Raw genomic sequence first — 52,217 nt, forward strand, 5'->3', positions numbered from 1 at the left:
GGATCCCCCGGACTCCGTCCAGGGCACTCTCCACACGCCTCGCCACACGCTCGAGCATGTCAAGGTCGGGCCCGATGATCTTGACCGAGTTCTCCCCCTGGACGCCCGAGAGGACCTCGAGGACGTTGTCGCGGATCTGCTGCGAGAAGTTCCAGTTCACCCCGACGATCGTCCTCGAAAGCTCCTCGTTCATCGCCTCGATGACCTCGGGCTTCGTCCGACGCCTCTTCCCTTCCGGGGTCTCGACCTCGGGCCAGTGCTCCTGCCCTCGGAGCGGGACGAAGAACTCGGCGCTATAGAAGCTCGTCGGGTCGGTCCCGCCGTCGGGTCGGCCGAGTTGGGCGGCCACGAGCTGGACCTCGGGGAACTTCCTCATGATCCGACGCGCGATCTCCGACTTGTGCGTCACCTCGTCGAGCGAGACGTTCACGGGGAAGATCCCGCGGACCCAGATGTGCCCCTCATCCAGCTCCGGCATGAACTCGCGGCCGAGTTGCGGCAGCACCACGACGATCGTGAACGCGGTCAACACGCCGAACGCCAGCAAGAAGACCGCGCGGAAGTCGAGGATCCGCTCGAGTTGCCAGACGTAGAAGGCCCGGATGGTCCGGACGAGGAGGTTCTCCCGCCCCGCCTTCAACTTCCGGAAAAATATCAGGCAGAGGACCGGCGAGACGGTCAGGGCCAGGAACAGGGCCCCCGCCAACGCGAACGCATATGTATCGGCCATCGGGCCGAAGATCTGCCCCTCGGGGCCCGTCATCGTGAACAGGGGGAGCATCGCGCAGACCATGATGACCGTCGAGAAGAAGAGCCCGCGCTCGACCTCCCAGGACGCCTTGATGATCCGCTCGCCGAGCGGCTTCCCCGCGTTTACCCCCGAGCTCAAGTGACGATACGTGTTCTCGACGATGATGACCGTCGAGTCGACGATGATCCCGAAGTCGACCGCCCCGATCGACAGCAAGTTCGCCGACTTACCTCGGAGGTACAGCACCGAGAACGCGAACAGCAACGCGAGCGGGAGGTTGATCGCGATGATGATCGCGCTCCGGACGTGCCCGAGGAACATCAGGAGCACGACGCTCACGAGCGTCATTCCGAGGAACAGGTTCTCGCGGACGGTCTCGGTCGTGACGTTGATCAGCTCGTTCCGGTCGTAGTACGGAACGACCTTTACGCCGGGGAGCAGTCGGCCCGGGGTCTCGTTCAGCTCGCGGATCCGCTCGGCGACAGCCGTGAGCGTCGGGAGCGTGTCCGCTCCCTTCCGGAGCATCACGAGCCCCTGCACGGCGTCGTCTTCGTCGACCCAAGATCGTCCGCCCTCCGGGTCGGTGACGGCCTCGCCCCGGTCCTCCGGGCCCGGACGGCTCAGGATAACTCGCCCGAGCCTCGTCTCGCGGCCCACGACCACCCCATGGACGCCGACATCCTCCCAGGAGGGGACGGGACCGCCGTCGATGACGTCCTCGACCCGGACCGGAACGTTGTTGGTCGAGGCGAGGACGATCTGGCGGACCTCGTGGATCCGCCGTCGCTCCTCGGAGCGGAGTTGGTCTCGGGCCTTCGCGGGGTCGGTCATCGACAGCGCCGCTTGCGAAGGATCCTGCCCCTGCCCGATCAGACCCAGCCCTCGAACCACCTGGACGGTGTCGCCTTGCACGAGGTAGTCGCCACCGACGTTCGCGTTGCTCGACGCGATCGCTTCTTGCAACTGCCGGAGCGTGATCCCATACCGCTTCATCCGCTCGGGGTCGGGGTGGACCTCGTATCGTTTCACGTCGCCGCCGAAGCTCACCACGTCGACGACGCCGGGGATCCGCCGGAGCTCACGGACGAGCGTCCAGTTCTGGAGCGACTTCAGGTCATGGAGCGAATAGACGGGTCTCCCCAGCGCATCTTTCGGATTGCTGAGGGTGTAGCGGAAGATCTCGCCGATCGGCGATCGGGGCGAAATCGACGGGGCCACTCCGACGGGGAGCGAGGCCATCTGCATCCGGTTCAGGACTTCCTGACGCGCCGCGAGATAATCCGTCCCGTAGGCGAACTGGCAGTTAAGGAACGACAGCCCGAAGAGCGACTTGCTCCGCATCGACTGGAGGCCTGACATGCCGGAGAGCGAGACCTCGAGCGGGATCGTGACGAGCCGCTCGACCTCCTCGGCCGAGGCCCCCGGGTACTGCGCGACGACCTCGAGGATCGCCGGCGCAGGGTCGGGATACGCCTCGACATTGATGTGGATGAACGCATACGACCCGAACCCCGCAAACGCCACGGCCACCAGCAGCGCGACGAGCGGGTTGGTGACGGCCCAGGAGATCAGTCGTCGAACCATGTCCTGTTCATCCTTCAGGGACCATCGGAGTGTGGCCCCGCGATCCCTCGCTTCGTCCACCCGAGATCAAGGGCGAAGAGAACTTATCCGCAGATGACGCAGATGAACGCAGATTTTTGAATACGATTCTTTAAATCTGCGTTCATCTGCGTCATCTGCGGATAAATCTCTTTTCCGTGTTCAATTCGTGGCTAAGAATCCAAAGGTCTTCGCCTTCCCCTCATTCGGTCGACTTCGCGTCGTCCTGGAGCCCCAGGAGGGCGGCCCTGAGCTCGACGGCGCCCGAGACGACGACCCGATCCCCCGGCTTGAGGAAACCATCGTCGCGTGAGGCGGCCACCGAGGCGTCGAACCGGAGCGAGCGGCCGCCGCTGCCGCAGACGCACGCGGTCCTGCCCGATCGGTGGGTAACGTCGATCTTCCGCATCGAGTAGACGGGCTCGGCGGGGTCGGGCTGGATGAAGACGACGCTCTCCTGCCCGTCCTCGACGAGCGCGGCGATCGGGGTCTCCATCTCGCCTAGTGTCGGTGGGAGCTCGACCTGGGCCGTGATGAACTGGCCGGCACGCATCCGACCGTCCTTGTTCTCAACCTGGCCGACGACCAGGGCCGTGTGCTGGTTCGGGTCGATGAGGTCGCCGATCTTTTCGGCGGTCCCCAGGATCGGGGGAGCGAGCGGGTCGGACTTGAGGCGGATCGTCCAGTGGATCGGCCTCGGGAGCGCCAGGAGGGTGGGCAGGTCCTCTTCGTAGAGATAGGCCCAGACCCGGAGCAGTTCCATGTCGGCGATCTTGAAGAGGTCGGCGTCGGTCGCGACGATGTCGCCGACGGTGAGGTTCACCTCGAGGATCGTCCCGGCCAACGGGGCGCGGAGCTCGACGCGGGCCCAGGCCTTCTCCTGCTTGGGGTCGAGCCGGGCGTCCTTCGAGTCCCTCGCGTGCATCGCCTCGGCCTCGGTCCGGATCGCGGCGATCTCCGCCTCCGAGAGCCGCCAGGAGCGGAGCGTCCGCTCGACGCGGGCCACCGCGATTTCCGTCGACTCCACCGCCCGGCGCGCCTCGCGGAGGTTCCGCTCGGGCGTGGCCTCGTCCTTGAACAGGGCCTCCTGCCTCGCCAGCGTCTCTTTTTCCATCCGGACGCGGGAGAGGGCGTCGACATACTCGCTCTTCTTCTCGCCCAGATCGCTGCTCCAGAGCACCGCGAGGAGTTGGCCTTTCCCGATGGTGTCGCCGAACCGCAAGGGCCGCATCCGGGGCTTTCCGCCGTCGGTCCCCTGGGAGAGGTCGGCGATCGTCCCCAGCTCCACCACCTCGCCCGCGAATCGGGTGTGGACGTGGGCCAGGCGGTTCGTGTCCAGGGCCAGCGAGCCGGAGAGGATCAGGCTTCGGGCCCGCTCCGGCGCGCGGACGACGGCCGTCGAGATCCCGAGCGCCTTCACGACGTCCGGCGGGAGTCGGAGGCTGTTCGGCTCGCCCGCGACCAACTCGGCCCGACTCGGCTCGGGCAGCCGGCGCAACAAACGCTGGGGCGTCTTCGGCTTCGACACCGAGGCGATCGTCGAGCGCAACAGGCTGGGGACCCGGGAGGGCCCGACGAACATGACCCCGACCGTCAGCGTGGCAACCGCGACGACGATCAGGAAGAAGCAGAATCGCCGACGATTCATCATCGATCCCTCAGGGCGGAGCCTGTACGCTGGTCCCCCCCGGTCGCGGCCGAGGGCGATCCATCATCGGACCTAGATCACTGAAATCAGGACGTCTGGCCAGCCTCGCGCGACTAATGGATCTTAACTCGAAAACGATAAACCGGAAAGCACCCTTTTCGAGGATCCGATCGCGGCGCGAAGTTCCGCTTCTCTTTTGTTCAGTCGACTGTCGGCATGCGTGGAGGCAAAGGTGGGGGGATAGGCCAGAATATCCGCCCCACCCGCCCGAGGCCAGCCCTCTTTCCCCCGACTTATCCCATCCCGACCACCGCCCGCGACCCCCGACACAAGAACGAATTGTTTAAAATTACGAATCCGCCCTGCCCCATCTGATCGGCGTCGCCGTCCCCGTGAGGGCCCGATTCGTCGCGCACAACCCGATTGAGTTCTTCGGGTCAACGCCCCCTATCGCGTGAATCCCATCGATCGATCCCCCCGCGATTCGCGAGTGAGGCCACCGCGCCGCCAGTCGCCGGATAATCGCCTTTTTAAACGCGATCCGTGGCGATACCGAATCGATTGCCATGCCTCCCACACGTGAGTATGATCGAAAATGACCGAGATTGTGGCCACCCTCGACGACATCGGCTTGACGCGAGTGACATCCCCTTTACAAGACTTAACTAACGGATTCGTGGACCCTGCTTATGATGGGAGAGGCCCGCGGGAAGGCGGGCCGGTCACGCGATCCGGACAGGGACTTCCCCAGATCGAGGACCCGGGATCTCTCCCCTTCCCGGCCGGCCCGGATGACTCCCCCGAGTCAATCGAGGGCTGCCAGGGACGAGCCCCGCGAATCGCGGCGGAAGCCTGACTCCCCCCCTCGGACCATCGGTCGTTCCGACGACCCCGCCGGATCTTTTTCCCCTCGACCGGCCCCGTCGCCGATGCCCGAGACCGGGCATGCGAGCGGTCGGGCCTCGGGGCGATTCCGAAAGTCCGGCGCGGCGTCGCTCTCCTCGTCGCGACCTGTGATCCATCACAAGAAGGCCTGGGGCGTAGGAAGGGAGCCGTTCTCCGGTCCTCGCCCGATGCCGGCGTCAATCCGAGGTCGCCCTCATGGCGGAAAACGAACACCCCCGCGTACTCGTCGCGTGCATGGCGAAGAGCGGATCCACCTACGTTGCGAGGGTCCTCGCCACGTATCTCGGGGTCAATCAACCCGACCCCATCGGTTACTGGGGCCGTCGCGAGCAGAACCTCCACCCCTGGCACTTCGAGAACACCCTGAGCGGCGCGTACGTGCTCCAGATGCACATCAAGCCGTTCGACATCCACGTCGACCTCTTCATGAGGTACGGGCTCAGGATCGCCCTGCTCCGGCGGAACCTGGCCGACGTCGTCATCTCCCTCGACGACCATTGCCTGAACGAGGGGGTCCTCATCCCGATCTGCTACGTCGACAACCGCGAAGACTACGCGGCAATGCCCGCCGACGACCGGTACCGCTACCTGATCCGGCACGGCCTCCCCTGGTACATCTCCTTCTACCTCTCCTGGCGCGACGAGAAGCGCCTGCCGATCGTCAGCGGCCGGTACGAGGACATGGTCGAGACCCCCTACCTCTACTTCTCCGAAATGATCTCCGGCCTCGGGTTCCCCGTCGACCCACCGAGGCTGGCGGACATCCTCTCCCGGTCCCTGCCGACGACGCGCTTCAACAAGGGGGTCATCGGCCGATCCGAGGCGCTCCTCTCCCCCCGCAACAAGCTCCTCATCGAAGAGCTACTCACCGACCACCCCCAGGATCTCTCCGAGCTCCTCGACGACCTACCCTGGCATCAGCGCAGGCAGGAGCCTTCGCGAGCGATCGAAGCCCAGGCGGCCCACGCGACGGCCTGAGCCAGACTCGGGCCGGCGCGAGACGCCAACCATCGGGGGCCGACGATCAGTCCTTGGCCCCGATCACGGCATGGGCGGCGGGGTGGTCGAGGGAGAGGATCCGGCAGTCGTCGAAGCCGGCGAGCAGGCAGTGCTTCCATGCGTCCGCGCCGAATTCGGTGTGGACGGTGAAGTCCTCGCGGCTGTCCTCCTCCTGCCCGTGGTAGCTGGGCGGGAGCCCGGCCCTCGAACGCGACAGTCGGCCGACGACAATCGGCACCGTGAAGCAGCAGAAGCCCCCTCGGCGCAAGACACGCCGACATTCGGAGAGGCCCAGGATCGGGTCGGGGACATGCTCCAGGGTGTCGGAGTGGATGACGAGGTCATAGCTCTCGTCATCCGCCGCCATCTTCATCATGTCGAACTGGGGAAACACGCGCAGCTCGCGTCTGTGGAATCGCGACGGCCAGAACTGCGCAAGGCTGCCGGCCTCGTTGACCTCGAGGACCCGGAGCGTCCTCCCCCGCAACGTCCTGGTGAAGTCGCGGAAGACCCCGCGATAGCCGTAGCATCGCATCATCGCGAGCGCCAGGACCATCGACCGGAGGTTGGAGCCGCAAGACGTGCAGTGGAACCCCTGCTGCCGGTCGATGTAGTCCCGCTCCTCGTCCGAGAGCTCCCACTCCTCGATGAGGCTGGGCCAGAGCACCCTCAGGAAGTTGAACGACCGACCGCCGCAGCAGACGCACACCTTGACCTCGCCATTGCCATTCATCGGACATTCTCTCGGGACGAGTACGGCCGGTCGATGCTCGGGGATGACATAGGACTACGTCCAGAGCCCCTCGAGATCAAGGGCAGAAGACCTCGGAACGCCTCGATCACGAGGCGTATCCGAGACCCGTCGGACGAATCATCCCAAGAAGCTTTCGGCGTTTCGCACCCCGACCCTTTCCTTCCTCGGTGCGTCGGAATACGCTGCAAGGGACCGGTCCTCTCACGCGAGGGCTGGCCGCGTCCGGCGATCGATCCTCTCCCGAACGTCTGGCGTCGACGTTCGACGTTTCCGACTCAGCCCCAGTCCCTTCCGCGAGGGTCCGACGATGCCCAACACGGTCGTCCGGTGCGCTTACTCCGGGTGCCAGGAACCCGCCGCCTACAAGATCGCCGCGCTCTGGAGCGGCGGCAGCTTCTCCGAGCTGAAGACCTACGCCTTCTCCTGCTCCGATCATCTCGGCCCCGTCTTCCGCGAAGCCGAGCAGCGCCAGGAGTCGTACATGCCCGCCACGGGCGAGACGGTCGAGGAAATCGCCATCTATCGCTACGAGCAGGGGAAGCGCGACCGTCAACTTCAGCGACTTTGGGGCCTGGAGGAAAACTATCGATCCTGAGGATGCTCAGGGGCGATTCCGGTCTCCCCATCCGGCCACTTCCTCCTCGAGCGGCCCTCCCCACCCCGCCCGGGCCCGTCTCCTGAGAAGCCGGGCTTGTTCCCTGGACGTCGTCCGTGGGCCATCCCTGGCCGTCACTTCCGTCACTTCCGGACGGCGTCGGGATGGGATGTGCGGGCACCCCAGAGAATCGCTCTGTTCGTTACAAGCGGAGCGACCGGTACAGGCATCGCAACAGACCACGATGCCAGGATTTCGGGCGAGCGGGGCTCAGCCCCAGCTCGGATCCGCGACGATAAGTACGGCGGTCAAACCTGCCTCGTGGCCCTCGGTGGGAGCCGTAGGGACGGGGCGAGGAGTGTCCGCGGGATGCGTCGTGGCCGAGTTCGGCGATTCTGACCGGGGCGAGACGGCTTTGCTCGATGGGCCGCTGATTTGACCCGGAAGCGGGTCGGCCCGGTTCGGTCGGGGACGCTGGATGTCGCGCCGGGCTGTGGCGATCCTCAGCCCGACGTCCAAGGAGGTAAACAGGAAGTGAACATCGTCACCACCCGCTTCGGCCTGATCCAGGCTTCGGAGTCGGATCTGATCCGAATCCCGGAAGGTTTGGTCGGATTCCGTTCGTTCACGCAGTTCGTCCATCTCCCCGACCCGGTCGCGGCGGGCCTGTCGTGGTTGCAATGCGTAACCGCGCCTGACCTGGCCTTCGGGCTGATCGCCCCCCCCCTGGCGCTCAGCGACTACCGGATCGAGCTCCGCCCGGGCGACCGTGCGGCCTTGGAGTTGGACGAGGAGCGTTCGGCGCTCATCTACGTGATCCTCAACCGCGGCGAGGGGGGAGGCCTCACGGTCAACCTCCAGGGGCCCCTGGTCTTCAACCCGGTTCGTCGGCTCGGCCGGCAACTGGTGCTGACGTCCAGTCGCTACGCGGTACGGTATCCGCTCGACACAGCACAGGCCCCGGCACCCACCCTGCTTCCCGGCCCGTCGGCGCTTCGAGCGACGGCGTGAACGGTCGGCAGTCGCCAGCACAACCAACGACGCAACATCCCTAGTAATGAGCCCCGTCGTGGTAACCGAGAGCCCGGGCAACGTGATCAGGGACGGTCACGGGTCTCGTTGGCAGGAGGAAGGAGCCTGTAGTATGCTGGTCCTGTCCCGACACCGCGACGAAAGTATCATCATCGGAGATGACATCGTCATCACCGTGGTGGATATCAGGGGCGACAAGGTTCGATTGGGGATCGCGGCCCCCATCGAGATCTCCGTGCACCGCCAAGAGGTGTACGAGGCCATCCAACGCGAAAATCGGCAGGCGAGCCGACTGGATCCCCAGGACGCCCGCCAGTTCGAGCCCCTCAACAATCCGCCGCTCCGGCGCGACATCCGTCGCCCTCGGACCGACGACATCTGATCGAGGTCGCCATTGGATGCGGGAGGATCGCCCGATCCTCCGTCGCCCCGACGCTAAGCACGAGTCGCACCCGCCGGACGCTCGCCCCTTCGGGGACGCGCGTCCGGCTTGTTTTGTTTCCGGCTTGAAAACCAAACCCTGCAGGGACGGCCATTCACTCGAGGATGATCAACTCCTCATCCGAATCATCCTCCAGCAGGTTCCGCCAGCCGGAGTCGTCGCCCTCTTCTTCCTGGCCCCAGCCGGGCTTGGGCGAGGCCGGCGGCGCGATCAGGAACGGTGGGTTTGACTTCGACGACGGCTTGGCGGCGAGTCCGGGCGAGGCCGTCGCCGGGTTGGTCTTCCCGTTGGCACGCTCCGACGGCGAGGGGGCCTCGTCAGACCCGAGGTAAACCCGGACCTTGTAGCTGCCGAGCGTCAGGCGATCGTCGGGCAGGAGCGCCGCCCAGCGGATCTTCTGGCCCTTGACCTTCGTCCCGTTCGTGCTGATCAGGTCGCGGACGACCAGAAGCCCCTCGGTCTTCACCAGGACGCAATGTCGCTTCGACAGGCCGTGGTGGTCGATCACGACGTCGCAACACGGGCGACGACCCACTACGGTGAGGTCGCGCGTGATCGGGATGGGCGGATCGCCATTCTCGGGGACTAATTCGGCTTTCATGGGCAATCCCTGGGCGATCCGAGGGGGGATGGAGGAGGCGAACGCCGTCCCAAGGCGCGGTCGCGAAATCTCGGTGATTTTAACCCGGACCGACCCCGACGACAATCACGGAAATCCCTGCACTTATCGTGCTTTGCTCACATCCACGAGCCGTTCTCCAAATCCGACCAATGCGTCCCTTTGGCCCACTCGGACCCTGGAATCGTACGGGGCTGCCGGGGTGGGGGGACGTTGACAGGAAAATATTCTTCGAAACCAACCCAAAGTGAACGTCGCTCGTATAAAATGGAAGCGCCCCCCTGAACTTCCTTCGCTTGGCGGAGTGATCCCGAACATGTGCCGATCCGCTCTCCTCGGGCTGGGATTAAGCCTGCTCACGATATCGCCGGCATGGCCTGGGGTCCTTCGCACGGCCGGGGCCGCTCAGCAGGATGTGTCCCCGCCGATCGAACAGCCGGTCGTCGCCCCTTCGCCGGCCGACGACCGACCGCCGGCCGACCCTGCCACACCACTCACCGACGCCGGCCCGGCGCAGACCCCGGCAGCAGAGGGACCGTTACCGGCCCCGATCGAAGACAAACGGCCGGTGAAGCCGCTGATGGATGGGCCGCTGCACGAAGGATTCCTCTCGCCCGCCAAGGACCGCGACCCCGTCCGGGTCGAGAAGGTCCCCCCGCCGCCGATCACCGAGCGGCCGGGCGTGGATGCCCCGAGCCCGAACGCCCAATGGATCGAGGGTTACTGGCAGTGGGACGAGGGGCGCAAGGACTTCGTCTGGGTTACGGGCTCCTGGCGAGTCCCGCCACCCGGCCGATTCTGGGTCAACGGCTACTGGAAGCGTGACGACCAGGGCTGGTATCGAGTGCCGGGCTTCTGGAGCGACCGCAAGACCGACCGGATCGACTTCCGCAAGGACGGTCCCCCCGCCGACCACCCGGCCGATGAGGCGGGCCCCTCCCCCGGCGACGACTTCTTCTATGTCCCCGGCACCTACGCCCCCGACGGGGAGGGCGTCGTCTGGAAGGCCGGCTTCTGGTCCAAGACCCAGCCCGGATGGTCGTGGGTCCCCGCCCAGTGGGTCCGACAGCCCGAGGGCTGGACCTACCAGGAAGGCTATTGGGACCGCACGCTGGAAGATCGCGGAACCCTGTTTGCCCCCGCCCAGGTCGACCCCTCGGCGCGAGGGACCGGCACGGTCTATCAGCCGTACACCCAGATTTCGCCCCAGAGTTACGGCCTCCTCTACGGTGCCTTCGGCCGGCCTAACTCGATCTACGACGGTTACCCGGGCTGCTACTACGACCCCACCGGCCGATACTACGGCTACGCCCAGTACGGAACTCTGAGCCCCTATTACGGCTACCTCGACTACCCCTACTACGGGACCCTCGGCTATCCCTATCAGACGGCGAACCTGGGATACCAGCAGCCCTTCACCTACGGCGGGTATGGGTCCGGCTACGGCGGGTATGGTTATGGCGGGTATGGCGGCGGGGTCGGGCTCGGCCTGTATAGCGGGCTCTTCCGGAGCTTCGGCTTCGGATACGGCTACGGCCTGGGTTATGGCTTCGGCTTCCCCTACTACGCCGGTTACGGGTTCGGACTCCCGTACTATTCACCTTACGGGTTCGGCTACGGCGGATATGGGTTAGGGTACGGCGGCTTCGGCTACGGCGGTTTCGGCTACTACCCGTTCGGCCTCGGGCTCGGCTACGGGGCCTTCGGGTTCCCGTTCTGGGGTTATGGCTATCCCTTCTGGGGCGGCGGTTTCGGCGGAGGCTGGGGGAATGGCTGGGGCCGGAACGGCTGGGGTGCGGGCCGAAACGGCTGGGCCCATCGCGGCTTGAACCACGGCTGGGGCCACGGATCGCGCAACTTCCCATTCCACCCCGGCAGCGGGCAGGCGTGGGCGAACCATCATCGAGCCGGGGCAGTCCAGGGCCACACCGCCTTCGCGAACGCCGTTCACGCACGCGCCGCGGCGACCGCCAGCCATAATGCCGCCGGGGCTCACCCCTTCCGAAACGCGTCACTGGTCTCCGGAGGCACCCATCATGGCGTCTCGGCTCCCCCGTCGTCGCGGCCGTTCGGAAATCCTTTCCACGCGGCCTCGACGGCTCACCGAGGCTCCAGCATCGCGGGGTCCGGCTGGGGAGCGGGATATAACGGGGTGCGTCACGGCGCCGCCGGCGGACATGGGGCCGCCGCGGGCTTCGCGCATCACGCAGGGAACGTCGGAGGGATCCAGGGTCTCAACCATGCGGGAGGCCTGAACGGCGGGCTTCATTCCGGGACGGGCCACCTTGGTGGTGGCCTCGGCGCCGGCGGCGGGCTCCACGGCAACGGTCACCTCGGGACGCTCGGCAGCCAAGGACTCGGGGGAATCCCCGGGCTCCATCATAGCGGTGGACTCGGTGCCGGCCCCGCGGGTCACAACGGTGGGGCCGGCATGGCTCACCTCGGCGGGGCGGGAGCAGGCGTCGGACATCTCGGAGGCGCGGGTGTGGGTGCGAATCACCTCGGTGGCATGGGAGGAGCTCGCGCCGGCGGCTTGGGAGCGGGCCATCTCGGCGGGATGAGCAACGCCGGTGCCAACCTCTACGGCAGCGGGCTCGGGGGCGGACTGCCCACCCACCACTCGGGCGGGCTCGGCTCCGGCGGCTTCCCGCAGCAGCACGCCCTGGGCGGGTATGGCGGAGGCGCCGCCGCGGCCCACCACTACAATGGCCTCGGCAACGGGTTCGGCGGAGCTGGCTACTCGCCGAACTTCGGCGGCGGGCTCAATGGCGTCGGCGGGGCGGGCCATATGGGAGGAATTTCCCCCCACATGGGCGGGGCCGGCTTCGGCGGCTTCTCCGGCGGCCACATGGGCGGCGGCAGCTTCCATGCCGGTGGCATGGGACACATGGGAGGGGCCTCCCACGGTGGCGGAGGCCACGGCGGTGGTCACCACTAACCCCGCCTCGACAAGATCACGAAAACCAACACCAAGGCCGGCCAGGGAACTCACTCGACGGGCTCCCTGGCCGGACTCGTTCGTTGAATCACCGAGCCGCGCACGCAGAGTGGCGACTTCGCCTCGAGCGTCTCGAGAGGACCCCGAGGGACGTCAAACCCGCTCGAAGGCCAACGTCTCCAACAACAAATCAAAATCCATTCTCTCGAAATCAATGTCATGGCCCTGCGGGCCTGGACTCGTTAAACTCGGGCCGGGGCGGGCCTGATACTGATAGGATCTCGCCCGATTCCAAGTCACATCGTCAACCTAGTGATAAGGGTATAGCCGCAATGCCTCGAGTTGTTCCCGGGAGTCGAATAATGAGCACGAATCGGCGCGGATTCACCCTGATCGAACTATTGGTCGTCGTCCTTATAATCGCCCTCCTCATTGCACTCCTCATAGGAGCCGTCCAGGCCGCTCGCGAGTCCAACCGCCGCGCCCTTTGTGGGAATAACTTAAGGCAGATTGGAATCGCCCTTGCCAGCTATGAAAGCACGCATGGCTCGCTCCCCGTAGGCGGCGTGCAACGACTCGTCGGTTCGACCAGCGAATTCAATGGATGGGGAAATTTCGATGGAAAGGGCTTCGCCAACAGCCTGAGTTGGCGGGCCCTCATCCTGCCGCAGTTAGATCAGAATCCGCTTTACAACAGCATCAATTTCAGTTTGCCGATCGACGCCAACAACCCGGACAAGTCGGCCGGCTTCACGACATGGACGACCGTCCTGGCCGTCTTCCTATGCCCCTCCGACTCGGGGCATGAGGATGGTTTCCGCCCTTCGAAGACGGCGGATTACGTGAATGGCCAGCATGCCTTCGGCGACCCGCCCGTCGACCCCTCCACGGGAGAGAGTGCGGCGTTGACGCCGGTCGCGAGCTATACCGGGAGCTTCGGCGACAATTACAGTATGACCACGCTCAGCCCCTCGAGCCCTTGGGAGTCTCCCTGCGGGGGGACATTAGCCCCTGGACAGGTCCGGATCGGCTGGCCAGGCTTCTGGGGCACCACCTACGGGTGTGATATCAACCTGGGGCGTGATCGGGGGGGTAAGCTGAGGGGAATCTTCGATTACCGGACGGGTCAGATCACGCGCCATCAGGACATCGCCGATGGCACGAGTAGCACGATCCTCGTCGGGGAATCGTTGGCGGCCCAGTGCGCGAACAACAGTCTTTGGATCACCAACGGTGGGATCGCCGGGACCGCGATCCCGATGAACCTGGTGACGGAGCGGACACCCTGCACCGACCAGGCGGCCCAGACGCCCGTCATGGGCAGCCTCGATGTCGGCTGCCGCTTCAGCTATGCCTCGGCCGGATTCAAGAGCGAGCATCCGGGAGGCGTGAACTTCCTCTTCTGCGACGGGGCCGTCCGCTTCCTAAGGGACACGATCTCCCGGCCCGTCTACGCCGGCCTCGGCAGCAAGGCCGGGGGCGAGGTCATCGGCGCCGAGTCGTACTGACCCTCGGTCCCGGCTCTCGACATCTCTTCAAAGCCGGGCCCCCGCAGACATCCCGAACGACGGGGATATCCCCTTCGGACCAAACACCACTGGGCCCGAACGCCCATGAACACACGGAAACTCATCGTTGCGACCCTCGTGCTGATCAACGCCGGCTACCTGGCGTTCAGCCTCGGTTCGACCTTCGTGACCGCCGACGAGGTCCGTCAGATTCCCGCCGGCATCGCCCATTGGAAAGCAGGGTCGTTCTCCCTGGCCAATGATTCACCACCCCTGGCACGACTGATCGCCACTCTGCCGAGCCTCCTCGTGCGCGTGAACTTCGCCCCTTACGACCTCAAGACCACGGAGATCCTCCTCGACTCCTCCCTCCGAGATCGTGAGGAGGCGTTCGGCAGTCAATTTGCCATCGCCAATCCAAAATATCTCGGCATGATTCAAGCCGCGAGGTGGACGAACTTCGCCTGGTGGCTCGTCGGAGCCTGGGTGATAGGTCGCTGGGCCCTCGAACGGTATGGTCGCGCGGCCATGATCGTCGCCCTGACCCTTTGGTCCGCGAGTCCTGCCGTACTCGCCCAGGAGCATTCGGCGAATGGCGCACTCCCCTCGGCGGTTTCCTGTGCCCTGGCCACGTACGTCTTTCGCCGCTACCTCAAGGCCCCGTCCTTGAAACTTTCCCTGGCGGTGGGGATCCTCTTCGGCGTTGCCCAACTCGTCGACTTCATGTCCCTGGTCCTCGCGATCGTCTGGCCCTTGATGGCGATCGCCTTCCGCTTCGGGGCCGCCGAACCGTCTCCAAAATGGCCTCGGATTTTCACCCTCGGCGGACAGTTCGCGGGGATCCTCCTGGTGAGCCTGTGGGTCGTCAACCTGGGATATGGCTTCCAAGGAATAGGAACATCCCTGGATGATTTTGATTTTATGAGTCGATCCCTGGGCGCGGACCCGAAGTCGGATCGTCCCCCTTCCGGCGGTGAACCGACCGGCAACCGGTTTCGAGGGACTTGGGTGGGCCGCCAGCCGGTCCCCCTCCCCGAAGATTACCTCATGGGGCTCGACCGGCGCTGGCACGAGATCAAAGAATCCAATGGCCGAGCATTCGAGGACGGCCGGCCGACAGAACGCAACCCACTCTCGACCCTGGGCGCCGAGATCCCGATCGGACTCGGGGTAATGATCCTCTGGAGTTTCGGACTCCTGGCCCTCCGCCACCCGAGAAACACCCGATGTCCGGAGGAGCTGGCCCTTTGGATCTTCCCGCTCGTGGCCGTGGCCTTGACGGCGCCCTCCGTAAAAGTCCTCTCGCCGGAGGCGAGCCTGATCCTGAGCACCCCGTTCGTTGCAATCGGTGTCAGCAAGCTCGGCTATTTTTTCAGGCCCGGGCACCGAATCTCCGGCATCGTCGTCGCGTTCCTGGTCGCCTGGGTCATCATCGGTGGGCTGGCGACGTTCCCGCATCCGCGAAGCTACCTCAATGAGGCCGCCCTCAATTCGGGCAATCTTGCCGCCCGGATGCGATTCGGGCCTCGCGAGGGGGGGCCGGATCTCATTCCACTCAAGGAATGGCTCGGCGCCCATCCCGGAGTCTCTCTCCGAGGAATGGCCGTCCGAAATCCGCTCGGCCCCGAGGTGACGAAGCTCCCGGTCCCCCTACCCCAGGCCGATCCGAAACCGCCAGGAACAACGACCGGGCCCATCTTTGCCGCCCGGAAGAATTGGCCGAGGACCGGCGTGTATGCGCTGGATCCCGCGAATCTCGCCGACCCTCGTTATTCTTATTTCAACGAGATCTCACCCATGGCTCGAGTGAGGTCGTCGACCTATCTCTACCGAATCGGCCCGGAAGAGGCCGACCGCCTGCGACTCGACCGAGGCCTACCCAGGTTGGAGCGGTCGAGTCCTGGTGCCGTTCCCGAGAAACCGACGATTCTCTACCGAACGTTCCTCGACTCTCGCGGAGAGGCTTCGCATTACACACTCTCCGAACCCGCAGGCTACCGGGCCGAGGAGAAGACGTCTTACCCACTCCTACTCTTCCTCCACGGTTATGGCGACCGGGGAGAGTCGGGGCGGCAATACATCGCCGTTGGTGTCCCCGCGATCCTCAAATCTCTCGAAGACGAGTTCGACACATTCGTCCTTTGCCCGCAGGGCCGGAGCGGGAGTTGGGAGATCGACGGCGACGATGCTCGCAAGGCGATCGAGTTGCTCGACGCGATCGGGGGCATGTACCGCGTCGACCCGAATCGCATCTATCTGTCGGGGATCTCGAGCGGAGGGCGGGGAGTTTGGGAGTTCGCCGCCCATTTTCCCGAGCGATGGGCCGCAATCGTCCCCGTCGCCTCGAGCGCCCAGCCTGATCAGGCTCGTGCGATCGCCCGAATCGCATGCTGGTGTTTTCACAACAGCCATGATATCGGCAGCCCTCCGTCGAGCCCTCGGGCGATGATCGCCGGCCTTCGACGAGCGGGCGGGTCGCCCCGTTATACAGAGTTCCTCGGCATGGACCACAACTGTTGGGACCGTGCCTACCGCCTACCCCAGCTTTACGACTGGCTATTTCAGCAAAGGCGGCCATAGCCCGTCGATCGAGCCAAGCCCCCTGGATGCGGGCGGAACGCAGCAGTCCCAATGATGATCACCCATGAACAGCTACTTCCGTTCGTCGACCCGAACCGGCAGAGGCTAACCCAACGACCCACGACATATGGGCCATATCCCCACGGTCTGCGGGGCACTCTTGCCCCTTCTTCTTTGACCCCCGGTAGAGTGGATGGTTGCGTCGCAGAGAGATCCCTGGTTTCGGCGGTGTCTCTGCGACGCAACCATCCACTCTACCAGGAGGACCGTCCTCGTCATCCTTAGGAATCCGTGAGTTCGACCCCACGACCCCAACGTCTTGCTTGGCACCGACTCTAGCGATGGGGCCGATCTGAGGGATCAATCCTCCACGTGGTAGATCAGCGTGGAGTACCCGACCCGATCGACGGGGTGTCGCTGGCGAAACTCCGAGAAGAGGCGTCCTGCCGGGCCGTCCGTCATGTCGTGGAGGTAGTAGACGTCGATCGCGTACCAACCTGGACGAGGAGAACCGGTAACTTTCCCTCGGTCGTCTTCCTGTCCGGCCTCGGTCGGCAAAGCGTCGAGACCCAGGCCACACATCCGGCTGTCGAGGGCCTCGTAAGACGCAAGGCAGAAAGGCCTGGCCTGAGGGTGCCGATCATACCAATCTTTCACGTATAAGAGATCCTGACCCCAATCGAGCCCGCTGTCGAGCATGTGGTGATGGCCATTCTCCGGGCCGCCGATGAGCTCGTTGAAATACGAGAGGCTATGGGGATAGCACCGAAGGCTGCTCGCGACCGCCCAAACAAGTCCCATCGCCACCAACCTCAGGACCGCCGGCCGACGGCGAATCACTCGCGGCGGGACGCCCTCGGATCCCGTTGGAAGGCCCCCGGAGTCGCCGTGACACGCGCCTTTGCTCGCCCAGATGAAGAAAAACGGCAGGACCGGAAGGACATACCGGAAATGGACGCTCATGCCGCTCTGCGAGCTTACGAGAGTGAAGAGCCCGACCAGCGGCACGACCACGAACATCTCGTCCCGCCATCGGGCCGCCCGGCCGCGAGGGAAGGCGGTGACCCACGCCGCCAGCAAGGCGAGCAGCCAGACGCCCAGAGGCTCTTTAATCAGCATTCCATATAAATAAAAATACCACCAGCCCCGTTCGCTCCATTCCCCGCGCAGGTAGGACCGCATCCCGGTCTCGAAGTCGAGCTTCTGCGTGTCGATCCCCTGCACGTAGTTCCTCGGCAGGGGCACCGGGAGGTCGGCGAGCCAGGTGCCGGTGAAGAGGTTCGCGGGCAGAACGCCGCGATCTTCGGCGAGGCCGACCCTCAACGCGCGGCTTTGAAAGCGGTAATCGCCCAGCCGTTGGAAGGTCCCTTCGAACAGGTAGCCGAGGTTGATGAGATAAAGACTGGTGAAAAGGATCATGGCCAGCGTGCAGGCCTCACGCCAAACGAGTCGGCGCTTCAGGGGTCGAGAACCCGACATCCGATCGGCGAGCCACAAGAGCGGCCAGAGGGGATAGAACAGGAGGACGGTCGTCTTCGAGAGCGCCGCGAGCCCCAGGACGAGCGCCGAGGCGGTCGCCCACCGCACCTCGGTGGATCTCAGCCAACGCCAGTACAAATAGCAGGCGGCCACGCCGAGCGCCGCGGCGGGCATGTCGGGCATCACGAGGGAACCGTTGCCGAGGATATTGGGGCACGCGCACCAGAGGACGAGCGCCACGAGCGCGGACACCTCGCCATACAGTTGCCTCGCCCATCGGTAACAAACCCAGGCGCCGACCAAGCTGAAGGGGATGCACGCCCAGCGACCCAGGGTGAAGAGCCAGAACGTGCGATAGCCGTTCGCCTGGACGAAGTCGATCCCGAGAGCCCTTTCGCTCCGCACGAGGGGATCGAGGCTGTAGTTCTTCCAATCGATCGCGGGCTCGGACAGCAGGACCGGGAGGGAGGCCACGAGGCGAACGAGGGGTGGATTGACGCGATAGGCGTCGAACCGACCGAACCGCCAATGGCTGAGGCCGGCGGGGATGTGGCCGACCTCGTTAAGCACCGGACTGTGTCGCCACGCACTCCATGCGAGGAGGCCGACATGCGCGACGACCGTCAAGGTGACCACCGATCGGATCCAAGTTCTCATACGGGGCCTCGTCTCCAATCCAACCTCGGCCGAAGCCCAATGGGGACCGCCCCCGATCGTCGGCGTGCCAGGTAGCCCGTCGACGGTCGGGGTGGGACGACGTACCAGAGGCTGGATTCTACCGAGTCGATCTGCACGAGCGCGGGGGAGCCACGACCCGAAACGGCCCTCGTCCGGCGATCGACCGGGCTTCAGACCGGCACCTTGTGTCGCCTCAGAGCCGCCCGGCGCACCAGGAAGGAGACGACGAGGAGGAATACGCCCACATTGGTCATGACGACCATGGCGGCCCGGGTGCCTGAGCGTTCGGAGGCCCGCTGGCTCGCCAGCTTGGCGAGCTCGGCCGAGGTCATCGGCCTGGCTCCCATCAGCGAATCTTCAGGACCCTTGGGCTTCCCATCCTCGCCCATATGATAGGTTGTCCCCTTCACGGCATCCACGACCTTGAGGCCCGCCTTGAAGGGAACCTCGAGGTCCTCGGGCTTCACGGTCCCCGCCTCGACGAACTTGACCTCCGTCTCGAAGACGTTCACGACATTCGGCCCGAGGGCGAACCCGCGGATGGACTCGGTGAGCTTGACCGGCATCCAGACATCGTTCGCCAACTCCGATTCGTGGACGACGAATTCCTCCTCGCGCCATCGCTTTTGCCCCTCGGCCGTCGTCCGTTCCCAATGCGACTTCCCCCGGACCGGCAGGAATCCCCGCCGAGGGTCCAAAGTTAGCTCTTTCGTCCCGATCGGCCGATCGCTCGCGATCGGCTTCCAAGGGACGGTCAGCCGGACCTTGCCCCCATCCACTGGGGCGTCGATTTGATAGTGGCCCTTCTGCTCGACCAGGGAGCGGATCAGGTATTCTCCCACGAGCGTATGCTGTCCATCCAACCAGTAGACATATCGGTCGTCCATCGTCCAAGGGTCGTGCTGGGTGTCGATACGCCCGAAGTCCTTCGAGTTCGCGACGGAGACCGTCGAGCGGGTCTGCCCCGACTTCGAGTCGTAGCCCGTCACAAGGACGTGCCTCGGATCCAGGGTGCTCCCCGATCCTCGATCCACCTCCGTGCGGTAGGAATCGCCGAGCCGCCGATGTTCGTAGCGACTCGTGAACATCGGCGTCACGGCCTTGCCCACGATGCCGTCGCGATATTCATGATTTTGCATTCGCGATATCGATTCATACCGAAGATTTTTCACGTGCTCGAGGCGTCGATCGAGACTGGCGGCGACCAGCGCCTCCCGGTCGGCCGGACTGAGCCGGCAGAACTCGTCGATCGATACGGACAGCGAGCCCGAGACTTCCGCCGCCGGGGTCGTCGACGAGTATCCCAGGAATACGATGACGATCGCCCCGAGCCTGCAAGCCTCGGAGGTTGCGGACCATGGCCTCATCTTTGGGCTCCTTTATCACATTTAGCCGTGGGCATCTCGCCCGCTCCGCTGAAATTCCGAAGGGGGGCCGCCGACCGGCCGTCACAATCCCCACGTCCCCGTCCGCAGTCGTGTCGCGCGGCGTCGCCCCACTTCTCTCGGTGGGAGATCGAATCGGGTCGGGCATTCCCCCTCCGGCCAAACACCTCGGGGTGGATGCGGGCACCGACGGCGACTCGTCGGTGCCCGCCGTCCTCTGCCAGGACGTTCGTCCAAGCGGCCCCGCAGGGCCTCGGAACCCCGCCCGCGACCGCCCGCGAGGACTTGCCCCGATGGCGGTCGGCCTCAGCAACAGGGGAAAGACCACACGTTGCTCCCGCACGGACCGGCATACTGGGCACCTTCGCACGTGCACGAACCGGTGGTGCTCCCACAGCCTCCGGAGTAGAACGGGTTCGAAGCCCCGCAGTTCATCGCCGGCTGTCCACTGAGCGGGCACGTCCTTCCCTCCCAACCTACGCAATAGCAGGTCGGGACGCCGCTCGTCGAGTTACACCAACTACACGCACCGCTGCACGTCCCCCTATCCTTCGAATTCTGATTGCACATCGAATTCCCGATGGCCGAGCACTGCTGCGGCGAGAGAGAGGTTACACAATAACTATTGCTCATGTTCTGCGCAAACAGGTCTCGTTCGAGAAAAAAAAGGCCGCACATAACCGCGGCCGCGCCGACGTAAAACACGAGAGACGCTAACTTCCGCATAAATGAACCCTCCCGCAAGACGAGAAACACTCCACGAGGCGGGCGGCCACGCACCGCCCTTTGCATGCAAACGTCGCGAGACGTTGCGAGGGACCGACCGGCGACGTCGACCGCGGCGTGACCCAAGCCCCGGATCGGGCTGGTCTCGAACGCGAGAGCATCGCCGACAAGGACGGTAGAGGTGAGATCGGATCGGCGTGCCATGCGCGCTTCGTTCGACACGAGACCGGGGGGGATGGCCGGGATTATCCGAAAATGGGGCGCGTCCGGCGGCGCCCCGGAGGCAGCCCGAGCGCGGCGGGTTCCGGAGGCCACGAATTCGCCCGGGGGGCTAATCCGCGAAGTAAACGCGCAAGGGAATTCGGATTGAAGACTCCGCGCGGTCTAGCTTCACGACGAGGTGCCCGCTGCAAATCCGGGAATCGGTCGCTCCGTCGCCGCGAGAGACGCGAACCGCGGTGGCTCCATGCTCGCCGTTCGGCGGAAGGAGTGCCGCCTTCAACGGCCCCGGGCCCTCGTAATGCACCTCCTCGACGCGAGGCACCTCGCCCCCGACGGCAAGCGGTCGATCCTGGAACGCCCCTTTCGCCAGGCTGACGAACACCGATCCGAGGAGGCCCTGGAATTGCCCGGCGACCTTGGCACTTATGGGTATCTCCATCCGAGGGTGGTCAGGATGCCGCGTCTCGACGACCACGGACGATCGGATCTCTTTCCCAGGCTCCAGCAGGGCGCCCTTCAGCGAGACCGATAGCTCCAGCGTCGATCCCGAGTCCGCAAGACGGCCGACTCGCGAGACCTCGACCGCGTCCGACCCGGCCTCCGCCCGCACGTATTCGACGGGCGACGCGTCGAACCGGGCGACCTTGATCGTGCGCGTTGCGGTCTCGTTCCCCCGGATGATCCCGAAGTCCAAATGCCCCGGGGCGGCATAAAACGCCGAACTGGGAGCGACATCTCCCTGCACCCGAAGGGTCAACATCGAGACCGGAGAGGTCCCGAACGTCACCCGGACCTGTTTCTGGAACGGCCCCGGCTTGTCGTTGAGATTCGCCGTAATCCTCAGCGAAACGACCCCACGAGGGCCGATTTGGCGGGGAGGTTTGTCGGCGACGATGCACCCGCAATCAGGCGAAACCCCCTGAATCGGCACCGCGCGTGCCGTCGTATTCTCCAACAAGAATTCATGGCTGAGCCTCCCCGGATTCTCCTGGCTCGCCGCCCCGCAGACCCACGTCGCCTCCTTGCAAATCACCGGGGGCCCTTCCCCCGGCCGATCCCGCCAGCGGCTTCGGGCAAAGACCATCGACATGAAAATCGCAAATATTCCAACACTTATCAAACCAAGGGACAATCTCACCCTCATCGGTCGGCCCTCCGGCTTTGGAGCTCGAATCGCCTAGTACTTACTCGCAACCTGATTCTCGGATGGATTACTTATGCCCTCGACTTCGACAACCCCTTCCGAGTTGCCGTCGAGGACTTCCGCGATAACCCGTACTTTCGAGGTGAAACCGGTCTCGGGCCGGATGCTTGGCACTTCTCCCGGGTCTCGACCTTATTATCTAAAACCGAGGTCGTCCGCAATCGACGACACCACCCCTCCGAGAAACTCGAACGCGTTTCCCTCGGACGTCGCCCTACGCCAGGAGCCGAACAAAAACGCGTGCAACGACGTCCCAACCGCCCAATGGTGGGGGCGGAAAGGATCGAGGTTCCGAAGTTCGGTGGAGCTGACCCGGAGAATGAATCCAGCGAAGATGAAGACCAGATTCGTAGGCATTCTCCGAAGTCACGCCCCGAATCCGACGCCGTCCGAGAGGTGGGCGAAGCCTTTCGTTTTCCGCGAACCTCTCGACGAACCACATAACCAGCAAAATATCGCCCCAGCCCCAAAAGTCAATGGCTCTCCGACAGATTTTTAACTCTTCCATCGATTTTATCAAATTAAGTTCTGATTGGTTCTCGATATTTTATTCCACCGATTCGATTGAAACCTTCCCATATCGCACGTTCCCCGTCCCGTTGCCGTAATTCTCCAACACAGCCCCTGTCCCAACATCCAGCGCGGCAAGGATAGCGCAAATCCTCCAACGAAATCGAATTGAACCAACACCACTGACTCGCGACGTCCACCCCTCGGCGACTCGGCGACGAACCATCCCAAAAGGCCGAGAAGTAAATTGAAGGGGCCCCGATTACCTGAAGGCGTCGGTGTATCGGCCCTTTGTCGACGGGTCATTCAAGGCCTCCATGGCGCACGGGAAGGGAATCGCTCCTGGCAGACGCGTTCACCACGGCATCGGCCTCCTTCTTGCAATACTGGTAATCCGACATTAGGCGAGCAACATCCACACAGGGAACACGGGCAAGACAAGGCGGATCGATCCCAAGTTGACGCGGATTGAAACTGTGAGTATCGCGAGGATTTCCCAACCCATCTGTGTCAATGCGCGTCGCCTGGGGATGGATCCGCCTCTTTTTCTTAGCCCGATGTCGGGGCGTTGAATATGATAAGCTCGATTCGGCTGTTCCACCGAAATACGACCTGAACACCATGTGAACGGAAGATGACAAGACTCCAGTGCCGCCGCTGCGTCTTGCCAACCTTCGGCGCCTTCTTGCTCGCACGAGGCGCGGCGGGCCTTCATCAATGGAACGACATCGGGACGGTCGCTTCTTGGAGCCTGCTGGTCCTCTCCGAGTTCGAACTGTATGGCGGCCTCGCACTTCTCGCGGGCCTGGTCTCCCCTTGGGCGCGACTCCTGGGCGTCGGCGGACTCGTCGCCTTGATGCGCTTTAGCTTCGTCCCAAACATCATGGGGCAAGGCCCTTGGTCCGAGTCCGGGACGTCGGAGAGCGGCGATTGGCTCGGCCTCGGCGGCGACCTCATCGCCTTCGCTCTCTTGCTTCGAGGCCCGATTCGAGGGTGGGAGGCAGGCCGGTTTGAGCTCGCCCCACGGAGGACAGCGATGCTCGCCTTCTTTTCATTGGTGGTCGGTGTCGCGATCGACCGCGAGCATGTCGGCCGTTATCCGGTGGTCCGGGTCTTGCCGTCGACCCCGCTCGATTACCGATACCTCGTCTATCTTCCCAAGGGCTATTCCTGGTCGACGAAGCGCTGGCCCCTGATCCTTTTTCTCCACGGGGCCGGCACGATCGGACACGACGTCCAAAAGCTCAGGCAAGACGGATTGGCTCGTCGCGCCGAGGAGACGGGGACCTTGCCGTTCGTCATCGTCGCGCCCCAGAGCCCCTCGGGGGGGTGGAGCATCGAGGTGCTCGATGACCTCCTGGACCAGGTCCTCGCACGCTACCGCATCGACCCGGACCGGGTTTGCCTCACCGGCTCGAGTATGGGGGGTTACGGGACCTGGTCGCTGGCAACGACCCACCCCGAGCGGTTCGCGGCCATTGCGCCGATCTGCGGTGGAGGCGACCCCGCCGCCGTGGCGCGGCTGCAACATTTACCGACCTGGGTCTTCCATGGCGCGAAGGACGATGTCATCCCCTTGCGGGAATCCCAGAAGATGGTCGAAGCCCTGAAGGCCGCCGGGGGCGTCGTAAGGTTCACGGTCTATCCCGAGGCTCGACACGACTCCTGGACGGCCACTTATGCCGATCCCCGACTCTATGAATGGTTGCTGAATCAACGACGCCGACCGAGCTCTCCGTAGAGGACGATGCACGAGGACGCGCTGCTCCCCTCACTTCGTGTCAAATAAACACGATTGGATCGAGGTGCGAAATCGCTGATTGAGGTCGTGGATCAAGGGTAGCACCGGTGGGCACAACCGGTGCTACCTATAATGCGAGGAAGCCATGTCACACGGCCGGCGCGTGTGACAGCACCGCTCTCGTCCCATGAGCCGATACGATTCCTCGCATATTCCGAACGATCTATCTCTTGCACGGCAGCCCGCAGGGCTCAATCGAGCTCGATGACCTCGCGTTCCTTGGCGCAGCTCTTGAGCTCGATCCATCGGAGCGGTTCAGCCTCCTCCGTCGGCATCGAGGGGACGGGGTGTTGCCCCGAACGTTTCGATCCTTTCTTCGGATTCGATCCCAAGGGTTTCGGAGTCGGCCCTTTCGCCAACCTGCCCGGCGCGGAGACGGCGTAGAGTCCTGGACTGATGTAGGGGAGTCGGAAGTTGCCGTCGTGATCCGTCTGCACGACGAACTTGCCCGACTCGCCGGTCCAAGTGAGCATCGTATCGCCCAAGGGGCGACGACCGGCGACGGCTGAGCCTTCCACGGCCATCCGATCCGCCTGCTGTCGCGCGACTGCCGCGACCATCAACGCGAGTATTCCCAATCCGAGGAAATGGAGAGGGGAGAGGGATCGTTCATTCCCGGTTTTGGGGCACATGCGGGCGAAGGACAGTGCCAGGATGGCGGCCACGTCGAAGAGCAAGACCAACCATGGGTTGGGCGAGAGGGGACCGAAACAGCCGCAGGTGCATTTGCCGCCGAGGGCCTGGATGAGGCTTGAGGCCGCGAAGCCGAGGAAAACCGCCAAGGCCCAGATCCGAGTCCGCTCCGGCTCAAGGCCGATGAGCATCCACAATCCACCGAGGATCTCCGCTTCGGAGAAAATCAGGAGGAAGAGCGTCGAAGGGCTTTCATCCTGGCTCTCGAAGGTGAGCTGGAAGAGCTTGAGCGCACCGGCCGCCATCAAGACCAGTCCGAGGGACGATCGGACGAGCCCGAAGGGCACCCCGCGCGAGGGACGTCCCCCCTGCCTTCGTCCGGCCGCCCTGCTCCCGGGTGATTTGGGCTTGTTCATTCAATAAGCCCCCTGATCGACGACCTCGCGGCCGTTGCGGGTCGCCAGGGCGCGGAGGACGTTGGGGTTGATGGTGGTCTTGATCGGGTGGACGGCCCCGTCGACCATGAGAAACTGGGTCAGGCCGGAGTGCGGTCCGACGAAGCCTCCGGAAGAGAGATTGCTGGAATCGAGCCCGGATCCGGAGACGGTCGCGAGCACCTGCACGCCCCCTCGCCCATCGCCGAGTGCACCCGCCCAGGCGTTCCGGACGGCGAAGCTAGCGCGTTCGCCGAGCGCGATCGTGTTGCTGGCCCCGTCCTTGACGTCCTTGGGACGGGTCGACTTGTTCATCCGGAAGAGTCCGTTGCCGTTGACGTTTCCGCTGGACTGGCTCGAGCCATCGGCCCCGGCATTGGCCGCATAGCTGATCGTCCGAGCCTCGACCGGTCCAGCAACGACCCGGGAGGTCACGACGAACGCCCCGGTGTCGCGGTCGCTCGGGCAGACGTAGAGCGACAGGGTGGTCGTCCGCACGGTCGAGTTCGACGGTGAATCGATCGCCAGGTTGATGTTCGCCGCATTGTAAATCGAGCCTTGCTCGACCTGGGGGAGGATGGCCGCCGCCCAGGACCAACCCGGGGCGGCCCCTCCCGGCGGATTCGACCAGGCGATATAGCCGATCGGGAACGCATCGAGGGACGTGACGTAATTATTGATGGCCAGGCCGTGCTGCCTGAGATTATTCTGACACCCCGTGCGGCGAGTGGCCTCTCGTGCCGCCTGCACGGCGGGGAGGATAAGCCCGACGAGTACTCCGATGATTGCAATAACGACGAGCAACTCGATTAATGTAAAGCCTTGACGTGGGACGCCTATGGGTCTTTCGGACATCGTCATAACTCCTCGAAATGTTTCCTTCCGTACCGGGCCGATCGAGGCGGGAGATTTGGCTCGTGAAATGATCACGCCGCGGATTTGATAGGTCGATCGGTGCCGAGGGGCGACGCCCTGTTGCTTAGAATAGCAGAGGCTACGGCCGGATTCCAACCATCGCGCAGGGACGGGTGGCATCGGGACATCCTCGGACGAATCGAGTGACGATCCCGAAATCCGATTGAGGAACGACGACCCGAGACCGGGCGAAAACCGACCACGGACGGTTCGTAGGCACGACGAGGCAGATTTATCCGTAGATGACGCGGATAGATTCGTGAGAATTTCCAGATTCCTCTGTGGAAGTCTGCGTCATCCGCGGATCGTCTTCAGCCATTTTTCCCGGATCGACGTCGGGGTGTTGAAGAGAAACCCTCCCGACTCGCGCCTATCCCTTCCAGGTGGGGTTTGGGAATCGCCAACAAACGACGAGACGGCCGGCCTCGGGGAGATTCTCCTCGGGCCGGCCGTCTCGCGAATTCAAAGGGCCGTCGTCACGTCAACCGGACCGCAATCAATGCCGGAAGTGGCGACGCCCGGTGAGGATCATGGCCATGCCGTGCTCGTCGCAGGCGGCGAAGGTCTCGCTGTCGCGCTTCGACCCTCCGGGCTGGACGATGGCGGTGACGCCGGCGGCCGCGGCGACGTCAGGTCCGTCGCGGAAAGGGAAGAAGGCGTCGGAGGCGAGGACGGCCCCCTTGGCGCGATCGCCGGCCTTGCTCACGGCGATCCGGACCGAGTCGAGTCGGCTCATCTGCCCGGCGCCCGTGCCGACGAGCTGCCGGCCGTTGACGAGCACGATGGCGTTCGATTTCACGGCCTGGCAGACGCGCCAGGCGAAGCCCAACGAGGCCCGCTCGGCGTCGGTCGGGGCGCGTCGGGTGGCCACGGTCCCCGACGAGGGGTCGGTTTCCATCGTGTCCCAGTCCTGGACGAGCAGTCCCCCTTCGACGCGGCGGAGGTCGAAGCCCTCGGGCGCGGGGGCATCCGGGCCGATGTCGGCGCCAAGCTCGAGCAGGCGGACGCTGTTCTTCCACGACGGCTTCGTGATGAGGAGTGCCAGTGCGTCGGGCTCGTAGCCCGGTGCGACGATCGCCTCGATGAATCGGCCGGAGACGCAGAGGCGCTCGGCCGTCGCGCGATCGACCCGGCGGTTCAGCCCGACGATCCCGCCGAAGGCGCTGACGGGATCCCCTTCGTAGGCCAGTTCGAAGGCCTCGGCGAGATTGTCGCCGATCGCGGCACCACAGGGGTTGTTGTGCTTGAGGATCGTCGCGGCGGGCTCGGCGAAGTTGCGGATCAGGCGCAGGGCACTGTCGAGGTCGAGGAGATTGTTGTAGGAGAGCTCCTTGCCGTGGATCGCCCGGGCCGTCGCGAGGTTGGGCCCGCGGGTTTCTCGCTCGACGTAGAAGGCGGCGCGTTGATGCGGGTTTTCGCCGTAGCGCAGGACGGCCCGACGCTCGAACTTGGGCGCGAGCTCTTGCGGGAAGACCTCGGCCTCAGCCTCCGCTCCCGCGGCCGGTGTGGCCAGGACGCCGGCGAGATACGCGGAGATCGCCCGGTCATACATCGCGGTCTTGGTGAAGGCCGCGAGGGCGAGCGCCTTTCGGGTCTCGAGGGTGGTCCCCCCCGTGGCTTCGAGCGAGGCGGCGAGGCCCGCGTACTGGTCGGGGTCGGTCACGACGGCGACGTGGGCGTGATTCTTGGCCGCCCCTCGGATCAGGCTCGGGCCGCCGATGTCGATGTTCTCGACGGCCTCCTCGAACGAGACGCCCGGCCGGGCGACGGTCGCCTCGAACGGATAAAGGTTGACCACGACAAGGTCGATCGGCTCCATCCCCTGGACCTCGAGCGCCTCGAGGTCCCCCGGGACGTCCCGGCGTGCGAGGATGCCGCCGTGGAGCTTGGGATGCAACGTCTTGACGCGGCCGCCGAGGATCTCGGGCTGCCCGGTGTACGCGGAGACCTCGACCACGTCCAGGCCCGCCTCGACGAGTGCAGTGCGGGTCCCTCCGCTCGCCAGCAAGTGGACCCCTCGCGCGGCCAGGACACGTGCCAGCTCGATCAGCCCGCGCTTATCACTCACGCTCAACAAGGCCCGGCGTACCGGGACGAGATCGTCCATTCGACCCTCACTATCATGGAGTGACCTACGGAGGTAGCAAGATGCCACCCACGTTCCAAGTTACCGACACCGCCCCCCGCCTTCACACCCAAACCTGGGCGGTTTCTTTCCCGCGTGACGTAGGGTGGGCATCGCGCCCCATGCCTTCCCAATCACGCGGCGGGCGGTCCCCTGCCTACCAAACACGAACGATCTCGCGTCGAATCGAGGCCCGGAAGACGAACCAACAGGACCGCCGGTCCCTTCCCGTTGAGGAGGAGACCGGCGGTCCCATCAGATCGCGTGTTTCGACCGACCGGAGGGAGAGGCGTTACTGAGGGGCGTCCGCTTCTTCCTTCGGAGCGGCCTTCTCCTCGTCCGCCGCACCCTCGTCGGACTTCGGAGTCGCCTCATCCGGGCCCGGGGCGAGCGGAGGTGTGGTCGGGACCGCCTGGGTCTGGGTGTCGGGGAGACCTTCCGGCGGGATGTACCCGAGCGGAGGAGCCTTGGGATCGCGGATCAGGTGGGGCTGGGTGTGGCCGATCTCTCGCAAGGCGATGATCAGGCCCGACGAGGTGGCCAGGTAGACGCGATCATTCAGGTCGTTGGTCACACCGATGTTAAAGTCGCGGAGGTTCAAGCCGGCACGCTGGTAGCTCGAACGGGGGTCGACGACCATCCGGCCGGTCGTCCGCTCGATGATGAAGAGGTCGTCGTCGTGTGTCTCGAGGTAGAGTCGGCTCGGGCTGGCGGCGAGCAGCCGGCCGCCGTGTGTGGAGGTCGACCAGCGGGGCGAGCCGGTGTTGGCGTCGACCGCGTAGAGGATCCCCGCGGTGTTGGCGATGTAAGCGTCGTCGCCGACGACCAGGGGGGCTTGCATCACGGGAGCCGCCGCGGAGAAGATCCAGCGGGCGACTCCGGTGAAGAGGTCGATCGCGTAGACGTTCCCATCTTCGGAGGGCACCAGCAGCGTCCGGGTCCCATGGTAGGCCAGCGGGGAGGTGATCGACCCGCCGGTCGGGAACCGGTAGACGGGCTTCGCCTCCTCCGTCATCGTCACGTAGAGCTTGCCGTCATGCCCGCCGAACGCGATGAGCTTGCCGGCGAAGAGCGCCCGGGAGCTCAGGGCCCCGCCCGTCTGCCAGTTCCAGGCGAACTTCGCCTTGGGGGCGAGGACGAATTGCCCCTTGTCGTCCTTCTTAACGACGTTCTTGTTGTCGAGGATTCGGAGGTCGAAACCTCGCAACAGGCCGTTGTTCAGGCCGACCGCCACGCGCTCCTCGTCGCAGATCGTGGGCGAAGTGGGGAGGACCGAAAGGTTCTCCGTCCAGACCACCCGCCCCGTCTGCCGGTCGAGCGCGAAGAGGGAGTTCGAGTTCGTGACGAACACGAGACGGGAGTTCGCCGAGGCGGGGTAGACGTCGCCGGTCCGCTTCCCCAGGGTCGCGCTCCAGAGCAATCGGCCGGTCTCGGCGTCGTAGGTGTAGAAGTTGGCGTGGTTGGTCTGCGCGAAGAGCAGCGTGTCGGCGATGCTGACTTCCGCCAACCGCTCCGTCCCCACGAGCGGGATCGCCGCCATCCAGTCCTGCTCGAGCCCCACCCTCCCGAGCGCGGAGCGAGTCGGGACCAGGCCCTTGGTGAACGGTGTCTGAGACCACGCGACCGGGGCGAGCGACGCCCAGATCAGGGAGCTCCACAATATCAATTTGCGGGACATAGCCCGCTCCTTTCCGCCGCAGGCGACTCAACGGTGTCACGCAACCGAAGAAAGTGACTCATTCATCCCTAGCCGACGTCTGCCCATTCGTCAAGTTGGGCAGACCGGGAACCTTCGGGAATTCGAAAAAGAAACTCAAGTCGGGCGAAATGGGCCCCAATCCGGTTCGATGTAGACCGCTTCTTTCGATTATAGGGGGAGCACCCGAGGCGCAGGCAAGGATCGACAACAGTTCACGTGATCCTCGTCACTCGAAGGTGTCCTCCGGCTCGTCATCCTCGGCTCTCTCGGTCGGCCCGGGTGCGGAGGCCGAAGCATTGGTGCCGCCCATACAGGCGTTGCAGGCGTCGGCGACCCCCGTATAAGGTTGGCCGCAACGGGCGCACAGGCCGACGCTGCGTCGGAGCGTAGGCAAGGCGGCCCGGAGGCTCGCCCCTTCGGACGTCGTGTCGAGCCGCTCGGCCACCTTGCCGGCAAGGCTCACCACTTCGGGTCGGATCGTCCCCGAGCGGAGTCGTTTCTGGATCAGGCCCATGCACCAACGGGCCAGGTCCTGGTCGAGGGCCCGCCTCGCCTCGAAGTCGAGCAGCGGCGCCATCTCGTCGCGGAGTTCGAGCACGCGGTCGGGGTCGTTCGCCTCTCGGGCCGCCTCGATCCGGGCCCGGTAGCCTTCGGCCCCCTTGGACTTCGCCGCGTCGAGCGCATCAGAGAGTCGTGCCCCCTCGGGATCGTCTGGGTTCTCGTCGAGGAAGGCACCGACGGCCAGGTCCGCATCCTCCCATCGCCCCTCCCGAATCGCCTTCCTCATCGCCGCCGCGTGATCCGTCCTCACCACGACGGGTGCGATCGGAGCCGGCGCCGGTGCTGGCGTTGATTCGGGCGATCTCGACAACGGCGGCTCAGCCCCGTCCACCAACCTCGACGCGGGACGATCGAGGACATCGACCGCCCGTTCCAATGCCGAGGCGATGCGGGCGTGGAGCGACGTGGAGGCTTCTGCCTGATAGACCGCGGCATCGGCGAGTGCCGCGATCGACATCGCCAGCCACCAGACCGCCCGTGCGATGACGACATACACCACGATACTGGCAATCGCCCCGACCATCGCCACGACCACCAGATCCGGACGGGGATAGACGGCCACGAGAGTCGCACTGAGTCGATGGATCTCCGTGGCGACCCCGCCCACGATGATCGCGAGACGGACCACTCGGGCCGTCCACCCGAGCATCCTCCCCGCATAAGTCCTCGGCCCGTCGTCTGCCCGCGTCTCACCCTCCCCCCCCGACAGCTCGCCAGGAATAGGAGGCTCGGTCCCCATGCCGTTCGATCCGCCCTGCGATTCATGAGCCTGCGTCATGGCCACCAGGGAGCGTCGTCCCTGTTCTCATCTATGGGATGGGTTCTGATCGATCGGGGAACGATCGCGGTCGGGATCGGCACCCCGAGAAAGCATTATCGCGAGCGTGCCGAGCAAGGGCTAGCGGGAACGGCGGGGTGGGCTGCGAGATCGGCGGGGTGTCCCTAAACATCCGCCTCCTTGACACATTCGAATTCGATTCGAGTCACGATCGTCTCGGGATTCACGCCCGAGGACTTCCCGAGTTCGCAGAACATCGACACGAACTCCGAAGGAGAGAGTTCCGGCAAGCCCTGCCGTCGGCAGTCTTCCTCGTCGATGGCATTGAGGGGCTCCCGACGGACGGAGATGACCCGGATCAGGCCGAGTTCCTCTCCACGTTCGCCCTTCCGAGAACCCTCGAGCTTCGAGACCGCCCGAATGACGTCGCCCGGGCACAACGTTGACCATCCCAATCGTCTGGTGACGGTCTTCGTCTGGGAACGAAACTCCTGAGGGTTGAGCGGCAACGTCATCGTTCGCATCGGCCATCCTCGTTCGGCCATGGGGACTCGGCCTCCGTCCAACGACCCATGGGAACCGGCGGTCCGGAATAGTGCCACTTCACGGTTCAGAGGCTAAGGTCCAAACCTGGTCCGAACTCGCGCATCAGGCTCCCGTCGTGTCGACTCCGGTGTCCGACCCCGTACCCGCCAGCGTCGTGCCTGTGGTCCCCCCACCCAGGTCGCCGCTGCCCGAGGTCCCCGAGTCGGAGGTGCCAGTCCCGGTCGTCCCCGTCCCGGTCGTGCCGGTGCCGGTCGTCCCTGTCGTCCCAGTCCCTGTCGTCCCCGTCGTACCGGTTGTGCCGGTCCCTGTCGTCCCAGTCCCGGTCGTCCCTGTCCCGGTCGTCCCTGTTCCTGAGGTACCCGTCCCTGTCGTACCGGTTCCCGTCGTGCCCGTCCCGTTACCGGTGGTATCTCCGATGGTCGTCCCGGTGCCGGTCGTTCCCGTCCCAGTGGTGCCGGTCGTCCCAGTCGTGCCCGTCCCCGTCGTGCCGGTTCCAGTCGTCCCCGTTGTGCCCGTCCCCGTCGTCCCCGTGTTTGATGTGGTCCCGGTCGAGCCCGTCGTCGGCGTAGCGCTTCCGCCCGAGTTTCCGGTCGACAAGCCTTGATGCTCGGGCGAGTTCATGAACAGTTTCTGTACGACGGCCGGCTTGAGTCCTCGATCCAACTCCTTGACCCAATAATCGAGGCCGGCGGAGTCGGGAGACCGTCCCAGGATCGTGCTGTAGAGGTTGGCAACGATCGCCTCGGACCTCGATTCGCCCGAGGATGAGCCCGCAAGTGCGTGTTGTCGGACTTCGGCGGCCCTCGCCGAGAGGGCCGCGGCCGAGGTGGCGACGCCGGGATGCGCGGTCGACAGGAGGGTCCGCGTCTCGAGTGATACATATTCGAACGTGAGCCGGCAATGGCATCGTTTCTGGGAAGGTCGCATGGTCGTGTCGATCTCTGTATGGGATGGTCGATATCGCGGACCGCGAACGAGTGGAGTGCGGCCCGCGACGGATTCGGCCACCTGGGTTCGCTGCATCTCATCTCCGTTCCGGCGGAGGTGACCCGACGCTCATTCCGCAAAGGGAGTACCAATCAGTCAAGTTATGCGAATTTAGTCAGATTTACGGATTATCGAATAATACCCCCGAGGGTCTCGGGGGTTGGGGGCGGACCATGGATGCCGGATCTATGGCGTTTGGGCGGCACATGGGTTGCGGGCGACATCGTCCCGACGAAACGCACGGCCCATGCACCGGACTTCTTTTCTATCGTCGTGGATCCGGCGTGCGGAAACGGAGCATCGAAGGGAGCATTGTCATGACGCAAGATCCGCGAGAGAGAGGGCCGAAGCCCCCTCACCCTTCCCAGCAGCAGGAACCTCCGGGTCTGGAATCGGAGATGGACCCGAGGCCGGACTATGGGGAAAACTCCTACAAGGGGTCGGGGAAACTCGAAGGCAAGGCGGCGGTCATCACCGGGGGCGACAGCGGAATTGGGCGAGCCGTGGCGCTCGCCTTTGCCCGCGAGGGGGCCGACGTCCTGATCTCCTATCAGTGCGAGGAATCCGACGCCAGGGAGACGGCGCGAGCCGTCGAGGCGACCGGGAAGAGGTGCGTGACCGTCGCGGGAGATATCCGTGAGGAGTCGCACTGCAAGGCGATCATCGACCGGGCGGTGAAGGAGTTCGGCAAGATCGACGTCCTGGTCAACAACGCCGCATACCAGATGTCCCGCGACGATATTTCCGAGATCAGCACCGAGGAGTTCGACCGGACGCTGAAAACCAATCTTTATGCGATGTTCTGGCTGACCAAGGCGGCCGTCCCGCACATGCCGAAAGGCGGGTCTGTCATCAACACGTCCTCGATCCAGGCCGACAGCCCCAGCCCCGATCTGCTCCCCTATGCCATGACCAAGGCGGCCATCCAGAACTTCACCGGCGGGCTGGCCCAGATGCTCGGCAAGAAGGGGATCCGGTCCAACTGCGTGGCCCCGGGCCCGATCTGGACGCCGCTCATACCCGCCACCATGCCCGAGGCGAAGGTCAAGGACTTCGGCAAGAACGTGGCCCTGGGACGTGCCGGGCAGCCGGCCGAGCTCGCCCCGGCCTATGTGCTGCTCGCCTCGGACGACGCCAGCTACATGGCCGGGGCCACCATCGCGGTCACCGGCGGTAGGCCGCTCATCTGACGAACCACCACCAAAGGAGCCGCGCATGAAGGCCGTCGTCTTCCACGGCGTCGGGGACATCCGCCTCGACAACGTCCCCGAACCCGAGATCGAGCAGCCCACCGACGCGATCGTCCGCCTGACCGCCAGCGCCATCTGCGGGACCGACCTGCACATGATCCGCGGGACCATGCCCGGCATGGAGGCCGGCACGATCCTCGGCCACGAAGGGGTCGGGATCATCGAGGAAGTCGGCGCCTCGGTGCGAGACTTCAAGGTCGGTGACCGCGTTGTGGTGCCGTCCACCGTCTGCTGCGGGCATTGTTCTTATTGCACCAGCGGCTATCAGTCGCAGTGCGACAACGCCAACCCCAACGGCAAGCAGGCGGGGACGGCGTTCTTTGGCGGCCCGAAGACCACCGGTCCGCTCAACGGCCTCCAGGCCGAGTTCGCCCGCGTCCCGCTCGCCGACCCCTCCCTGGTCAAGCTCCCCTCCGAGATGACCGACGACCAGGCCATCCTGCTCTCCGACATCTTCCCGACCGGGTATTTCGGGGCGGATATGGCCGAGATCAAGCCGGGCGACTCGGTCTGCGTCTTCGGCTGCGGCCCGGTTGGACTCTTCACCATCGTCAGCGCCAAGATGATGGGAGCGGGCCGCGTCTTTGCGGTCGACACCCTGCCGGATCGGCTGGCGAAAGCCCGAGAGTTGGGGGCGGAAGTCATCGACTTCAACGCGGAGCACCCCGTCGAGAAACTCAAGGAACTCACGCGAGGGATCGGCGTACTCCGGGCGATTGACGCCGTGGGCGTGGACGCCTATCGGCCGGAAAGCGGCCCGGCCTACGCCGAGTCTCGGGCGTTGAAGGCGCAGTTCAAGGAAGAGCGGAGGGAGACGCAACTCGACGGCTCGGGCCAGACGTGGGCAGGCCAGTGGGTGCCGGGCGACGCCCCGTCTCAAGTGCTCACATGGGCCGTCCAGTCGCTGGCGAAAGCGGGGACCCTGTCGATCATCGGCGTCTACCCGGAGACGATGACTCGCTTTCCGATCGGCATGGCAATGATGAAGAACCTGACCATGCAGATGGGCAACTGCCCGCACCGCAAGTACATCCCCCGGCTGATCGACGCGGTCCTGGAGGGGAAAGCCAACCCCCTGAAGGTCCTCACCGAAGTCGAGCCGATGACCGACGTCATCACCGCGTACAAGGCGTTCGACAGGCGGAAGTCAGGATGGGTGAAGGTCGAGCTCAAGCCCGCGGAGTGAACCTGGTCCCGACGGGTCGTGGAGGACGGCCTTCGATCCCGCCGCGGCCCAAGCCGCTGGCCCCAAGGTCCGTCGTCGGATCATTTTATTTTAGTTTTTCAATTTTCATCATCTGTTGGTAATTCGGTTTTCCCTGATCCGTGTTTCATCCGTGGCCGAGAAGATCAACGCAGCCTCCGTGCCGAGTCGACGGCACCCGGTTTGCGGGCGATAACCGGCCGCGAGCGACAAAGCGCCGGATCTCTCGTCGTAGGGACATGAACCTTACAGCCCCCGACTCGACCCCTCAGTCCACCCCAGGCGGAGTGAAACCATGGCCAAGACGGCGTCCGATCTGCTGTTCGACAGGCTCGTCGAGTGGGGGGTTGACACGATCTTCGGCATCCCGGGCGACGGGATCAACGGCTTCATGGAAGCCCTCCGCAAATTGCGCGAGAAGATCCGATTCATCCAGGTCAGGCACGAGGAGGGGGCGGCCCTCGCCGCCTGCGGATATGCCAAATTCACCGGGAGGCTCGGCGTCTGCATCGCCACGAGCGGGCCGGGGGCGATCCACCTGCTGAATGGACTGTACGATGCCAAGATGGACAACACCCCCGTCCTCGCCATCACCGGACAGACCTACCATGACCTGATGGGGATGCGATACCAGCAGGAAGTCGATCTCCTGAGCTTGTTCAAGGATGTCGCTGTTTTCAATCAACAGATCATGGGGCCGCAACATGCCCAGGCCCTCGCGGACGCCGCGTGCCGCGCGGCGCTCGGGTCCAAGGGCGTTGCCCACATCAATTGCCCCAATGACTGGCAGGATCTCACGTCCGAGAAGGTTTCGCCCATGAACCAGGCGGGCCACACCAGCGTCGCCTGGAGGCCGCCGATCGTGGTGCCGCAGGCCGAGTCGTTAGCGAGTGCCGCGGCGCTGCTCAACACGGGGAAGAGTACGGTTATCATGGTCGGCCAAGGGGCGCGAGGGGCGACGGACGAGATCGAGCAAATGGCAGACACGCTCGGTGCCCCCGTGGTCAAGGCGCTGCTCGGTAAAGACGTCGTCCCGGACGACTCGCCGTATTGCACCGGCGGCCTCGGGCTCCTCGGGACCTTGCCGTCGGAGAAGGCGATGGAGGAGTGCGACACCCTCCTACTCGTCGGCACGAACTTCCCCTACATGAATTACCTGCCGAAGCCCGGCCAGGCGAAGGCGGTCCAGATCGACCGCGACCCCACTCGCCTCGGCATCCGTTACCCGATCGACATCGGCCTCACCGGTGACGCGCCTGCCACGATCAAGGCCCTCCTCCCACTCCTCGATCGTCGGACGGATCGTTCGTTCCTGGAGAAGGCGCAAGGGCGGATGGCAGAGTGGAATAAGTTGATGAAGGAGCGCGAAACCCGCTCCGACGTCCCCCTCAAGCCGCAAGTCGTCGCCGCGGCCGTGAACCCGCACCTGAAGGAAGGGGCGATCGTCTCCACCGACTCGGGGACGATCACCACGTGGGCGGCCCGTCATATTCACATGAAACGAGGGATGCGATTCTCTTGCTCGGGAAGCCTCGCGACGATGGCACCTGCGCTGCCTTATGCCAACGGAGCACAGGTGGCGTTCCCCGACCGCCAGGTCGTCGCCTTCATGGGCGACGGCGGGTTCACGATGCTCGGCTGCGAATTCATCACGGCGGTGAAGTACAAGCTGCCCATCCGGGTCATCGTGATCAAGAACAACACCCTCGGGCAGATCAAGTGGGAGCAGATGATCTTCCTCGGTAACCCGGAGTACGGCGTCGAACTGGAGCCGATCGACTTCGTGAAGTTCGCCGAGGCATGCGGCGGCGCCGGGTTCCGTTGCAAGACGCCCGACGAGGTTGCCCCGGCGATGGCCGCGGCGTTCGCGACGAACGGCCCATCTCTCGTCGAGGCGACCGTCGACCCGTTCGAGCCGCCGATGCCCGCGCAGGCGACGATCCAGCAGGGGATCAAACTGGCCGAGTCGCTCGTCCGGGGCCAACCCCACGCCGGCAAGATTGCCACGACCATCTTCCGCGACAAGCTCCACGAACTCCTCTGAGGCCGCCTCTTGGCAGGTACCGCCTAGTTCCAGAGCATAGGCAAGCCGCCCTTCTTCGCACACTCCTCGCCGAGGGCTTCCCCAATGAACGTGCCGCTTTGAAGGTTAGGAGAAGAAGAAGCAACAGCATCGACAATACCACGTTTATCTTCTATTAAGATTCATCAATTTCCTACACTCAGGTCCGCCGGCGGATCGTGTCCATCGACTGAAAGCACGACTTTATCACAGTGGACGCGACATCTCGCCCTGCGACGAGGTGTTGAAGCCCTGCACGACACGATTGGCCCCGGCGTGATGAGTATGACAAGGAGGAACGAGAGAAGCCCCGCGCCAAACCTGGTAATTCACTCCGCGGCCTGACTTCTCGGCAATCCGGGCTGCTGGGGTGCGCCTCGCGCTCGTGCAGCCGGCCCCGAGCACCTGACGGGCCGACTCAAGCGAGGCGCGTCATTTCTTCCTCGCCTCGCGAACCGACGGCGCCATGGCAAGGGTGAAGAGAATAACCTCTTCGCCGGTGACAGTACTGATGTCGTGGTGCAGGCTCACCACCTTGGTGTCGGTGGCCTTCTCGACGAGGTCTTCCATGAAGGGCCGCGCGGTCTCGATCAGGTGGGTCCGTACCTGCTTGAGGAGGTCCCTACCCTTCTCGGGCGGGAGTGACTTGACTAGTTGCTGCTCGGCCGCGGTTAACACGCCCCGGAGCCGGACCAGGAGTAAATCGCCGATCAGGTGGGCGTGGACATCCTTGGGCCCTCGGCCCATATACTCCTGTTCAAAGCGGATGACCCCTTGGCAGACCGCGGCCTCGATCTCTCCCAGCGTTTTCATGGCGGCCTCAAACGAATTCCAAGTTTCGGTCCGGTGCAGGCCCAGGCGCCTGGGCCTGCCCAACAACGACAAAGGCCACCGGCTTCCAAACCTTGTTAGGGATAAAGATACCGAGGGCGGGCGGGGCCAACAATTGCGGCCGGCGCCGAAAGCCAGGCCGCCATTCGACCCGCGCCGGGCGAACCCTCCTCCGGCTGGGTTCTCATTCTTTCAATTCACCATCACAATCTTCCCGCCGAAGGCCCCGACCGTCCTCGAGGCCTCGGAGCCGGCGGGCTCAGCCATCCCACCGCCGATAAGATCCTCGAGGCTGCAAACTCTCCAGGCGTGCTCCCCGATCGGCATGGCAAATCCCCTCGTCCGGTCCGAGCCGTTGAGCACGGCGAGGATGTGTTCCGCGCCCAGGATTCGCTGGGACGGATAGTCACCCCCCTCGGCCAGCACCTCCGAGAATTCTCCGCGCCGTAAACCCGGCTCGCGGCTGCGGAGGCTGAAGAGTCCTCTCACCTCGTTCTGGAAGGAGGAGTCCCGCCCGTCGTCGGTGAATGCGCCCCCGACCTCGCGGAATTCGACCCCAGTTCACTACCCGCGGAAGGCAGAGGCACCCGGTCGAGTGTGACGAGGTAGGTAAGGGCGGGCATCGTCCTCCGCGACTTCGGCTCCTTTGCGATTGATAGGAAGGCGTCCTCGTAGTTGGCGATCGAGGCCATCATGGTGCGCGGAGCGGGAGAGCACGGCTTCGTCTCTTGGGCGATAAACGAGAGGGCACCGACGTGCTCGTCTCCGCCGAACACCTCGCGGCCCCTCGAGGTGCTGAAGTCGTAAGCCCCGTAGGAGCCGCCCTCGGTCACAAGCTTTCCGACCTCTCGGGGGTTGATCGTAAATTCGGGTAGGATGACGAATGCGCCGTTCGGCGGTGCAGACTCCAGCTCGACGACGAAACGCTCAGTGAACGCAACGGGTCGGAGGTGGGCGGAGTCGAAGCTCAACCCGTCACACCCCGATCGCTCCTTCCACCGCTTGCACACGCCGATGAGGTTGTCGGCGACTTCCGGGTTCTCGACCTTCCACCGCGGCACTCCATACTCGCTCGGAGGACCGAACCAATCTTTCTTCGCGACGAATCCGAAGGGAACCTTTCGCGAGACCAGGCTTGTGGAAAGCCAGGTCACCCGATCAGGATCCACGGAGAGCCCGCACGTTCAAGGCGGGCCCCAAGTATTCCAGTCTTCTCACACAGTTCGTCGACAGGTCCGACCCGTCGCGGCTTTATCCTCCGGCTCTCCTCGAACTACGCGCGCAAGCAGTCCCGGGCCACGCTTAATGGGATTTCTTGATCGACGGTGGACCTCGACTTCTGCGACGCGACCGTTCCCCTGATGACCGTAGCCAAATCGCTCGGAAACACGCCACTGTGGAAGCACAAGAATAGGCGGGGCGGTGCGAATCCGTCGTGAATTCGCTTGCATTCGTCGCTCAGGGCCTTACACTCAGGCTATGAGCGGGCCCTGGTGAGCTTTCAACCGGCTCCCCTAAAGGGTTTGAGTTGCCGTGGTCGGATGACTAGCTGAAGGGCAACCCGGTAGTGCCGGGGGGCCTTTTGACGAGTATGCCGGCATGGCCGAACAACATCAGTTGTTCGGCCATGCCGGCTTTTTTTTTCGCCCGAGTGTCGCGGCGCAGTCCCAACCCCTTGGGAGAACGCGATGAGTACCTCCAAATCAACGATGGCGCAGCAGATCGCCCAGGCGGCTATCGCCTTCGAGCAGCGACGAACGGGCAACCACGGACCCAAGTCCGTAACCGTGATCCTGAGTGAGGGCACGCTTGTCATCACACTGCACGACGCATTGTCGCCTGCGGAGAAAGCCCTCGCGAAGACACCCGCCGGCGCCGCTCAGTTCCGGGAACTCCACCGTCAACTGTTCGCCAACTCCTCCGATTCATTCCGGCGGGAGATCGAGAGAATCACGGGTATGGAGGTGCGAGAGGCGGCTGTTGAGGTCGAACCGATCACCGGAGCCGTGGTGCAGGCATTCACGACCGGGAATGTGGTTCAGGTGTTCCAGCTCGTCGGTAGCGTTCCTACCGAAACCTGGACTGGAGATGGGTCGGGCCTCTGTGACCCTCTCGGTGGTTCTACGGTGACGGCATAGCGATAAAACGCCGGGAATCGTGCTCTCAGGCCCCATCTATCGCGCGGGACAAATATGACCAGATCCCGTCCTTATCGAAAAGTGAGGCAGTGGAGTCGTCCGACACCGCGGTGACGCTGGCCGGGAGCGTGTCGTCCCGGTCGGAGCGCCAGGAGGCCGAGGCCGCCTGGGCCTCGCCCTGGGTAAACCTTGCACATAACAAACCGGTCGTCGTCGCGCCGTGAAGCCCGATTCACTCACGCCGCGGCCACGATCGTGCTTTGGGGTGAACGTGACCTCGGGCGATATTCTATTACCATGCGTCTCCCCACGCATCGAACACGTGGATATCCACGGGTCAAGAACAGTCCGCGGGTCGCGATCTTCCGGAATCGCGGACCGTGGATAAAAGGGTAGCGCCGGGCACCTGAGCGGCGCTACCCCCTTTGCAACATTTCAAGGCGAGCTCTCTTCGTCACCTTCCCTCAGCCGAGAGTCAGTCCGTCGCTGGACCAATAACGACACCTTTCGGCTTAACCAAGGAGCATTCACACAATGTCACCCCGGAACTCGGTCGTCGCGGTCTTCGGTTCCCACGATCAGGCCGAAGAAGCGGTCCGCAAACTTCAGATAGGCGGCTTCGACATGAAGAAGTTGTCGATCGTCGGCAAGGATTTTCACACGGAAGAGCACGTGGTCGGCTACTACAACACCGGCGACCGCATGCAGTACTGGGGCAAGCAAGGGGCTTTTTGGGGCGGCTTCTGGGGGCTGCTCTTCGGCTCCGCGTTCTTCTGGGTGCCCGGAGTTGGTCCGTTGCTCGTGGCGGGGCCGCTGGTCATGTCGATCGTCGCCGGGCTCGAAGGCGCCGTGGTCATGGGTGGTCTCACCGTACTCGGTGCGGGGCTGTACAGTATCGGGATCCCAAAGAACAGTATCGTGCAATACGAGACCGAAGTGAAGAACGGCAAGCTTCTCGTGGTCGCCCACGGGACGCCCGCCGAGGTGGAATCCGCCAAGGAGGTCCTGGATCGGGCCGAGGCGAATTCGACGACATTCCACGGCGAGGCGGTCGCCGTTGGCGTTTGATCAACCGTTTTCCCAGATGAGGAGAAGCCGATGAAGAGTTCCGGTTTGGTAATCGCGACCTTCCTGGTCGCCGGGCTGGCGTCGATGACGTTTGCCGACGACGCCAAGAAGAAGACCGAGGCCAAGGGCGAGAAGCCGAAGGCGTCGCCGGGCTGGGTTGTGATTGAGGAAGAGTGGTGGAACCCGTTCCTCTACGACTTCTCGACCGCGCTGCACAAGACCCGCGAGTACTACCGTGCCAAGGAGGAGAAGTCCGCGGCCGCCGAGATCGACAAGGCGATCTCATGGCTGAGCTACGCGCGGGGTCACGCCGACAAATCGACGTCCGAAGACCTCGCCACGGCCGGCGCCGACTTGACGGACTTCTCGGCATCGCTGAAGAGCGGCAAGCCGGTGTTGGCCAAGAAGCTCGACGCCGCCTTCGCCCACGCATCGATGGCGCTTGCCAAGCACCACCACTTCCTGTCCGCCAAGGCGACTGCAAATGCCGATCTGAAAACCGCCGGCCGGCACCTGCTGGCGGCCGCGGATCTCCTTCGCTGCGCCGCCCAATCCGCGAACCTCGAGTATGGCAGCGAAGCCGTCACGATCTTCGAAGACTACGCACCGTACGGCTACTGGGATGACGCCATCGTGTTCGAGAAAGGCAGGCTCGAGTCGAATTTGACCACGGTCCAGATCGAGCTTGAAAAGCTCGCCGCGAAGCTGAAGGCGAGCAGATAGCATCGATGGGGTTGCTGTCGGCCCGGATCGTCGCCGCTCGCGATGAGGCGGCGGTCCGATCTGCCCGGTTCGAGCCGGGATACACATCACCTACGAATCATCTACGAAACCGTGATCCAAACGAGGAATTGTTCATGACAACGCAGACTGAGCATGCCCAGGCCCCGTCGGTGGTGAAGGTGGTCGAGATGGTTGGCGAGTCGAGAGAGAGTTGGGAAGATGCCGCCCGATTGCTCGTGAGCCGCGCCTCCGAGGAATTCCAACACGTCACCGGGCTGGACCTGATCCGCAGCACGGCCGTCGTCTGCGAAGGCAGGATCACCGAGTATCACGTGACGGCCAATCTGGCCTACGTCGAGCGGCCTGCGATCATCCTCCATTAGCATTAGTTGTCGGCCCGTCCTCGTCATGACGGGGCTCGCCGATGCCCCGGACCTCTCGACAGGGCCGTCGCGCGGGCTTGCCGTGGGACGTCCCGCAGGAATCGGCACGGAACGCCACCCGAACGCAACGGCATACCGAGAAATCGACTCGTGCTCGGAACCAATCGAGGGCCGGGCCGATGCATCGAACGAAGTTCGACCGGATGTGTCATCCGGTGAAGATCGCGAGAGTCGTACCCAGAGGAGTTCACGATGAAGACGGACGCGCAATTGCAGAAAGACGTCATGGACGAGATCAAGTGGGAACCAAGCGCCACGGCGGCCCAGATCGGGGTCTCGGCCGCAAACGGGGTGGTGACGCTGACCGGCTCGGTCGCGACCTACGCCGAGAAGTGGGCCGTCGAGCGGGCGGCCCAGCGGGTGGAGGGCCTCAAGGGGATCGCCGAGGAGATCACGGTCAAGATCGCCGGGATCCACGCCCGGACCGACGCTGAGATCGCCGAAGCGGCCGTCAACTCCCTCAAGTGGCACGTCTGGGTGCCGGACGACATCCAGGTCACGGTGGCCCAGGGCTGGGTCACGCTGAAGGGTCACGTGAACTGGGATTATCAGAGGAACGCCGCCAGGGATTCGGTGTGCTTCATGGCCGGAGTGAAGGGCGTCTTGAACGAGATCACCCTTCAGCCGATGGTCCAACCGTCTGCCGTCAAGGACGCGATCGAAAAGGCGCTCGTGCGCAACGCCGAGGTCGACGCCGGCCACGTGAAAGTGGCGGCCGACGGCAGCGCAGTCACGCTTTCCGGCAGCGTCGGGTCATGGAATGAGAAGGACGAGGCGGGGATGGCCGCCTGGAGTGCCCCGGGAGTCCACTCCGTGCGGAACGATCTCGAGATCACGTGCGTCTGACGGTCGAACTCGACCGCCCGTGATCGAACCCTGCAAACCCGGCGAGATGACTCGCCCCCTTGCCCCCGCGCGGGGACCGCTTAATCCGGGCGGCCGCAGGCTACGTCCGGCCGAGGGTCGGTTTCGCATCCCGGATCTGAGGAGATTGCCATGACGGAAACTCCTGCGAAGACGCACGACGGTAAGGCCCCGCGGACCTGAGTGTCGAGACGAACGTCCTGGTGGCCGCGCACCAGGACGACAAGGCGGTGGCGACGCACGTCGAATCCGGAAATCAGATCCCGGCGACGGCCCGGAAGGCGTAAGCATCCCAGTCGACAGATCGTTGGCCGGCTGACAACCGGCCCATGAATTCGGGGACCGTACCTCCCCGTCGGCAAACTCGGTCTGGCATGGGATGGCACTTTTCCGGGGCGGCAATGAGTGATCAAAACCAACCGACTGGGCGACGAACCGAGGAGACGATCATGTCAGAATTCGGCAAGCACAAGCTCACCGACGCACTCTCCCCCCCGAAGCACGAGGCCGTCGAAGATAAGGGCGGCAAGATCATGCCTGAACACAAGCTCGAAGCCGAACAGGTCCGGGAGGCTCGCGAGGACGAGGAGGCCCGCAACGCCGAGGCGTCGAACCGGGATCGGATGGTGAAAATCGGGCGGGGCAACCAGCAGGCAGGTCGGCAGGGTCAATAGTGGTGACGGTCCGCCTCGGAGAATTCGACCTGTCACTCGGCAACGCCTCGAATGTGGGTGAGCCGCCCGCGACTGGCCCGGCTTGACCCCGGCGCGGGGCGTCTATCATGAATCGTTAGATTTGCTCAAGCGATTTATTCGCAGTACCTCGGCCAAAGCAAAGTTACCCTGGAAAGGGACCCACCATGGCGGAAGGCGAGAAGATCATCGGCATCGACCTGGGGACGACCAACAGCGTTGTCGCGGTGATGGAAGGCGGCGACGTGACTGTCATCGCCAACCAGGAAGGGAGCCGCACCACCCCGTCGATCGTCGCTTTCGATAGCAAGGGCGAGACGCTGGTCGGCGAACCGGCCAAGCGCCAGTCCGTGACCAACCCCAGCGGGACGGTCTATTCGATCAAGCGGTTCATGGGCCGAAGGCGCGATGAGATCCGCTCCGAAGAGAAGATGATTCCCTATAAAATCGTCGGTAGCTCAGGGGATTATGTCAAGGTGAGCGCGGGGGGCAAGGAAAACACCCCGCCGGAGATCTCGGCGCTGATTCTCCGCAAGCTGAAGGAGGCGGCCGAGAGCCACCTGGGTCACAAGGTCCGCAAGGCCGTGATCACCGTCCCTGCATACTTCAACGACAGCCAGCGTCAGGCGACCAAAGACGCCGGCCAGATCGCCGGCCTCGAAGTGTCCCGGATCATCAATGAGCCGACCGCCGCAGCCCTGGCCTACGGACTCGACAAGACGAAGAACGAGAAGATCGCCGTCTTCGACCTCGGCGGCGGGACGTTCGATATTTCGATCCTCGACGTGGCCGACGGCGTTCTCGAGGTCCTCTCTACCAACGGAGACACCCACCTGGGCGGCGACGACTGGGACGAGGCGTTGATGAATTACATCGCCGATCAGTTCAAGCGGGACCAAGGGATCGACCTCCGCACGGATCAAATGGCCCTGCAGCGGCTCAAGGAGGCGGCCGAGAAGGCCAAGAAGGATCTCTCGTTCCACGCGCAAGCCGATGTGAACCTCCCGTTCATCACGGCCGCGGCAGACGGTCCGAAGCACTTGACGATGACGATCACTCGTAGCCGGTTCGAACAACTGACCGACACGCTGTTCGACCGCTGCAAGGGCCCGGTCCACAAGGCGTTGGACGACGCCAAGCTGAAGGCGAGCGAGATTGACGAGGTGGTCCTGGTCGGCGGCTCCACCCGGATGCCGCGGGTCCTCCAGATCGTGAAGGAGATCTTCGGCAAGGATCCGCACAAGGGCGTCAACCCCGACGAAGTCGTCGCCATCGGAGCGGCGATCCAGGGGGCCGTGCTCACGGGCGACGTGAAGGACCTTCTCCTGCTCGACGTCACACCACTGTCTCTCGGCCTGGAAACCAAGGGGGGCGTGTTCACCAAGCTCGTCGAGAGGAACACCACCATCCCGACCGAGAAGAAGGAAACCTTCAGCACCGCCGAGGACAATCAGTCGGCCGTGACGATCAAGGTCTATCAAGGCGAACGGCCCATGGCCGCCGATAACCGCCTGCTTGGGGAATTCAACCTCGAAGGCATCCCGCCGGCCCGGATGGGCGTACCCCAGGTCGAGGTCAGCTTCAACCTCGACGCCAACGGCATCGTCCAGGTCTCCGCCAAGGACAAGGGGACGGGGAAGGAACAGACGATCAAGATCGAATCGTCCGGCGGGCTCACCAAGGCCGAGATCGAACGGATGCAGCGGGACGCCGAGTCTCATGCCGCCGAAGACCGGAAGAAGCGAGAACTCGCCGAGGCCCGGAACACCGCCGAGCAGCGCGTCTACCAGCTCGAAAAGACGCTCGAGGAGAACAAGACTCGGTTGTCGGAAGCCGACACCGCGGCCGTCCGCAGCGCGATCGCACACGTCGTCGAGGTAACGTCCGGCGACGATTCGGCCGCGATTCTGAGGGCGATCGAAGAACTTCAGCAGGCAGGTCAGGCGATGTCCGAGCACCTGTACGCCGCCACGGCCGCGTCCGGGAGTCGCTCGCCCTCGAACGGCCCCGCAGCGTCTTCGGATGGCGGGCGGCCCGGCGGCAAACCTGACGAGGTCATCGACGTTGAATTCGATGCAAAGTCGTAATGCCGGGGGAAGCCGCGCAGGAGAGACCGAGCCGAACTGTTCGCTGGGCCGCGCAGACGTCTCCAGAAATCCGGCCGAACGCACGCGACGGGCGGCTTCCGCGCGTCCTGCCGCTGCGGTACGCTCCGTTCGATCCGGACGACCGACGTTGTTGGTCGACGACCTCCCGAGCAAACGCGCCGGGGACGTCGCCGTGAGAACCCGTGCGATCGGGTGAGAGCCGAGGACCTCGCGGGCTCCGTGGTGAATCCGACGAGTCGTTCCCGAAGAGCGAGTGTTGCTCTCGAAGCCCGGGGGTTTCCTTCAAAGCCGGGCTTCTGATGCGGTCCACGACGACAGGCCGAGAGAGGTTGTCGAGGTCGAGTGCGTCAGAAACCTGGTTTTCAAGAAGAAACCGGGTTTCGGGGCAGACACTCGGCGAAGCGTCTCCGATTCTTGACCCGGAGCCGCCGGGGATCGTTAGAATGGCCGGACCTACGGCCGGGGCGTTTCATCCGGTCGCGGGGATGGACGGCCTCTCGGATGCAGATCCATGCTCACGAGAATCACGGGACTCGCGGTCGCGTTCGTCGCACTCCTCGCCGCCCAGGGCCTCGGGGCGGCGGAGAGGCCGAACGTGGTGTTGATCTATGCGGACGACCTCGGCTACGGGGACGTCGGGTGTTATGGGGCGACCCGGGTCAAGACGCCGAACGTCGACCGGCTGGCGAAGGAAGGGCTGCGGTTCCGGGACGCCCACTCGGCCTCGGCCACGTGCACCCCGTCGCGCTATGCCATGCTCACGGGGGAATATGCCTGGCGGCGGAGAGGGACGGGCGTCCTGCCGGGGAACGCCGCGCTCATCATCGAGCCGGGCCGCGCGACGCTGCCGGCGGTGCTCAAGGCGTCGGGGTATGCGACCGGGATCGTGGGCAAGTGGCACCTCGGGCTGGGACGCGGGGACTTGGACTGGAACGGGGAGGTCGCGCCCGGGCCGCTCGATCTCGGGTTCGACTCCGCCTTCATCGTCCCCGCCACGGGGGACCGCGTCCCTTGCGTCTATGTCGAGGACCGCCGCGTCGTCGGGCTCGACCCGAAGGACCCGATCCTGGTCGGCTACGGGAAGCATGTCGGGGACGAACCGACCGGCGCGGCCCATCCCGAGCTGCTCAAGGTCAAGCCGAGCCACGGGCACGACCAGACCATCGTCAATGGGATCAGCCGGATCGGCACCATGACCGGGGGCAAGGCCGCCCGCTGGGTTGACGAGGACATGGCCGACGTCCTCACGCACAAGGCCACCGCCTTCCTCGAGGCCCACGCGAAGGGGCCGTTCTTCCTCGAGTTCGCCACGCACGACATCCACGTGCCACGCACGCCTCATGCTCGGTTCGCGGGCCGGACCGGCATGGGCCCGCGCGGGGACGCCATCGCCCAGTTCGACTGGTGTACCGGCGAAATCCTCAAGACCCTCGACCGGCTCGGGATCGCCGAGACGACCCTCGTTATCCTCACGAGCGACAACGGCCCCGTGGTCGACGACGGTTATCGCGACCAGGCGGTCGAGGCTTTGGGAGATCATCGCCCCTCGGGGCCACTCCGAGGCGGCAAATACAGCGCCTTCGAAGCCGGTACGCGCGTCCCCTTCCTCGTGCGGTGGCCGACCCGGGTCAAGCCCGGGGTGTCCGACGCACTCGTCAGCCAGGTCGACCTGATAGCGAGCCTCGCCGCCCTGGTCGGCAGGAAGGTCCCCGCCGAGGCCCCCGACGGCGTCGACGTGCTCCCCGCCCTCCTCGGCGAGTCGCCCGTGGGGCGCGACTCGCTCGTCGAACACTCGGGCGTCTTCGGGATCCGACTGGGCCCCTGGAAGCTGATCGAGCCCGGCAAGGGCCCCAAGGTCCTCCCCTACACGGCCGTCGAGTCGGGCGTCTCGCCCGAGGTCCAACTCTACAACCTCACCGACGACCTCGGCGAAACCCACAACCTGTCCAAGGAAAACCCCGACAAGGTTCGTGAACTCCAGGCGAAGCTCAAGTCCATCCGCCACGGCGGTTGAAAGGTCGTTGCATCCCCAGATGACGCGGATGAACGCAGATTCTTAAATACCGTTCTTTCAATCTGCGTTCATCTGCGTCGTCTGAGGATAGATTCTCCGCTCTATAGTCCGTGTTTCATCCGTGGCCAAGAGAAGATCCCTTCGTTGGCTGCAAGGAGGCCTTTACGTGATATCCCAGGCCATACTTCTCCTTGCCCTGTCCGTCTCCTCGGCCCTCGCTGACGACACTCTCGCGACGGTCGCCGAGAAGAGCAACTACAAGGCCACGGCCCGCTACGCCGACGTGGTCGCGCTCGGCGAGCGGCTCGCCCGGACGTCGCCCCTGGTGCAGCTCGGCGAACTGGGCCGGTCCGGGGAGGGTCGGTCGATTCCGCTCTGGGTCGTGGCCGACCCGCCGGTGAGGACCTCGCGCGAGGCGAAGGCGTCGGGCAAGCTCGTCGTCCTGCTCTTCGCCAACATCCATGCCGGCGAGGTCTGCGGCAAGGAGGCGACCCCGATGCTCGTGCGCGAGCTGATCGCCGCGCCCGGGCATCCGCTGCTCAAAGATCTCGTCATCGCGATGGTCCCGATCTACAACGCCGACGGCAACGAGCGCGTCTCCAAGACCAATCGGCCGGGCCAGGTCGGCCCGGAAGAAGGGATGGGCCAGCGGGCGAATGCCCAGGGGCTCGACCTGAACCGCGACTACATGAAGCTCGAGGCGCCCGAATCCCGGGCCCTCGTCCGGTTCTTCAGCGAGTGGGACCCCGCGGTCATCGTCGACGCCCACACCACCAACGGCTCGCTCCACCGCTACACCATCACCTACGACGGCGCGAAGCACCCCGCGGGCGATCGCCGCGTCGTCGACCTGTCCCTCAAGGCGATGCTCCCGGAGGTCGGCAGGACCTTCGAGGCCAAGGCCGGGCTCCGTGCCTTCTTCTACGGGAACTTCGAACGCAACCACACGAGGTGGGCCACATTCCCCCCCCTGCCCCGCTACGGCACCAACTACGTCGGCCTTCGAAACCGGCTCTCGGTCCTGTCCGAGGCCTATGCCTACGCACCCTACAAGACTCGAGTCCTCGCCACGCTCGACTACCTCCGCGCGTGCCTCGAATACTCCAAGACGCACCGGGCCGAGATCACGCGAGAACTGGCCGCCGCCCGCGAGGCCACGATCGCCGCGGGCAAGGCCCCGAAGCCCGACGACCTCGTCCCGATCCGCACCTCGGCCCACATCCTCGCCGAGCCCGCGACGGTCCTTGGGTATGACGACGCGGCCAAAGGTGGTGGGCATCCCCCCTCGGGCATACCGAAGGACTACCAGGTCGAGCTCGAGCGAGACTTCCGGCCGTCGGCCACCGTCCGACGTCCGTTTGCCTACCTGATCCCGCCGGGCCGCACGCGAGTCGTGGAGAATCTCCAGGCCCACGGGATTGCGCTCTCCGAGCTCCTAGAAAACACGGAACTCGAGGTCGAGGTCTACCGCGTCGCGTCGATCACCTCCGCCGGAGCCTCCGAGGGCCACAAGACGCTCGACGTCGGCGTCGACTCGCGTCGCGAGACCCGCCGAATCACCGCCGGGACCATCGTCGTCTCCACGGGTCAAGGGCTCGGGACCCTGGCCGTCTACCTCCTCGAGCCCCACTCCGACGACGGCCTCTTCACCTGGAACTTTTTCGACGACGCCTTGACGGTCGGTGCCGACGTGCCGGTCCTCCGCCTCCCAGGTCCCGTCGGCCTGCCGAGCAAGCCCATCCCCGCCCATATGGAAGAGTGAATTTGATTCGGAGACGACCTGTCCGGATTCGACACACGCATGTCAGGCCGGAAGTTCTGAAACCGGTCTTCGTACCGCGTAGGTCGGTCAAAGTCTTACGTAGCTTGGCTCGTTGATAGGTCATTCCGTGAGGAAATGAATTGAGCGATCCTAGACTGGTCTCATGGTTGGGAGGGTGATAAACTTCTCGTCGGCAAAGATCGACGATCGAGGTGACACATTGCCTTTTCTGATCAACTCGGTCGCGTCTTCCCCCCACATTTCCTTCGGGCGATCTCATTTTTTGGATCGAGACGGACATCTGGACCCACATCCGTAGAGGAGTTGAGTCAGTGGACGACGCCAATAACCCTTACAACCCCCCGATTATCGACAACCTCAAGCCCCTCGGTAGCCTGGCCCAGTCCGCGCGAGGCAAGGAGTTGAGGCAGGCGCAAGGGTTCCTCTTTTTCATCGGCGTACTCACGCTTGCCGTGAATGGCTTCTTTCTCTTCAACCTCCCGAACGAGATCCAGCAGGCCATCCAGCAGAACGACGTAGGACCCGCCGAACAGGAGCAGTTCCGGCAGCAGGTGAGGATGTACGGCTTGCTGCTCTATGGTCTGCCGGCGCTATTGGGCATCCTATACATTGTGTTCGGGATCATCATCAAGCGGTATCCGGTCTTTATCACCACGACGAGCCTGGTGCTCTACATCACCTCGACAGTGGGCTTCGCAATATTGAATCCCGCTTCGGCCGTGTCTGGGATCGTGATCAAGGCCGTCATCATTCTGGCCCTCTTCCGCGCCATCAAGGCGGCCAAGGCGTATGAGTCCCACACCGTGGATACGCCGATCAATGAGGACATCTTGTGATGGTCGGCGAACGACTCGAAGCCCGTTCGCGTTTTCCCCTCGGAGCCATACTGCTCCTGGCATTTGCCCTTGTCTTTGGAGCGATCGACGCGATCCAGGGAAGGCCCGAATCAAAGCACGACATATTTACGTTTTTGATACTCCCGTTCATCCTCGGCTTGACCTCCTTGGTTCGAGGTCGGGAGCGACGGCTCTCGGCAACCTTCCAGGCCGACGGGATCGAGGTCGAGGGCGACAACGGGCCGAGTCTTATCCCCTACGCGAGTCTCCGCAACGTCTGGGCGAACGGCCGCTCGCCCGATCCGACCGGATTCCAGCAACGCTCCTGTCGGATCGCGGTCCTGCACGAGGGTGGGATGCTCCGCATCCCACCTCGCTCGAACATCCCCTCGCACAAGACGTATCAGTTCCTTACCGGTCAGGTTCAGGCGAACGGCGGCCGCGACGTGAACCCCAACCTTAGAGAATACCTCGAGCGTCAGGAACGCTTCTTCGGCCAGGAAAACGTCTGGACCTATCAAGCAGCGACCCAACGCCCGCCAACTCCGCATAGCCGCGCGAGAACAGTCGCCATCGGACTCTTGGCCACAGGTGTCATCTGGGCAGCGTTGGGGTTTACCGGAACCAGTTCAAGCAGTTGGGGTGGGGCAGGTATCACCTGCATGCTCTTTGCGGCACTCGTGTTCCTCGTGACCTACGCCCAAATGTCTTCGATTCGCTCACTACCTGGCGGCTGGAGGAAGGCGAGCCTCGTCATCGGGCCTCAGGGCTTGGCGATGGTCCAGGGTGAACTCCAGGGGGAAATCCGTTGGACGGAGCTCCTGGATGTGCTCTACATGCCTAAGGTCCGGAGTTTCTCTATCACCATCCACAGGAAAGTTCCGGGCATCGTGCTCCGTGTCAAGGGAGCGGAATTCGTAATCATTGACGCATACGACCGCCCTCTTTATGTTATTCATGAACAGATCCGCGTTTCGTCGGGCCGATTCCATCCGCCAGTCGAAGCTGAGCTCTGATGCCTATGTTCCGCACATCCGCCCTTCATTTTCTCTGAATTTCTTTCGCCTGTACTCGCGATCGGTGCACTCAACGAAGACTCGCCGTGCCAGCCTTCGGCGGGCGCTGTCCCTATGGACCGTGGCTA

39 protein-coding genes (1 of these 39 only partly in view) are annotated in these 52,217 nt (G+C 64.4%); 22 read left to right on the forward strand and 17 right to left on the reverse strand.

The features are described from left to right. Both ACYOEI_RS35750 and ACYOEI_RS35755 read right to left on the reverse strand, forming a co-directional pair. A protein-coding gene (locus ACYOEI_RS35750; protein WP_462855094.1) for an efflux RND transporter permease subunit crosses the window boundary here: on the reverse strand, window positions 1-2,335 show its 5' portion. The gene continues 1,160 nt to the left of window position 1, outside the view; only the first 2,335 of its 3,495 coding nucleotides appear in the window; it begins with the start codon at window positions 2,333-2,335; its stop codon lies beyond the left edge, outside the window. A gap of 220 nt (window positions 2,336-2,555) precedes the next feature. Then, on the reverse strand, window positions 2,556-4,004 hold the full coding sequence (locus ACYOEI_RS35755) for an efflux RND transporter periplasmic adaptor subunit (protein ID WP_462855095.1): 1,449 nt from the start codon (window positions 4,002-4,004) through the stop codon (window positions 2,556-2,558). A 1,098-nt stretch (window positions 4,005-5,102) separates the two neighbouring features. On the opposite strand from ACYOEI_RS35755, the gene ACYOEI_RS35760 reads away from it, so the two are divergent. Continuing rightward, window positions 5,103-5,885 (forward strand): hypothetical protein, encoded by a 783-nt coding sequence (locus tag ACYOEI_RS35760; protein ID WP_462855096.1) that lies wholly within the window; start codon window positions 5,103-5,105, stop codon window positions 5,883-5,885. Between the two features lie 46 nt (window positions 5,886-5,931). Here the strand turns inward: ACYOEI_RS35760 and ACYOEI_RS35765 are convergent, their stop codons facing one another. Then, window positions 5,932-6,639: a class I SAM-dependent methyltransferase gene (locus tag ACYOEI_RS35765; protein ID WP_462855097.1), complete on the reverse strand. Its 708-nt coding sequence runs from the start codon at window positions 6,637-6,639 to the stop codon at window positions 5,932-5,934. Window positions 6,640-6,967: 328 nt separating this feature from the next. Between ACYOEI_RS35765 and ACYOEI_RS35770 the strand changes: the two genes are divergently transcribed. The 3 genes from ACYOEI_RS35770 (at window position 6,968) to csrA (ending at window position 8,669) form a co-directional block, all read left to right on the forward strand. Then, window positions 6,968-7,255: a hypothetical protein gene (locus ACYOEI_RS35770; protein WP_462855099.1), complete on the forward strand. Its 288-nt coding sequence runs from the start codon at window positions 6,968-6,970 to the stop codon at window positions 7,253-7,255. A gap of 534 nt (window positions 7,256-7,789) precedes the next feature. After that, window positions 7,790-8,266, forward strand: a complete 477-nt coding sequence (fliW, locus tag ACYOEI_RS35775) for a flagellar assembly protein FliW (protein ID WP_462855100.1) — start codon at window positions 7,790-7,792, stop codon at window positions 8,264-8,266. A 133-nt stretch (window positions 8,267-8,399) separates the two neighbouring features. After that, entirely contained in the window at window positions 8,400-8,669 is a 270-nt protein-coding gene (gene csrA, locus ACYOEI_RS35780; protein WP_462855101.1) for a carbon storage regulator CsrA, read from the forward strand. Between the two features lie 154 nt (window positions 8,670-8,823). Here csrA and ACYOEI_RS35785 read toward each other — a convergent pair whose 3' ends face one another. Next, entirely contained in the window at window positions 8,824-9,330 is a 507-nt protein-coding gene (locus tag ACYOEI_RS35785; RefSeq protein WP_462855102.1) for an FHA domain-containing protein, read from the reverse strand. Between the two features lie 334 nt (window positions 9,331-9,664). Between ACYOEI_RS35785 and ACYOEI_RS35790 the strand changes: the two genes are divergently transcribed. From ACYOEI_RS35790 to ACYOEI_RS35800, 3 genes are all read left to right on the forward strand, one after another. Next, entirely contained in the window at window positions 9,665-12,286 is a 2,622-nt protein-coding gene (locus ACYOEI_RS35790) for a hypothetical protein (RefSeq protein WP_462855103.1), read from the forward strand. 362 nt (window positions 12,287-12,648) lie between these two features. After that, window positions 12,649-13,794 (forward strand): DUF1559 domain-containing protein, encoded by a 1,146-nt coding sequence (locus tag ACYOEI_RS35795; protein ID WP_462855104.1) that lies wholly within the window; start codon window positions 12,649-12,651, stop codon window positions 13,792-13,794. A 105-nt stretch (window positions 13,795-13,899) separates the two neighbouring features. After that, window positions 13,900-16,374 carry a hypothetical protein gene (locus ACYOEI_RS35800; RefSeq protein WP_462855106.1) on the forward strand — a complete coding sequence of 825 codons (2,475 nt, stop codon included), beginning with the start codon at window positions 13,900-13,902 and terminating at the stop codon, window positions 16,372-16,374. A 360-nt stretch (window positions 16,375-16,734) separates the two neighbouring features. On the opposite strand, the gene ACYOEI_RS35805 is transcribed toward ACYOEI_RS35800, so the two are convergent. The 3 genes from ACYOEI_RS35805 to ACYOEI_RS35815 all read right to left on the reverse strand — a co-directional run bounded on the left by ACYOEI_RS35805 (window position 16,735) and on the right by ACYOEI_RS35815 (window position 21,897). Continuing rightward, window positions 16,735-18,510, reverse strand: a complete 1,776-nt coding sequence (locus ACYOEI_RS35805; protein ID WP_462855108.1) for an ArnT family glycosyltransferase — start codon at window positions 18,508-18,510, stop codon at window positions 16,735-16,737. A gap of 191 nt (window positions 18,511-18,701) precedes the next feature. Continuing rightward, window positions 18,702-19,898: a hypothetical protein gene (locus ACYOEI_RS35810; RefSeq protein WP_462855109.1), complete on the reverse strand. Its 1,197-nt coding sequence runs from the start codon at window positions 19,896-19,898 to the stop codon at window positions 18,702-18,704. A gap of 1,075 nt (window positions 19,899-20,973) precedes the next feature. After that, entirely contained in the window at window positions 20,974-21,897 is a 924-nt protein-coding gene (locus tag ACYOEI_RS35815) for a DUF1573 domain-containing protein (protein ID WP_462855110.1), read from the reverse strand. Between the two features lie 1,315 nt (window positions 21,898-23,212). On the opposite strand from ACYOEI_RS35815, the gene ACYOEI_RS35820 reads away from it, so the two are divergent. Beyond that, window positions 23,213-24,319: a carboxylesterase family protein gene (locus tag ACYOEI_RS35820; protein WP_462855111.1), complete on the forward strand. Its 1,107-nt coding sequence runs from the start codon at window positions 23,213-23,215 to the stop codon at window positions 24,317-24,319. Between the two features lie 251 nt (window positions 24,320-24,570). On the opposite strand, the gene ACYOEI_RS35825 is transcribed toward ACYOEI_RS35820, so the two are convergent. From ACYOEI_RS35825 to ACYOEI_RS35855, 7 genes are all read right to left on the reverse strand, one after another. Further along, the gene (locus ACYOEI_RS35825) at window positions 24,571-25,428 is read right to left on the reverse strand and encodes an MFS transporter (protein ID WP_462855113.1); all 858 of its coding nucleotides are present in this window, start codon (window positions 25,426-25,428) and stop codon (window positions 24,571-24,573) included. Continuing rightward, on the reverse strand, window positions 25,429-26,301 hold the full coding sequence (locus ACYOEI_RS35830) for a DUF1559 family PulG-like putative transporter (protein ID WP_462855115.1): 873 nt from the start codon (window positions 26,299-26,301) through the stop codon (window positions 25,429-25,431). A gap of 556 nt (window positions 26,302-26,857) precedes the next feature. Continuing rightward, window positions 26,858-28,468 carry a bifunctional phosphoribosylaminoimidazolecarboxamide formyltransferase/IMP cyclohydrolase gene (gene purH / locus ACYOEI_RS35835; RefSeq protein WP_462855116.1) on the reverse strand — a complete coding sequence of 537 codons (1,611 nt, stop codon included), beginning with the start codon at window positions 28,466-28,468 and terminating at the stop codon, window positions 26,858-26,860. A 310-nt stretch (window positions 28,469-28,778) separates the two neighbouring features. Next, window positions 28,779-30,164 (reverse strand): PQQ-binding-like beta-propeller repeat protein, encoded by a 1,386-nt coding sequence (locus tag ACYOEI_RS35840; RefSeq protein WP_462855117.1) that lies wholly within the window; start codon window positions 30,162-30,164, stop codon window positions 28,779-28,781. A 247-nt stretch (window positions 30,165-30,411) separates the two neighbouring features. Next, window positions 30,412-31,485: a hypothetical protein gene (locus tag ACYOEI_RS35845; RefSeq protein ID WP_462855118.1), complete on the reverse strand. Its 1,074-nt coding sequence runs from the start codon at window positions 31,483-31,485 to the stop codon at window positions 30,412-30,414. 203 nt (window positions 31,486-31,688) lie between these two features. Next, window positions 31,689-32,048, reverse strand: coding sequence for an ASCH domain-containing protein (locus ACYOEI_RS35850; RefSeq protein WP_462855119.1), 360 nt, complete (start codon window positions 32,046-32,048; stop codon window positions 31,689-31,691). Between the two features lie 124 nt (window positions 32,049-32,172). Beyond that, complete coding sequence (locus ACYOEI_RS35855) at window positions 32,173-32,997, reverse strand: DUF4214 domain-containing protein (RefSeq protein WP_462855120.1); 825 nt, start codon at window positions 32,995-32,997, stop codon at window positions 32,173-32,175. Window positions 32,998-33,374: 377 nt separating this feature from the next. Between ACYOEI_RS35855 and ACYOEI_RS35860 the strand changes: the two genes are divergently transcribed. From ACYOEI_RS35860 to ACYOEI_RS35870, 3 genes are all read left to right on the forward strand, one after another. After that, window positions 33,375-34,247 (forward strand): SDR family oxidoreductase, encoded by an 873-nt coding sequence (locus tag ACYOEI_RS35860; protein WP_462855121.1) that lies wholly within the window; start codon window positions 33,375-33,377, stop codon window positions 34,245-34,247. A 25-nt stretch (window positions 34,248-34,272) separates the two neighbouring features. Beyond that, entirely contained in the window at window positions 34,273-35,493 is a 1,221-nt protein-coding gene (locus tag ACYOEI_RS35865; protein ID WP_462855123.1) for a zinc-dependent alcohol dehydrogenase, read from the forward strand. Window positions 35,494-35,806: 313 nt separating this feature from the next. Beyond that, window positions 35,807-37,555, forward strand: coding sequence for a thiamine pyrophosphate-dependent enzyme (locus ACYOEI_RS35870; protein WP_462855125.1), 1,749 nt, complete (start codon window positions 35,807-35,809; stop codon window positions 37,553-37,555). Between the two features lie 450 nt (window positions 37,556-38,005). Here ACYOEI_RS35870 and ACYOEI_RS35875 read toward each other — a convergent pair whose 3' ends face one another. From ACYOEI_RS35875 to ACYOEI_RS35885, 3 genes are all read right to left on the reverse strand, one after another. Further along, window positions 38,006-38,386 carry a Na-translocating system protein MpsC family protein gene (locus tag ACYOEI_RS35875; RefSeq protein WP_462855127.1) on the reverse strand — a complete coding sequence of 127 codons (381 nt, stop codon included), beginning with the start codon at window positions 38,384-38,386 and terminating at the stop codon, window positions 38,006-38,008. 210 nt (window positions 38,387-38,596) lie between these two features. Beyond that, entirely contained in the window at window positions 38,597-38,893 is a 297-nt protein-coding gene (locus ACYOEI_RS35880; protein ID WP_462855128.1) for a hypothetical protein, read from the reverse strand. After that, window positions 38,890-39,465 (reverse strand): alpha-amylase family protein, encoded by a 576-nt coding sequence (locus tag ACYOEI_RS35885; protein ID WP_462855130.1) that lies wholly within the window; start codon window positions 39,463-39,465, stop codon window positions 38,890-38,892. The genes ACYOEI_RS35880 and ACYOEI_RS35885 overlap by 4 nt, the downstream gene beginning before the upstream one ends. A 627-nt stretch (window positions 39,466-40,092) precedes the next feature. Here ACYOEI_RS35885 and ACYOEI_RS35890 point away from each other — a divergent pair. The 11 genes from ACYOEI_RS35890 to ACYOEI_RS35940 all read left to right on the forward strand — a co-directional run bounded on the left by ACYOEI_RS35890 (window position 40,093) and on the right by ACYOEI_RS35940 (window position 52,089). Next, window positions 40,093-40,542, forward strand: a complete 450-nt coding sequence (locus ACYOEI_RS35890; protein ID WP_462855131.1) for a Na-translocating system protein MpsC family protein — start codon at window positions 40,093-40,095, stop codon at window positions 40,540-40,542. A gap of 534 nt (window positions 40,543-41,076) precedes the next feature. After that, window positions 41,077-41,610: a general stress protein gene (locus ACYOEI_RS35895; protein ID WP_462855133.1), complete on the forward strand. Its 534-nt coding sequence runs from the start codon at window positions 41,077-41,079 to the stop codon at window positions 41,608-41,610. 30 nt (window positions 41,611-41,640) lie between these two features. Further along, window positions 41,641-42,333, forward strand: a complete 693-nt coding sequence (locus tag ACYOEI_RS35900) for a hypothetical protein (RefSeq protein WP_462855134.1) — start codon at window positions 41,641-41,643, stop codon at window positions 42,331-42,333. Between the two features lie 134 nt (window positions 42,334-42,467). Then, on the forward strand, window positions 42,468-42,716 hold the full coding sequence (locus ACYOEI_RS35905) for a dodecin family protein (RefSeq protein WP_462855135.1): 249 nt from the start codon (window positions 42,468-42,470) through the stop codon (window positions 42,714-42,716). Between the two features lie 252 nt (window positions 42,717-42,968). After that, window positions 42,969-43,622 (forward strand): BON domain-containing protein, encoded by a 654-nt coding sequence (locus ACYOEI_RS35910; protein ID WP_462855137.1) that lies wholly within the window; start codon window positions 42,969-42,971, stop codon window positions 43,620-43,622. A 467-nt stretch (window positions 43,623-44,089) separates the two neighbouring features. Then, window positions 44,090-44,314 carry a hypothetical protein gene (locus ACYOEI_RS35915; RefSeq protein ID WP_462855139.1) on the forward strand — a complete coding sequence of 75 codons (225 nt, stop codon included), beginning with the start codon at window positions 44,090-44,092 and terminating at the stop codon, window positions 44,312-44,314. A 119-nt stretch (window positions 44,315-44,433) separates the two neighbouring features. Beyond that, window positions 44,434-46,419, forward strand: coding sequence for a molecular chaperone DnaK (gene dnaK, locus ACYOEI_RS35920; protein WP_462855147.1), 1,986 nt, complete (start codon window positions 44,434-44,436; stop codon window positions 46,417-46,419). A gap of 532 nt (window positions 46,420-46,951) precedes the next feature. Beyond that, entirely contained in the window at window positions 46,952-48,454 is a 1,503-nt protein-coding gene (locus ACYOEI_RS35925; protein ID WP_462855141.1) for a sulfatase family protein, read from the forward strand. Between the two features lie 166 nt (window positions 48,455-48,620). Next, the gene (locus ACYOEI_RS35930) at window positions 48,621-50,216 is read left to right on the forward strand and encodes a M14 family metallopeptidase (RefSeq protein ID WP_462855142.1); all 1,596 of its coding nucleotides are present in this window, start codon (window positions 48,621-48,623) and stop codon (window positions 50,214-50,216) included. Between the two features lie 332 nt (window positions 50,217-50,548). Continuing rightward, entirely contained in the window at window positions 50,549-51,073 is a 525-nt protein-coding gene (locus ACYOEI_RS35935) for a hypothetical protein (protein ID WP_462855143.1), read from the forward strand. After that, complete coding sequence (locus tag ACYOEI_RS35940) at window positions 51,073-52,089, forward strand: hypothetical protein (protein ID WP_462855144.1); 1,017 nt, start codon at window positions 51,073-51,075, stop codon at window positions 52,087-52,089. The genes ACYOEI_RS35935 and ACYOEI_RS35940 overlap by 1 nt, the downstream gene beginning before the upstream one ends. Window positions 52,090-52,217 lie beyond the last annotated feature (128 nt).

It is taken from the genome of Singulisphaera rosea, from assembly GCF_054877945.1.

What these genes read in the sequence shown, in the direction of transcription:
- ACYOEI_RS35755 (WP_462855095.1), bottom strand. Translation starts at nt 4,004, where the DNA reads ATGATGAATCGTCGGCGATTCTGCTTCTTCCTGATCGTCGTCGCGGTT.
- ACYOEI_RS35760 (WP_462855096.1), top strand. Translation starts at nt 5,103, where the DNA reads ATGGCGGAAAACGAACACCCCCGCGTACTCGTCGCGTGCATGGCGAAG.
- ACYOEI_RS35765 (WP_462855097.1), bottom strand. Translation starts at nt 6,639, where the DNA reads ATGAATGGCAATGGCGAGGTCAAGGTGTGCGTCTGCTGCGGCGGTCGG.
- ACYOEI_RS35770 (WP_462855099.1), top strand. Translation starts at nt 6,968, where the DNA reads ATGCCCAACACGGTCGTCCGGTGCGCTTACTCCGGGTGCCAGGAACCC.
- csrA (WP_462855101.1), top strand. Translation starts at nt 8,400, where the DNA reads ATGCTGGTCCTGTCCCGACACCGCGACGAAAGTATCATCATCGGAGAT.
- ACYOEI_RS35785 (WP_462855102.1), bottom strand. Translation starts at nt 9,330, where the DNA reads ATGAAAGCCGAATTAGTCCCCGAGAATGGCGATCCGCCCATCCCGATC.
- ACYOEI_RS35790 (WP_462855103.1), top strand. Translation starts at nt 9,665, where the DNA reads ATGTGCCGATCCGCTCTCCTCGGGCTGGGATTAAGCCTGCTCACGATA.
- ACYOEI_RS35795 (WP_462855104.1), top strand. Translation starts at nt 12,649, where the DNA reads ATGAGCACGAATCGGCGCGGATTCACCCTGATCGAACTATTGGTCGTC.
- ACYOEI_RS35800 (WP_462855106.1), top strand. Translation starts at nt 13,900, where the DNA reads ATGAACACACGGAAACTCATCGTTGCGACCCTCGTGCTGATCAACGCC.
- ACYOEI_RS35805 (WP_462855108.1), bottom strand. Translation starts at nt 18,510, where the DNA reads ATGAGAACTTGGATCCGATCGGTGGTCACCTTGACGGTCGTCGCGCAT.
- ACYOEI_RS35810 (WP_462855109.1), bottom strand. Translation starts at nt 19,898, where the DNA reads ATGAGGCCATGGTCCGCAACCTCCGAGGCTTGCAGGCTCGGGGCGATC.
- ACYOEI_RS35820 (WP_462855111.1), top strand. Translation starts at nt 23,213, where the DNA reads ATGACAAGACTCCAGTGCCGCCGCTGCGTCTTGCCAACCTTCGGCGCC.
- ACYOEI_RS35825 (WP_462855113.1), bottom strand. Translation starts at nt 25,428, where the DNA reads ATGAACAAGCCCAAATCACCCGGGAGCAGGGCGGCCGGACGAAGGCAG.
- ACYOEI_RS35830 (WP_462855115.1), bottom strand. Translation starts at nt 26,301, where the DNA reads ATGTCCGAAAGACCCATAGGCGTCCCACGTCAAGGCTTTACATTAATC.
- purH (WP_462855116.1), bottom strand. Translation starts at nt 28,468, where the DNA reads ATGGACGATCTCGTCCCGGTACGCCGGGCCTTGTTGAGCGTGAGTGAT.
- ACYOEI_RS35840 (WP_462855117.1), bottom strand. Translation starts at nt 30,164, where the DNA reads ATGTCCCGCAAATTGATATTGTGGAGCTCCCTGATCTGGGCGTCGCTC.
- ACYOEI_RS35845 (WP_462855118.1), bottom strand. Translation starts at nt 31,485, where the DNA reads ATGGGGACCGAGCCTCCTATTCCTGGCGAGCTGTCGGGGGGGGAGGGT.
- ACYOEI_RS35850 (WP_462855119.1), bottom strand. Translation starts at nt 32,048, where the DNA reads ATGCGAACGATGACGTTGCCGCTCAACCCTCAGGAGTTTCGTTCCCAG.
- ACYOEI_RS35855 (WP_462855120.1), bottom strand. Translation starts at nt 32,997, where the DNA reads ATGCGACCTTCCCAGAAACGATGCCATTGCCGGCTCACGTTCGAATAT.
- ACYOEI_RS35860 (WP_462855121.1), top strand. Translation starts at nt 33,375, where the DNA reads ATGACGCAAGATCCGCGAGAGAGAGGGCCGAAGCCCCCTCACCCTTCC.
- ACYOEI_RS35865 (WP_462855123.1), top strand. Translation starts at nt 34,273, where the DNA reads ATGAAGGCCGTCGTCTTCCACGGCGTCGGGGACATCCGCCTCGACAAC.
- ACYOEI_RS35870 (WP_462855125.1), top strand. Translation starts at nt 35,807, where the DNA reads ATGGCCAAGACGGCGTCCGATCTGCTGTTCGACAGGCTCGTCGAGTGG.
- ACYOEI_RS35875 (WP_462855127.1), bottom strand. Translation starts at nt 38,386, where the DNA reads ATGAAAACGCTGGGAGAGATCGAGGCCGCGGTCTGCCAAGGGGTCATC.
- ACYOEI_RS35890 (WP_462855131.1), top strand. Translation starts at nt 40,093, where the DNA reads ATGAGTACCTCCAAATCAACGATGGCGCAGCAGATCGCCCAGGCGGCT.
- ACYOEI_RS35895 (WP_462855133.1), top strand. Translation starts at nt 41,077, where the DNA reads ATGTCACCCCGGAACTCGGTCGTCGCGGTCTTCGGTTCCCACGATCAG.
- ACYOEI_RS35900 (WP_462855134.1), top strand. Translation starts at nt 41,641, where the DNA reads ATGAAGAGTTCCGGTTTGGTAATCGCGACCTTCCTGGTCGCCGGGCTG.
- ACYOEI_RS35905 (WP_462855135.1), top strand. Translation starts at nt 42,468, where the DNA reads ATGACAACGCAGACTGAGCATGCCCAGGCCCCGTCGGTGGTGAAGGTG.
- ACYOEI_RS35910 (WP_462855137.1), top strand. Translation starts at nt 42,969, where the DNA reads ATGAAGACGGACGCGCAATTGCAGAAAGACGTCATGGACGAGATCAAG.
- ACYOEI_RS35915 (WP_462855139.1), top strand. Translation starts at nt 44,090, where the DNA reads ATGTCAGAATTCGGCAAGCACAAGCTCACCGACGCACTCTCCCCCCCG.
- ACYOEI_RS35925 (WP_462855141.1), top strand. Translation starts at nt 46,952, where the DNA reads ATGCTCACGAGAATCACGGGACTCGCGGTCGCGTTCGTCGCACTCCTC.
- ACYOEI_RS35940 (WP_462855144.1), top strand. Translation starts at nt 51,073, where the DNA reads ATGGTCGGCGAACGACTCGAAGCCCGTTCGCGTTTTCCCCTCGGAGCC.